This window comes from Streptomyces sp. NBC_00239 (genome assembly GCF_036194065.1).
Lineage (GTDB): Bacteria > Actinomycetota > Actinomycetes > Streptomycetales > Streptomycetaceae > Streptomyces.
The window spans coordinates 7,722,392-7,780,062 of sequence record NZ_CP108095.1 but is presented as its reverse complement, the minus strand read 5'-3'; the positions used below and the strand labels follow the sequence as shown (position 1 = coordinate 7,780,062).

Here is a 57,671-nt window from a genome sequence, read left to right as displayed (position 1 = left end):
TCCCCGCGGTCCCGCATCCACTTGGTCCCCGTACCCCCCGCACCTCCCGCGATCCCGTCCCGCGATCCCTTCGGGCGGGAAGCGGCGGCGGGATCCCACCTCCACACCTCCCGGAGGCACGCATGAGCGGTCGTCGGCGTCTGGACTGGCTCGGGCTCACCCCCGAGCCGGAACGAGAACTCCCCACGGCGGTCGCCGCCCTGCGCGGCGCCGCGTCCCCCGATGCGACCGCAGGGCGGCGACCGGAGGACCCGGCGGTGGCCGAGCGGCGCCGCGTGGAGCGCCTGATCCTGCGCGGCAGCCGACGCAGCTGGCTCCGCTACCTCGCCGAGGTCACCGAGCTGGTGACCCGCGTGGCCGCCGGATCCCGGGCGGGCGACCCCGTCGCCGCCCTGCTCGCCGGCGAGGTCGTCCTCGACCACCACCGCATGCTCATCGGCCTCCCCGGCCCGGGATACGGCCGCACCGCGGCCGACCGCACCGCACTGGAGCACGCCGTCAGCACCCTGCGCACCCGCGCCGCCACCCCCTCCCCGGCCCACACCCCCGCCCCTATCCACACTCCCGTCCGGACAGGAGACACCCGATGACGACGATCCGGCTCCCGACGGCCGCTCCACCGCACGGCACCGTCCTCGGAACGGCGCCCGGCACGGCGGAGAGCGCCGAGGCCTACCGCGCCGCCGGCGGCTACGACACGGCCACCGGCCCGGACGAACTCCTCGGCCACCTCACCGCGTCCGGGCTGCGGGGCCGCGGCGGAGCCGGCTTCCCGGCCGCCGTCAAACTCCGCTCCGTGCGCGACCGCGGCGGCGCTCCGGTCGTCGTGGCCAACGGCGAGGAGGGCGAACCTGGTTCGGTCAAGGACCGCTGGCTGCTGCGGGCCCGGCCCCACCTGGTCCTCGACGGCCTGGCCCGCGCCGCCGCGATGACCGGCGCCGTGCGCGGCTTCGTCTACCTCGCGGACCCGGTCGCCGGCGACAGCGTGCGCAGGGCCCTCGCCGCACACCCGCCGCCGCTGCCCGTCGAGGTCGTCGAGACCGGCCACACGTACGTCGCCGGCGAGGAGACCGCGGTGGTCCGCAGGATCGACGGCGGCCCGGCGCTGCCCACCGCCAAGCCGCCCCGCCCGTACGAGAAGGGCGTCGGCGGTGCGCCGACCCTGGTCTCCAACGTCGAGACGCTCGCCCGGATCGCGCTCACCGCCACCCGGCCCGATCTGCGGCGCAGCATCGCCCGCGGCACCCTGGTGACCCTGTCGGGCGGCCCGGCCGGGCCGGTCCTCACCGAAGTCCCGTACGGCGTACCGCTGCGCGCCCTGGCCGCGCGGTACGGCGCCCCCGCCGCGGCCGGGGCGCTGATGGGCGGGCTGTTCGGCGGACTCGTCGACGCCCGCGCCCTGGACCTCCCCCTCGAACCCGGTGCGCTCGCCGCCGCGGGTACCGCGCTGGGCTGCGGAGCGATCCGCTTCCTCGCCCCCGGCGACTGCCCCGTGACCACGGCCGCCGACGCGGCCGCCCACCTCGCGGCCGAGAGCGCACGCCAGTGCGGGGTCTGCGTCTCCGGGACCCGCGCCGTCGGCGACGCCCTGTACGCGCTCGCCGCCGGGGCCGCCGGACCGGACACCGCGGACCGCCTGCACCGCTGGTCGCAGGGCCTGCCCGGGCGCGGGGCCTGCGGGCTGCTCGACGCCGCCGCCGGCATCGCGGGCAGCCTGCTCCGCTCCTTCCCCGACCTCGTCCGCTCCCATCTCGCCGCGCCGTGCCCGCCCTGCGCGGCCGCCGCACCCGCGGCCGGCCGCAACCGCCTCACCGTGGCCGTACCCCAGGTCCCCGAACCTCCCGCCCGACCTCGGCCCCGGCCACCCACGCCCGCGCCCGCGCCGGCATCGGCACCGGCCACCTCGCCCGCGACCACCGCACCCCCCACGTCGGCACCGGCTGCTTCGCCCGCCACCACCGCAGTCCCCTTGCCGACCCCCGCCGATGCCACCACCGCAGTCCCCGCCCTGACCCCCGCCGCCAAGCCCGGCACCACCGCACTCCCCGCGCCGGCACCCGCCGATTGCCCCACCGCCACCGCGCTCCCCGCACCGGCCGTCTCGCCCGTCTCCGCCACCACGCTCCCCTCCCGCGCTGCCGCTCCCCTGCCGCCGCCCGTGCTGAAAGGAACGCCATGAAACTCCTGCTGGACTCCACCCGGTGCCAGGGCTACGGCCTGTGCCAGGAGCACGCGCCCGACCTCGTCGCACTCGACGAATGGGGCTACGCGAAGGTCATCCCCGTCGTCGTCCCGGCCGGCGCCGAGCGGGCCGCCCGTGACTGCGCCGAGAGCTGCCCCAACTCCGCCCTCCGCGTGGAGGGATGACATGGGACGCGACCTGACCGCTCTGTTCGACCCCCGATCGGTCGCCGTCGTCGGCGCCAGCGACGACCCGGCGAAGTACGGGCACGCGGTGGCCTCGCAGGCGCTGCGCGCCCCCGACCGGCGGCCCGTACACCTGGTGAACCGGCGCGGCGGCACCGTACTCGGCCGGACCGCGGCCACTTCCCTCGCCGCGATCGGCGAACCCGTCGAGCTCGTCGTGATCTCCGTCCCCAGCACGGGATTCGAGGCCGCCGTCGACGACGCCCTGGCCTGCGGTGCGAAGGCGATCGTCGGCATCACCGCGGGCTTCGCCGAGTCCGGCCCGGCCGGCCTGGCCCGCCAGCGCGCGATCGCCGCACGCGTACGGGCCGCCGGTGCGGTCCTCGTCGGACCCAACTGCCTGGGCGTCGCCGACAACACCACCGAGCTGTACCTCGCCTCGGACCGCTTCGCGCCCGGCCGGATCGCCCTGCTCAGCCAGAGCGGCAACCTCGCCCTCGAACTCCAGCTCCGCGGCGCCCCGCACGGCCTCGGCTTCTCCCGCTTCGTCTCCCTCGGCAACCAGGCCGACGTCACCCTCGTCGACCTCATCGAGGACTGCGCCCGCCACGAGGCCACCTCCGCCATCGCCGTGTACGCCGAGGACTTCGGCGACGGCCGGGCCTTCGCGGCGTCGGCCGCCGCGGCGGGCAAGCCGGTGGTGCTGCTCACCGCCGGCCGGGGCACCGCCTCCGCCCGCAGCGCCCACTCGCACACCGGCGCCCTCACCACCTCCGCCGACGTGGTGGCCGCCGCCTGCCGTGACGCGGGCGTCGAACTCGTCCGCACCCCACGGGAGATGACCGTCCTGCTGGCGGCGCTCAGCACGGCGCCGCGGGCGCACGGCCCACGTGCGGACGACCGGCGCACGGGCGACCGGCATGCGGGCGACCGGCATGCGGGCGACCGGCATGCGGATGGCGCGCGTACGGGCGACCGGCATGCTGGCGACCGGCGTGCGGATGGCCCGCGTACGGGCGACCCACGTACGGGTAGCCCGGGTACGGCCGGCCGGCGTACCGCCGTGTTCACCGACGGCGGCGGCCACGGCGCGGTCGCCGCCGACGCGGCCGAGGACGCCGGACTCGACGTACCGGAGCTCGGCGCGACGACGCAGGACCGGCTGCGGGCCGTGCTGTGGGAGCAGTCCTCGGTCGGCAACCCCGTCGACCTGGCGGGGATGGGCGAACAGCGCCCCCTCTCGTACGCCGACGCCGTCGGGGGGCTGCTCGCCGCCGACGAGGTCGACGCCGTCCTGATGACCGGGTACTTCGGCGGCTACGCGGCCTCCGAGGGCGGCCTGGGCGGCGGCCCGGCCGGCGGTTCCGTCCTCGCGGAGGGCGAGACCCGGGCCGCCAAGGAGATCGTCGCGCACCTCGCCACCGCGCCGAAACCGCTGGTCGTGCAGTCGATGTATCCGCAGTCGCCGAGCTGCCGGGTACTGGCCGAGGCCGGGGTGCCGGTGTTCGCCGCCACCGAGGACGCCGCCCGCGCGCTGGCGGCGATGGCCGGCCGGCCGGACCCCGGCAGCGGCGGTGTGCCCCCGCTGCCGCCCGCCGCCGCACCGCTGCGGGACCCCGGCTACCACGGGGTACGGGCACTGCTGGGCGCCGCCGGCGTGCCGTTCCCGGCGGCCCGCGAGGTCGCCGACGAGGGCGGACTCCTGGCCGCGGCCGCGGAGTTCGACGGCCCGTACGTGCTCAAGGCCCTGCACGTCCTGCACAAGTCCGACGCGGGCGGTGTCGCCCTGCGCCTGGCGGACCGGGAGGCGCTCCTCGCCGCGTACCGGGACATGGACGGTCGGCTCGGCGCCCCTTCGTACTCGGTCGAGGCGATGGCCGACCTCGCGGACGGCGTCGAGCTGATCGTGGGGGTGAACCGCGACCCGAGGTTCGGGCCCGTCGCCATGGTCGGGCTCGGCGGGGTCCTCACCGAGACCCTCCGCGACGTCGCGTTCGCGCTGGCGCCCGTACCGGCCCGACGGGCCGAGGCCCTGCTGCGCGGACTGCGCGGCGCCGCGCTCCTGGACGGCGTACGCGGCCGGCCCGCGGTGGACGTGGCCGCCGCGGCCGCCGTCGTCGAGCGCATCACCACGGTCGCCGCCGCGCATCCGGAGATCGCCGAGTTCGAGGTCAATCCGCTGCTGGTGCGCCCGGACGGCGCGCTCGCCCTGGACGCGCGGGCAGTCCTGGGCTGACCGGCCCCGACCCCCACACACCCGGCCCGCACCCGTACGACCCGTACGACCCCGGCCCGCATCCGTACGACCCGTAGTACCAGCACGACGCGCGCCGTCCCCGTACGACCCGTAATACCCGCACTACCCGTGCCCCCACCCGTAGACCCGTACGACCCGCACCACCCCTGGCCATCCCCGTACGACCCGTACGGCCCCCGCCTCACGCACCCGTGCCTGCCATCCCTACCCCCGTACCCCCCGCCCCGGAGGACACCGTGGACTTCCGCTACACGCCCGAGCAGGCCGCTCTCAAGGCCCGCGCCGCCGACTACACCCGGCTCCTGATGCGGTACGAGGACCAGTCCGAGGAGGCCGGCGGCCCGCTGCCCGCCGGTACCGTCCGCGACCTGACCCGTGCCGCCGTCGAAGCGGGCGTCTACGCCATCAACATGCCCGCCGAGTGGGGCGGGGCCGGGCTGTCCCTGCTCGACCAGGTCATCGTGGAGGAGGAGTTCGGGAAGGTCACCAACTGCCTGTGGGACATTCCCTGGCGGCCCGCGAACGTCCTGGCGTACGGCACCGAGGCTCAGCGGGAGAAGTACCTGCTGCCGGTCATCCGGGGCGAGCGGTTCGACGCGTTCGCGGTGACCGAGCCCGGGGCGGGCTCCGATCCCGGCTCGGGCACGAGCACGGCGACCCGTACCACCGGCGGCTGGCTGCTCAACGGCGAGAAGTGGTTCGTGACCTGCGGCGACATCGCCGACTTCCTGTTGGTGCAGGCCGACGCGGGGCCCGAGCGGGCGCCGACGCTGTTCTTCGTGGACAAGCAGGCGGCCGGTGTCGCGATGACGCGCGTCCCGCGGTTCATGCACTCCGCGGTGAACGGGCACCCCGAGTTCACGTTCACGGACGTCTTCGTCCCCGACGAGGACGTGCTCGGCGGGGTCGGCAACGGCTACGAGCTCACCAAGGAGTGGTTCACCGACGAGCGGCTGATGATCGCCGCCCGGACCGTCGGCGCCGCCGAACGCGCCCTGGAACTCGCCCGGGACTGGGCCGTGGAACGCCGCCAGTTCGGCTCGCCCATCGCCGACTTCCAGCTGATCCAGGGCATGCTCGCCGACTGCGCCGTGGACATCGCCGTCAACCGCGCCTACACCCACCAGGTCGCCTGGGAGGCCGGCCGGCCGGAGACCGATGCCAAGACCCTGCACGCGAAGGCGTCGACGGCGAAGCTCGCGGCCAGCGAGGCCGCCGGGCGGGTCATCGACCGGTGCGTGCAGATCTTCGGCGGCCGCGGCTACGACCGTACGTACCCCGTCGAGCGCATGTACCGCGAGCTGCGCGTCGACCGGATCTGGGAGGGCACCTCCGAGATCCAGCGCCTGATCATCGCCAACGAGCTGATCAAGCGCGGCACGCGGGTCCTCGCGCTGCCCGCCTCCTGACGGCCGGTCCCGGACCGCTGCCCGACCGTCGCTCTCCCCCCTCTCCCCTTCCCCCGGCTCCCCCACCACGAACCAGAGGACAGACAGCCATGGACTTCCGTCTCACCGCCCGTCAGGAAGAGCTCCGGAGCGCGGCGCGCGCGCTGACCGACTTCATCATGAAGTACGAGCTCGACTGCGAGGAGAACAACGGTCTGCCCCCGCAGGCCCACACCGAGATCCGCGACGCCGTCCTCGACAGCGGGCTGCAGGCCGTCAACATGCCGACGGAGTGGGGCGGCGCGGGCCTCACCATCCTGGAGCAGGTCACGGTCCAGGCCGAGCTGGGGCGGCTCACCGGCGCGCTGTGGGACATGGTGTGGCGGCCGGCGAACGCCCTGTCGTTCTGCACGCCCGAGCAGCGCGAGCGCTACCTGGTCCCGGTGATCCGGGGACGCCGCCGGGACTGTTACGCGGTGAGCGAGCCGGAGGCCGGTTCCGACCCGCAGAGCATCCGGACCACGGCGACGCGGACGGCCGACGGCTGGGTGCTCAACGGCGAGAAGTGGTTCGTGACCGTCGGGGACCACGCCGACTTCATGATCGTGCTGGCGGCGGCCGGGGAGGAGCGGGCGCCGACCCTGTTTCTCGTCGACAAGGACACCCCGGGCATCGAGATGACCCGGGTGCCCCGCTGGATGCACACCTTCGTCTACGAGCACCCAGAGTTCACCTTCACCGAGGTCCGCGTGCCCGCCGACGCGGTGCTCGGGGAGGTCGGCCAGGGCTACGACATCACCCGTTCCTGGTTCACCGAGGAACGGCTGATGATCGCCGCCCGGACGATCGGCGCGGCGGAGCGGGCGCTGGAACTCGCCCGGGACTGGGCCGTGGAACGCCGCCAGTTCGGCTCGCCCATCGCCGACTTCCAGCTGATCCAGGGCATGCTCGCCGACTGCGCCGTGGACATCGCCGTCAACCGCGCCTACACCCACCAGGTCGCCTGGGAGGTCGACGAGGGCGTGGCCGAACGCAAGACGCTGCACGCCAAGGCGGCCATCGCGAAGCTGGCGGCGAGCGAGGCGTCCGGCCGGGTCGTCGACCGGTGCCTGCAGATCTTCGGAGGGCGCGGCTACGACCGTTCGTACCCGGTCGAGCGCCTCTACCGCGAGCTGCGCGTGGACCGGATCTGGGAGGGCACCTCCGAGATCCAGCGCCTGATCGTCGCGGGCGAACTCGTCAAGCGCGGCACGGGAGTCCTGCAGATGCCGGCCGCGCGGTGACCCGGCCGCGGTGGTCCGGGCGGCGCGCCCGGACCACCGCGGCCGCCCCCGTACATCAGCGGCTCGTACGCACCGGGAGCCCGTACACACCGGGGCCGCTGGCCAGGAGGCCCGTACGCGCACAGGTCCATACACGCACGAGGGAGGACGCAGTAATGACCGAGGTCGAGCGGGTCGGGATCGTGGGTTGCGGGCTGATGGGATCCGGCATCGCCGAGGTCTGCGCCCGCGCCGGACGGGACGTCGTGGTGGTGGAGACGACCGCCGCGGCGGCGGCCGCCGGCCGGGAGCGGATCGCCCGTTCCCTGGACCGCGCGGCGGCGTCCGGAAGGCTGACCGCCGCCGGACGCGATGCCGCCGCCGGCCGGATCGCGGTCACCACCGACATGGCCCGGATGGCGGACCGGGAGCTCGTCGTCGAGGCGGTGGCCGAGGAGGAGCGGGCGAAACTGGAGGTGTTCGCCCTGCTCGACCGGGTGGTGGAGGGGCAGGACGCCGTCCTCGCGACGAACACCTCCGCCCTCCCCGTGATCCGGCTGGCCGCCGCCACCTCGCGGCCGGACCGGGTCGTCGGCCTGCACTTCTTCAACCCCGTGCCGGTGCTGCCCCTGGTCGAGCTGGTGCCGTCGCTGCTCACCGGCGAGGACACCGTCCGCCGGGCACACTCCTTCGCCGCCGGGGTCCTGGGCAAGCACGTCGTGCGCGCGCAGGACCGGGCGGGGTTCGTCGTGAACGCCCTCCTCGTGCCGTACCTGCTGGCCGCGGTGCGCATGGCCGAGTGCGGCGCCGCGTCGCCCGAGGACATCGACCGCGGAATGACGCTGGGCTGTGCGCATCCGCTGGGACCGCTCGCCCTGGCCGATCTCATCGGCCTGGACACGGTACGGGCCATCGCGCTGTCGATGTACGCGGAGTACCGGGAGCCCCTGTACGCCCCGCCGCCACTGCTGTCCCGGATGGTCGACGCGGGTCTGCTGGGCCGCAAGACGGGCCGGGGCTTCCACCGTTACGCCGGTCCAGGGGGCGCGATGCGCGAGGATGGTGGGGTGACGGCCACGGCGAGCGGGCCCACCCGCCCGGTCCACGGCCACCGACGACACGGGCTCCGAGACGGGCACCGGGACGGGGAGCAGACGACGTGACCAAGGCCGATCGCGCACTGGAGACGCGGGAGCGCATCCTCACGGCCGCGTGCGAAGTCATCGCCGACATCGGTTTCGAGAACGTCAGCATGCGCAAGGTCGCCGAGCACGCCGGGGTCTCCAAGGCCCTGCTGCACTACCACTTCGACACGCGCGAGAAGCTCTTCGCCGAGGCGATGACGCACTCCTTCGCCCAGACCGGGAAGGACGGCGAAGGGGACGCGGACGCGGTTCCGGCGGCCGTCGCCCTGGCGCGCATTCTGCGGAGCATGCTGCCGTCGGACGCGGAACTGCGCCAGGACTGGAAGCTGTGGCAGGAGTTGTGGGTTCGCGCCCAACGCGACACGGCGGCCCGGCACTTGGCCGTCGACCTATACGACCAGCTGCACGAGTGGGTCGGCGGGGCCGTGGAACGGGGCATCAGGGCCGGGGAGTTCACCGACTGCGACGTCAGCGCGCTCAGCACGCTGGTGCTTGCGCTCTGCGACGGGCTGGGCATTCGCCTGATGCTCGACGACCCCCGGCTGGACCTCCCGGCGGCCCGGTCGACGATCTGGCGGACCATCGCCCCGACGCTCGGCATCGACCCGACGTTCCCGGAGCTCTGACCGACGCTCTGGCCGACGCTCTGGCTGGAGCACCGACCGGGGCTCCGGCTGGAGCACCGACCGGAGCTCCGGCTGGAGCACCGACCGGAGCTGCGACCGGGGTTGTGACCGGGCCCGGCCGCCGGGGCCTCATGCGCCGAAGCTGATGCGGACCGTGAGGCCGCCGCCTTCCGGGTTGGCGGTGGCCCGCGCCGTCGCGCCGTGGGCGCGGGCGATGGATTCGACGATCGACAGGCCCAGGCCGGTGCCTTCCCCCGGGGCGTGGGTGCGTTCGGTCAGGCGGCGGAAGGGTTCGAAGAGGAGGGGGACCACGTCGGGCGGGACCGCGGGGCCGGTGTTGACGACTTCGATGCCGTCCGGTCCCGTACGGACCCTGACCCGGCCGTCCGGGACGTTGTGGCGTACCGCGTTCGCGACGAGGTTGTGGAGCAGCCGGTCCAGGAGCACGGCGTCCCCCGCGACCGTGAGCGGGCGGGCGTCGAGGGTGATGACGACCCCGCGCTCCTCCGCCTCGGCCGCCAGCGCGTCCGCCGCCTTCGCGGCGATCTCGTGGACGGCCACCGGCCGCCGTTCCAGCAGCCCCTGGTCGCAGGCGGCGAGGAGCAGCAGCCCGTCGATGGTGCGTTCGCTGTCGTCGGCGACCTCGATGAGCTTCGTACGGATACGGGCGACCCGCTGCGGGTCGGGCTCGCCCGCGAGTCCGATCTCGGCGGCGGCGCGCTGCACGGAGAGGGAGGTCCGAAGCTCGTGGGCGGCGTTCGCGGCGAACCGCTGCTGCGCCGACACGAGCCGTTCCATGCGGCCGAGCATGTCGTCGAAGGTGTCCGCGAGGTGCTTGAGCTCCCCCGGTGGGCCTTCCAGGGCGATCCGCTCGTGGAGGTTCTCGCCCGACAGGCGACGGGCCGTGTCGGTGATCACGGCGACGGGCCGCAGCACCCGGCCGGCCATCCACCAGGCGAGGGCCACGGACACGACGGCGTACACGGCGAGGACGATCAGGGAGACCGTCAGCAGCCGCTCCAGGGCGGCGCTCTCGGCGGCGTCGCTCAGTGTCCGGGTGATCGCCATGCCGGGGGTGACGCCCGGTGGCAGGGTCGTGGGTGTGGCCGGCTCCCACAGGCGTGACGCGGTGGGGTCCGGGAGGTCTTCGAGGCGCTGCGCGGGCACGGCCGTGGTCATGGCCACGCTGATGGACGCGTAGAGGCCCTCCTTGACCAGGGCGTACACCACGCCGGTGAGGAGTGCGCCGGCGAGCAGGAGCAGGCCGCCGTACAGGGCCGTCAGGCGGGCCCGCTCACCGCCGGTGCGGCGGCGCACCGCCGCGGCGATCCGGCGTGCCGCGTTGCCCGCGGTCATGACGCGATCCGGTAGCCCGCGCCCGGGACCGTTTCCACGACCGGGGGCTCGCCCAGCTTCGCGCGGAGTTTGCTCAGGGTGACCCGTACGGCGTTCGTGCGGTAGCTGGTGTGCTCCTCCCAGACCTGTTCGATGAGGTCCTCGCCGCTGACCACGGCCCCGTCCGCGCGCAGCAGGGCTTCCAGTACGGCGAATTCCTTACGGGACAGCTGGAGGTGCCGGCCGTCGCGGCTCGCCTGGCGGCGGGCCGTATCGAGGACGATGCCGGCGCGTTCGAGGACGGGCGGCAGCGCGGGCCTGGCCCGGCGGCCGAGGGCGAGGACCCGGGCGAGCAGCTCGTCGTAGGCGAAGGGCTTGGTCAGGTAGTCGTCGGCGCCCAGGCCCAGGCCGTCGACGCGGTCCCGTACGGTGCCGGACGCGGTCAGCATCAGGATCCGGGTCATCAGGCGCCGCTCGACGACGTGCCGGCACACGTCGTCGCCGTGCATGCCCGGAAGGTCGCGGTCGAGGACGAGCACGTCGTATTCGGCGAACTCCATCTTCCGCAGGGCCTCCGGGCCGTCTGCGGCCACATCGACCGCGAGCGCGTCGCGGCGCAGCCCCTCGGCGATCATCTCGGCGAGAAACGCCTCGTCCTCCACCACCAGTACACGCATGCCCCTTGTGTAGCGGAAGTGACCTTTCGTCGCTGTTAACCGATCCGCTGAGAGAAACGAAACACCGGGTTCCCGCACGCTGCGGCCCATGACGACTCGACGTACCCGAGAGACCCTCCAGCTCACCGCCGCCGCCTCGCTGGCCGCCCTCTGCCTCCTCACCACCGCGTGCACCGCCGACAGCGGCAAGAGCGCGGGCGGCAAGGGCTCCGACAGCGTGAGCGAGGAGGGCAAGAAGGCCGACCAGGCCCTGGAGCACCGCAAGTGTCTGCGCGAGCACGGCCTGGACGTGCCCGAGCCCAAGCCCGGCGAGGAGGGTGTCGGGCTGACCATCGGCGGCGACGGCGTGTCCAAGGAGAAGATGGAGGCGGCGTTCAAGGCCTGCCGGGACAAGGGCGGGTCCGGCATGGGCAAGGAGCTGACCCAGGCCGACAAGGACAAAATGGTCAAGTACGCGCAGTGCATGCGCAAGAACGGCTACGACATGCCCGACCCGACGTTCGGCGAGGGCGGCAGCATGTCGGCGGCGCGGCCGATACCGCAGGGCGCGGAGATGCGGAAGTTCGAGAAGGCCAACAAGGCCTGCGAGAGCGTGTCGCGATGAGCCGGCGCAGGCTCGTGGCCGCCCTGGCCGCGGTCGCGGCGGTCGCGGGCGGCGGCGCGGCCGTCACCGCGCTGGGCTCCCCCGGCGAACAGCAGGCCGTCGCCGACCCGGGCCTGCCGCCCGCCACGGTCCCGCTGACCCGCGGCGACCTCAGCGACAGCTCCCGGCAGGACGGCACCCTCGGCCACCTCGGCGAACGGAAGATCAACGCGGGCCCGGCCGGCACCCTCACCTGGCTCCCCCCGGCCGGCTCCACGGTGGCACGGGACGGGCGGCTGTACGAGGTCGACGGCGCGCCGGTCCGTCTGATGTACGGGGCCGAGCCGATGTACCGGACCCTCAAGACCGGCGACAAGGGCAAGGACGTCCGGCAGCTGGAGGAGAACCTCGCCGCCCTCGGATACGTCGGCTTCACCGTCGACGAGGAGTACACGGCGAAGACCGCCGCCGCCGTGAAGCGCTGGCAGAAGTCCCACGACCTGAAGCGGACCGGGACCGTCGGCCCCGATGCGCTCGTCTTCGCCGGCAGCGCGGTACGCGTCAAGGCGGCGGCCGCCGCTCCCGGCGACCGAGTCGCGCCCGGCGGGCCGGTGCTCACCGTGACGGGCTCCGAGCGGGTCGTACGGTTTAAGGTGCCCGTGGCGGACGCCGGCCTCGCGAAGGCCGGCACCGCGGTCGTCGTACAGCTCCCGGACGGGTCGCGGGCGCCGGGGAAGGTGTCGTCGGTCGGCAAGACCGCGTCGGCGGGCGACGATCCGCAGGACCGGACGCCGAAGATCGATGTGACGGTCTCCTTCGATGCTCCGGAGAAGGTCACCGGGATCGACCAGTCCCCGGTGACGGTCGACCTCACCGGCGAGACGCGCAAGGGCGTGCTCTCGGTGCCCGTCAACGCGCTGCTCGCCCTGCCCGGCGGCGGTTTCGGCATCCAGGTCGTCGAGAACGGCACGGCGCGGGACGTCAAGGTGGAACTCGGCATGTTCGGCCAGGGCCGGGTCGAGATCACCGGCAGCGGTCTGCGCGAGGGCATGAAGGTCGGGGTGCCGTCCGCATGAGTACGGTCGTACGGCTCTGCGGGGTCACCAAGGAGTACCCGGGCGGTGTCCGCGCGCTCGACGGGGTCGACCTGACGGTCGGCGAGGGGGAGCTGCTGGGCATCGTCGGCCCGTCGGGATCCGGCAAGTCCACCCTGCTGCACATCGTCGGCACCCTGGACCGGCCCAGTGCCGGCACCGTCGAGATCGCCGGCCACGACGTGGCTTCGCTGACCGACCGGCGGCTGTCCGCGCTGCGGGCCCGCCACATCGGGTTCGTCTTCCAGGCGTTCCATCTGGTGCCGGGGGTCGGCGCGCTGGACAACGTCGCCGAGGGGCTGCTGTACAGCGGTCTCCCGCGGGCCCGGCGGCGGGCGCTGGCCGCCGACGCGCTCGCCCGCGTCGGGCTCGCCGACCGCATGAAGCACCGGCCGCACGAACTGTCGGGCGGGCAGAAGCAGCGCGTCGCCATCGCCCGCGCGGTCGTCGGGGAGCCGGACCTGCTGCTCGCGGACGAGCCGACCGGGGCGCTGGACTCGGCGTCCGGCGAGGCGGTGATGGAGCTCCTGCACGACCTCAACGCGCAGGGCGCCACGATCGCGGTCATCACGCACGACACGGAGATAGCGGGACGGCTGCCCCGCCAGGTCCGCATCCGCGACGGGCGGGTGACGGCGGATACGGGCGGGGCGGCCGCGGCGGCTCCGGGTAGTAGGGGTACTACAGGTGGCCTCAGTCCTGTGGGTACTACGGGTACTACGAGTACTACGGGTAGCCCTGGTACTACGGGTACTACGGGTCCGGTGTTCGGAAAGGCCGTCAGCTGATGGCCCGTACACGCAGGGCACTGAAGGCGGCCCGTCTCACGCCGCGCGATGTCCTCCACGTCGGTTCGGCCGGGCTGCGCAGCCGGCCCGTACGGGTCGTGCTGTCGGCGCTCGGGATCGCCATCGGGATCGCCACGATGATCGCCGTCGTCGGAATCTCCGCGTCCAGCCAGGCGCAGCTGATCCGGCAGCTCGACGCGCTCGGCACGAACATGCTGGTGGCGAAGCCGGGCGAGGGCATGTTCAGCGGGGAGGAGGTCAAACTGCCCAAGGACGCCGTGGGCATGGTGGGCCGGATCCACGGCGTCGAGGACGTCGGCGCCACCGGCGAGCTGAAGCACTCCGTCCGCCGCTCCGAGAAGATCCCCGAGGGCGAGACCGGCGGCATCGCGGTGAAGGCCGCGACAGAGGGACTGCTCGGCGTGCTGCGCGGCGGTGTGGGCACCGGCACGTGGCTGAACGCCGCCAACGGCCGCTACCCGTCCGTCGTCCTCGGCCATGTGGCCGCCGAGCGGCTCGGCATCACCGCGCCCGGCCGGCAGGTCTGGATCGACGACCGGTACTTCACCGTCGTCGGGATCCTCGACCCGCTGCCCCTCGCACCCGAGATCGAACGCTCGGCGCTGGTGGGCTGGGCGGCCGCACAGAAACTGCTGGGCTTCGACGGGCATCCGACGGCGGTGTACGAGCGGTCCACGGACGCGTCCGTGCGCACCGTCCAGAAGCTGCTCGCCCCGACGATCGACCCGCAGAACCCGCAGAACGTCCAGGTCGGCGACCCGTCCTCGGCGCTCCAGGCCAAGGCTGCGACGGAGGGGGCGTTCTCCTCGCTGCTCCTGGGCCTGGGCGGGATCGCCCTGCTGGTGGGCGGGGTCGGCGTCGCCAACACGATGATCATCTCGGTGCTGGAGCGTCGCCACGAGATCGGCCTGCGGCGCTCGCTCGGCGCCACCAGGGGGCAGATCAGGGTCCAGTTCGTCACGGAGTCCCTGATGCTGTCCGGCCTCGGCGGCCTCGCAGGAGTGGCCCTGGGCGGCGCGGCGACGGGCGTGTACGCGTACACGGGCGGTCTGCCGTGGGTCGTACCGCCGTGGGCGGTGGCGGGCGGCTTCGGCGCCACCCTGGTGATCGGCACGATCGCCGGCCTGTACCCGGCGGTCCGCGCCTCCCGCCTGTCCCCGACGCTGGCCCTGGGGGCGGCGTAAGGGTTCGGGGCAGGGTTTCTCCGGGGCGCCCTCACGGGGGCGCTCCGGAGCCGTGCGCCCCGGAGCTGCGCCCCTGAGCCGTACGCGCCGGGGCCTACGTGCCGGGGCTCCCCGGGCGTCGCACCCGGCGGCCGGCCATCAGGCGGGCCGCTCGCCGGCGGACCGGTCCGTAGGTCGCTTGTAGTAGCGCCAGGGGAAGGAGCCCGCGCCCACCTGCGTCCATCCTTCGGCCTTCATGCGGCGGCGCTGCCCGCCGAAGACCCGGCGGTGTTCCCAGATCCGGTCGGAGGCCTCCACCACGAGGAACAGCGGTCCGTAGTCGACGAGGTGCCAGCCGCCGCGCCCGGCGGCGTCGAGTTCGGCCATCTCGTTGAACGCGGTGACGGGTTTGATGACCCGGCGCCCCGGAGCACCGTCCGGAGCTTCGGCCCGGTCCGGGCCGCCCTCGACCGAACCGGCCTTCGCGGCGGGCGTCTTGACGGCGAACCGCTGCTGGGCCGCCTGCCGGCTCACCCCCAACACGCCACCCAGACTGTCCCAGCTGTGGCCCGCAGCCCTGGCCCCCTGGATGGCCTCGCGCAGGAGCCGGCTGGATTCCTCGGCACCGACACGAGCCGCGGCCACCAGCCGCAGGAAGCTCTCCGGGTCGCGCTCCAGGGACTCGGCGAGCCCCTCGGGTGCCCCGAGGACGGCGCCCGCGATCTCTTCCCGGATGGCGGCGATCTCCTGCGGACTGAGCAGCTCGTCCCCGCTCATCGCCCGTCGGTCCCGGCGCCCCGAGCGGGTCCCAACGGCTCCAGCGCGTCGAGCACTTCCTCGTCCCGCGTCTGCCGCTCCCCGCCGTCGACGGCTTGCGGCCGCAGCGTGGCGAACACGGCCCCCATCGCGGCGACCAGTACGAGGTCCGCCGCGATGAGCGCGGCGGTGGCCCCCGCCCCGAGGTCGTCGGCGAGCGTCATGACCATGGCGATCAGGCTGATCGCGAGAGTGAGCAGCCCCAGCACGTAGGAAAAGGCGGAATTGGCGGCTCCGGCGGGAGCGGCCTCGATCGGGGAATTCGAAGAAGCGTTCACAACGTCAAGGTTTCCTTGACGCGCCTCCTTTGTCAAGGAAATGTTGACAGTCGGCCGTGGCGCCGGAAGGGAGTCCCGCGCGGTGGGGCGGGTGGGAGGCGGGACGGGCGGGAAGGGTACCGCTGGTACGCGGGGAGCAGGGGGGACGGGATGGCCGGGATTCGGCGTGTAGGGCGGGTGTTGGGAAGTTCGGCGCTCACGGTCGCGGTGGGGGTGGCCGTCAATCAGATCCTCTCCGAAGGGGAGTTCAGCTGGACGTGGCTGTACGTCTCGCTCGCGGTGGCGGTGCTGGCGTTCCTCTACACGGAGACGCGGGTCCCGTCCACGCCCGGGGGCGATACCGCGCGCGGCGGCCGGCGGGTGTACCTGCGCCAATTGCGGGCGAGCGTGCGGGACATGGAGACGGTGGGCGTCGCGACGCACAGCGAGTTCGTGCTGCGCATGCACCAGGTGTACGTGGACGTCAGCCTCGCCCCGCGGACACTGCAGGCCGCGGCCGGGGAGCCGTACCTGGGTTCGGTGCCCGGCGCGGAGGCCGCGGCTCCTGGTCGGCGGCGCAACCTGGAGTCGGTGCTCCGCGACGCCGAACAGGGCGCGGCAGCAAGGGTGTTGGCGGTGCTCGGCGGGCCGGGGTCGGGCAAGACGATGCTCGCCCGCAACACCGCGCTGGCGATGTGCGAGCGCCGCTGGTGGCCGTGGGAACGGCGGCGGCTGCCGGTCCTGCTGTACCTGCGCGACCACGCCGCCGCGCTGCTGGCCGACGAGGCGCCCCGGCTCGGCACGGTCGCCGTGTCGGCGGGCTGGCTGGAGGGGAAGGTGTCCGCGGGCTGGCTGGAGCGCAGACTCGACGCCGGCGGGTGCGTGGTGCTGCTCGACGGACTGGACGAGGTCGCCGACGCGGCCGAGCGGGGCCGGGTGATCGCCTGGGTCGTGCGGCAGACCCAGCGGCACCCCCGCAACATCTACGTGGTGACCTCGCGTCCGCACGGCTACCAGTCGAACCCGCTGCCGGGCGCCGAGGTGCTCCAGGTAAGGCGGTTCACCGGGGAGCAGATTTCCCGGTTCCTGCACCGGTGGACGTACGCGACCGAGAGCCGGGCCCGCGCCTTCACCCGGCGCGAGGCCCAGGCTGGCGAGGACCGCCTGCCGGCCCGGCTGCGGGCCCGAGCCGACACCCGGCGCGAGGTGCGGTCCGCCGCGGACCGGATCGCCGAGGACCTCCTGGCGCGCCTCCAGGCCCAGCCGGCGCTGTACGACCTGGCTTCGAACCCCCTGCTGCTCACCATGATCGCGAACGTGCACCGCTACCGCGGCCAGCTACCCGGCAGTCGCGCCGAGTTGTACGCGGAGATGTGCGACGTACTGCTGCACCGCCGTTACGAGGCCCGCGGCCTGCGCGACGCCACGGGCCTCGGCGGCCCGCACAAACAGCACGTCGTCCAGCACCTGGCCCTGGCCATGATGCGCGCCCGGGTCCGGGACTGGCCGGTCCGCGACGCCGTCACGGCGATCCGCCATCCGCTGCGCCAGGTCCCCCGCAACGTCGCCCCCGAGCTGTTCCTCGACGAGGCCCGCAAGAGCGGCCTCCTGGTCGAGCGCGACCACGGCCTGTACGGGTTCGCACACCTGACCCTCCAGGAGTACCTCGCGGCCGCCCTCCTCGGCTCGCCGCACGCCGACACCGGCCTGCTGACCGGCAACGTCGGCGACCCGTGGTGGCGCGAGACCGTCCTGCTGTGGTCCGCGAGGAACGACGCCACCGACGTCATCACCGCCTGCCTGGACTCCGGCACCGTCCCGGCGCTGGCCCTGGCCTTCGAGTGCGCCGACCAGGCCAGGACGGTCGCCCCCGACACGCGCGCCCGCCTCCAGGATGTGCTGGACAATTCCCCGTCCGACCGGTCCGCCGACCCTGCCCGCGAGCGACTCCTCACCGGCATCCAGGCCACCCGTGCCCTGCGCGCGACCATCGCGCTCAACGAGACCACCGAGTTGTGCGTACATCCCGTGACCCGCGACCTGTACGACCTGTTCGTCCGGGACGAGCGGGCTGCCGGACTGCACCACCCCGAGAGCTTCGACACCGGCGGCGACAACGACGGTACGGCGGCGGCTGTCGGGATGCACGCCGGCGATGCCGAACGCTTCGTCGCCTGGCTCAACGCCGTCACCGACAGCCACGTCCACCGGCTGCCGAGGCCAGAGGAGGTGCCGGCTCCCGCGGAACTGCCCGCCTCCGCGTCCGCGTTGGCCGACCACCTCACCCGGCACACCGTCTGGGCCGACGACGGCACCCGAACCTTGCTGCACCAGCCGCCGGACGTCCCCTGGCCCTACACGCCCAGCGCCGAACGCGTCCGCTCCACTCCCGCCGCCGACCGCCGGGAGGCCACCCGCCTCCTCCGCCTGCTGATCGCCACGCCTCCGCAGCGCGCCCGGGTGGAGGGCTGGATCAGGGTGCTTGTCACCGCCATCGCGCAAGCTCCCGCGCTCCCCGGCAACCCGGCTCTCGCACCGCTGGAGTCGGCTCTGGCACGATCCGTCGCCTTCTCGGTCGCGCGCGCCCGCACACGGATCACCGCCTTCACCCCCGGCGAGCTCGCCCTCCAGTACATCCAGGACCTCGTCGGAGCGCTCGACCTCCACCGCACCGGAGACCCCGCCCGCGCACTCACCCACGCCCACGACCACGCCCGCGGCCTCCGGGACAGACTCGACCGTGCCATCCACGAGGCGCACGACATCACCCGCGTCAGTACTCTCAGCCGTATCCAACAGCCCGTCCGCGCCCTCACGGCCGACCTCGCCCGGGCCGACGCCTTCGCCCGGGCGCTCGGACCCGGTCTTGCCCGGGCCCTCGCACCGGCTCTCGAGGACACCCCGGCCGGCGAACTCGGCTACGCCCTGGCGTTCGCCCTCGACCACCCCGACGCCGCCGACCTGGTCGGCGATCTCGGCCCGGTCGGCGACCTCGACCTTGCACTGGAGCGGGTTCACGACTTCGCCCTGTCCCGCGAACTCGCTCACGAGTTCGAGCCCGCCCTCGACCTCAGCCTCGATCACGGCGAAATCCTCGACGAGGTCCTCGACCTTGCCCTCGTCTCACACACCCCGGCCGTGAGGATCGCCGTTTCGGCCTTCCTCACCTTCCCCGACGTCTCGGTGCCTCCCGGCCAGGAAAGCCCTTCGGCGCTCGTGAACCTCGACACCTACCTGACGGCCATCGGGCAGATCGCATCCCTGGGGCTCACGACGCGGGGTTCGGAGGATCCGGCGTCTTCCCTGCGCCGTGTTCAGGGCTTCCTCCGGAACCCTCCATCCGATACCAGAGCCCAGCCGTTGTTCCACCGGGCACGCACCCTGGTGAACGAGAGCCTGGAACTCATCACCACGGTCCGTGACCGGCACACGCCCCCCGACACCCGGGCGCTGGCGTGCGCCCGGCTCGGCCTGCTCGCCGCCACGAACGCTCTAGACATCGTAGGCCGACGCGGCGACGAGGCAACCGCGCTCGTGCACGCGGCACGGCATGGCCTGATCGCGCACCAACACCCCGCCGAAGCCGCGTACGCGCCCAACCAGAGCCTCGTCATCGTCCGCGGCGACCCGTTGGCAGAACTGCCTCGCGCTACACCCAGGTCAAGGTGAGCGGGAAGGCGGTGGTCGCCGTGGCGCCCGTCGCGTCCGTGGCGGTGGCGGTGATCTGGACGGTGCCCGTGGCCCACGGTTTGCCGCTGATCCGGCCGGTCGCGGCGTCCACGGTCAGGCCCCAGGGCAGGCCGGTCGCCGCGTAGCGCAGCGGCGGCTTGCCGCCGGTCGCCGTGAGCTGGATCGTGCAGGACTGGTTGAACTTGCACGCCTGCGGGCCGGGGTTGGCGATCTTCAGGTCTCCGGTGGGCGGCGGTGTGGTGCCGTCGCAGCCGGGGGCGGCCTCGGCGGGCAGGGGCACGCGCCAGAGCTGGGTGTCGTTCTCGGAGCCCACGAGCAGCGTGGCGCAGTCGGCGTACGTCACGGTCTCGCCCTGGGGCTGGGTCGGCAGGGCCACGTCGGCCAGCTTGGTTCCGGTGGTGGCGTCGTACACCGTGGCGGTGTTCGCCCCCAGGGGTCCGCCGCTGCGCAGGGTGTACGACTTTCCGTTGGGTGAGAAGGCGCCGTCGGTGGCGAAGACGGGGCCGGGGCGGACCGGCGTGAGGGTGTTCGGCTGTCCGGGCTGAAGGGGCAGCGGGGCCTGGTAGAGCTTGCCGGGGGCGCCGATGAGCTTGCTGGCGACGTACAGCCGGCCGGTCGCGGGGTCGGCGAGGAGCGATTCGGCGTCGTGGCGGCCGTCGGAGTAGGCGAGGCGGTGGGTGACGGGGGTGACGGTGGCGGGTCCGGCGAGGCTGTCGGGTTCGGGGAAGCCGTGCACGGTGAGTTCGGCGCGGCCGCTGAGGTTGTCGCCGATGTCGCCGACGAGGACCGTCGGACGGCCGGCCGGGTCCTTGCCGACTGCGAGCGCTTCCCAGTCCGTGTTGGAGGTGCCGGCGACGGTGAGGGTGGCCTTGAGCTGTCCGGTGGGTCCGGTGCAGTCGATCGCGAACACCTGGTTGGTGTTACCGCTGTCGTTGACGGCGTAGAAGACGCCGGGATGGCGGGTGCTCGCGGCGAGCCCGCTGATCTCCGCCAGTCCGGCGGGCAGGGTGCAGGCGCGCTGCGGGGCCGCGGACACGGATGCGGGGGCGGTCTCCGCGGCGGTGGGGGCGACTGCGGGGATGGCTGTGGAGGCGGCCGCGGTCTGGGGGGCCGGCCACAGCAGGGCGAGGCCTGCGGCGGCCGCCGCGGCCCGGGGGGATACGTGGAGTCGGGGCATGCGCACAATGTGGCCGCGGTGGCCGGAGTTCCCAAGCGGCAGGCACCCGCACGTTGGGCATCGAGCGATGCCCGGCGGGCATGGCGCACGCGTGACGACTCTCCCGGTGGTGGCGTGCCGCTTCAGCGACTGGGCTCGCGTACCGGCGAGTTGTGGCGGGCGTGTGCGAGGAACGCGCGGGCGGCACGGCTCAGGGGGCGTCTGGCGTGCACGATTCCCACCGGCCGCAGCAACGGCGGTGTGAAGGAACGGACTTCGGCGCGGCGGCCGAACGCCCTTAGTACGACGTCCCGGTACCAGATGAGCGAGCCCCGGCCGTCGATGACGCCGGTGACCCAGGCCAGGCGCTCGTTGACTTCCAGCGTGGGGACGGGCCGTACGCCCAGGCAGCTGAACATCGCCTCCAGTTCCGTACGGCGGCCCGTGCCCGGCGCCGGCAGCACCATGTCCAGGCCGTCGAGGGTCCGGAAGGGCAGCGGGTCCGGCAGCCTGGTGCCGAGCGGTGAGATCAGCACGACCTCCCGCTCCTGGATGTGGTGTACCGACAGCTCCTTGTCCACCGGCAGGTCGACGAGCCCCAACTCGGCGGTTCCGTCGACGAGTTCCTGTACGAGCGCTTCCCTGCTGTCGTGCTGGTGCAGCCGTACGTCGATCCCCGGGCTGCGCGCGGTGAAAGCGGGCACGAGGTCGACGGCCAGGTCGAGCGCCAGGGTCGGCGTGGCGACGAGGTGCAGGGTGGCGCGGGCTTTCGGGGCGTGCGAGGCGCCGACGTCGTCGATCGCCTCCACCGCGTCGAGGACCGTACGGGCCAGCCGGACCACCCGGGTGCCTTCGGGCGTGAGGTCCACGCCACGGCCGCGGCGGGCGAGAAGTTCCACTCCGAGGTCCCGCTCCATGGCCTGAACGGCACGGGAGAGGGCGGACTGTGCCACGAACACCGAAGCCGCCGCGCCGGTGATGGAGCGGCAGTCCGCGACGGCGACGAGGTATCGAAGCTGCGCGAGTGTGGGGGTCATGACCGGACGGTAACTCCAGGATCGTCCAGGTGTAAGGGGCAGCAGAGTGAACAACTGCCCGATTGCGGAGGCCTCCATACCGCGTGGGGGCCCGAGCCATACCGACACGGCATGACCGGCATCCGGGCCGGGCCCCACCACCGAGCGGAAAGGGCGGCCCGGACGCGTACAACACCGCAGGCGGCAGCGGTGGCAGCGATCCAAAGCCACGGATTCCGCAGCGTCCGCCGGGCGAGTAGACGCGAATGGACCGTGCCAACGAAGGCGTTGACAGTCAAAGGCGACCACCGCACGATGCAACGCGGCATGACGGCACCACCGGCGGCCACCCGGGACGAGTGCGCCTCCGGATCGGCGTGAGCGGACCCTCGCGACCCCCATTGACCTGCACGGTCCCTCGCCGCACGGCCCCACCCCCGCTCTCCGCACCTCCGCTGTGGGCGCCACCGCTCGGTGCCCGGTTCCGTCCTGCCTGCTCGCGCGCCGCCACACCCCGACCCACTGCCCCGACCTCCCGGTCCCCCCTGCCCGTTCGGCATGTCAGGAGCGCCTGTGACCCCCCAGCCGGTCCGTTCCGCCGTCCGTGACCTCGTGGTCGCGGTCAGCCCCTTCGAGGAGCCCCACCCGAGGATCGTCGTGGCGGCCGAGCGCGCCGGCGCGCTCGGCCTGCTCGATCTCGGCAGAGACGCCGGCCGGGCCCGGCGCGCCCTGGCCGACGTGGCGCGGACCCTGCGGCAGCCCTTCGGGGTACGCGTGCCCGCCGGCTGCCCCGTCTGGCCGGACGAGCTGCCCGCGGAGGTGGACACCGTACTGCTGGCCGATCCCGCCCAGCAGCCGCACCCGGCCGCCTGGGCGGCCGGCGGGGCCCGGCGGGTGTGGGCCGAGGTGACCAGCCCGCGGGAGGCGGCAGCGGCGGTGGCCGCCGGGGCGGACGCGGTCGTCGCGAAGGGGCACGAGGCGGGCGGGCGGGTCGGCGAACTGACCGCGTTCGTCCTGCTGCAACGACTGCTGGCCGACCCGGACATGACGGTCCCCGTCCTCGTCCAGGGCGGGATCGGCCCGCACACCGCGGCGGCCGCCGTGGCGGGCGGCGCCGCCGGGGTGGTGCTCGACTCCCAACTCGCCCTCACCACCGAGGGCGAGGCCGCGCTCCCGGGTGACGTGGCCGCCGCCGTGCGCGCCATGGACGGCAGCGAGACCGTGATCGTCGCGGGCCACCGGATCTACAGCCGCCCCGACCTCACCCCGCCGGACCCCGCCGAGATGGCGGCCCGGCTCGGCGCCCGGGGGCTGCACACCCACGCCGTGCCGCTCGGCCAGGACGCGGCCTTCGCCGCACGGCTCGCCGCCCGTCACCGCACCACGGGCGGCGTGGTGCAGGCCGTACGCGCCGCTCTCGCCACCCATCTGGACGCGGCGGTGGCGACCGCCCCGCTCCGGCCGCGGCCCTCGGCCGCGCATCTGCCCGTGGCCCAGGGCCCGATGACCCGCGTCAGCGACCGGGCGGCGTTCGCCGAGGCCGTCGCGGACGCGGGTGGCGTGCCGTACCTGGCGCTCGCCGTCATGCCCGGGGACGAGGTCCGCGCCCTGCTCTCGGAGACCGCCGGGCGGCTGGGAGGCCGGCCGTGGGGCGTGGGCCTGCTCGGCTTCGCGCCGCCGGAGCTGCGGGCCGAACAACTGGCCGCGGTGGCCGCGATCCGCCCCCCGTACGCGGTCATCGCGGGCGGGCAGCCGGCCCAGGCGGCCCCGCTGGAGGCCGCGGGCACGCGGACGTATCTGCACGTCCCCTCCCCGGGTCTGCTGGAGCGGTATCTCGCCGAGGGCGCACGGCGGTTCGTCTTCGAGGGCCTGGAGTGCGGCGGTCACATCGGCCCGCGGAGCTCCTTCGCGCTGTGGGAGGAGCAGATCGAACGGCTGCTGGCGTACGAGGACGTCCCGGCGCTGGACGTGCTGTTCGCGGGTGGCATCCACGACGAGCGGTCCGCCGCCATGGCCGCCGTCGCCGCCGCGCCGCTCGTCGAGCGCGGCGCCCGGATCGGCGTGCTGATGGGCACCGCCTACCTGTTCACCGCCGAGGCGGTCACCGCGGGCGCCGTACTGCCCGGCTTCCAGGCCGCCGCCCTCGACTGCGAGGAGACGGTCCTGCTGCGGACCGCGCCCGGGCACGCCACACGGTGCGCGGCGACGGAGTACGCCGGGACGTTCGAGACGGCCCGGCTGCGGCTGACGGAGGACGGCGCGAGCCCGCGCGAGGTGTGGGAGGAGCTGGAACGGCTCAATCTCGGACGGCTGCGCATCGCCAGCAAGGGTCTGCGACACGGGAGTTCGGGTCTTCTGCCGGTGAGCGGGGAGGAGCAGCGGCGGGACGGCCTGTTCATGCTCGGCCAGGCCGCGACCGCGCGCTCGGCCGCCACCACGGTGGCCGCCCTGCACGCGCAGGTGACGGAGGGGGCGAGTGCGTTCCTCGAGCGGCGGGCGCGGGAGCTCGCCCCGGCCGCGCCGCCCGCGCCGAAGCCCGCCGAACCGCTCGACATCGCGATCGTCGGGATGGCCTGCGCCTATCCGGGCGCGGCGGACCTGGCCGGCTTCTGGGCGAACATCGTCGCGGGCCGGGACGCCGTCACGGAGGTGCCGGCCGACCGGTGGGATCCGGCGCTCCACTTCGACCCCGATCCGGCACGGGCGGGCGAGCGCACCCCGTCGCGGTGGGGCGGCTTCCTGCCGCCGGTGCCGTTCGACGCGCTCGCGCACGGCATCCCGCCGGCCTCGCTGTCCGGGATCGAGCCGGTGCAGCTGCTCGCGCTGGAGATCGCCGCCCGCGCCCTCGCGGACGCCGGCTACGGCGGCGGACGCACCTACGACCGCTCGCGTACGTCGGTGGTGTTCGGCGCGGAGGCGGGTACGGATCTGGCGGGCGCCTACGGGTTCCGCGCGCTCTACTCCGGCTATCTCGGCGAACTGCCGCCGGAGTTGGACGGCCAGCTGCCGAAGCTCACCGAGGACTCCTTCCCGGGCGTACTGGCCAATGTGATCGCGGGCCGGATCGCCAACCGGCTCGACCTCGGCGGCGCTAACTGCACCGTCGACGCGGCCTGTGCGTCGTCGCTGGCCGCTCTGGACCTGGCGTGCCGTCAACTCCGTGCCGGTGACAGCGACATGGTGCTGTGCGGTGGCGCCGACGTGCACAACGGCATCAACGACTACTTGATGTTCGCGTCCGTGCGGGCCCTGTCCCCCACCGGCCGGTGCCGCCCGTTCGACGCCGCCGCCGACGGAATCGCGCTGGGCGAGGGCGTCGCGGCGGTCGTCCTCAAACGGCTGGAGGACGCGCAGCGGGACGGCGACCGGGTGTACGCGGTCGTCAAGGCCGTCGGCGCCGCCAGCGACGGGCGTTCCCTCGGGCTCACCGCGCCCCGGCCGGACGGCCAGCGGCGCGCCCTGGAACGCGCGTACGAGCGGGCGGGCGTCGGTCCGGCCGAGGTGGGACTGGTCGAGGCGCACGGTACCGGCACCGTGGTCGGCGACGGCACCGAACTCGCCGTACTGACCGCCCTGTTCGGTGAGTCCGCGCACAAGGGAGGAGCCGAGGCCGGGGCCGGGTGTGCGCTCGGGTCGGTCAAGTCCCAGATCGGCCACACCAAGTGCGCCGCCGGACTGGCCGGGCTGATCAAGGCCGCCCGTGCGGTCCACGCCGGCGTGCGCCCGCCGACACTGCACCTGGAGTCCCCGCACCCCGACTGGCGGGCGGGGACGGGCCCGTTCTTCTTCGACACCGAGGCCCGGCCGTGGGCGGTACCCGTGGAGCAGCGGATCGCGGGCGTGAGCGCCTTCGGCTTCGGCGGCACGAACTACCACGCCGTGCTGGCGGGTTGTGAGGAGGAGCCCGCGCACGGACTGGACGCCTGGCCGGCCGAGCTGTTCTGCTTCCGGGGCGCCGACCACGACGCGGCGGCGCGGGCGATGGACCGTCTGGCGGCCCGGCTGGCCGAGAACGACGGCGCGGGCCGGCCGTGGCCGCTGCGCGACCTGGCCGCCGAGACCGCCGCCACGGCAGCGGGCCCGGTCCAGGTCTCGGTGATCGCCGCGAGCCTGGACGACCTCGCCGCCAAGCTGGAGCTGGCCCGCGCCTTCACGGCGGGCGACGGGGTGCACGTACGGGCCGCGGGGGCGGACCCCGGAAAGGTGGCGTTCCTGTTCCCCGGGCAGGGCAGCCAGCGCCCCGGGATGCTGGGGGACCTGTACGTCGCCTTCCCGCGGCTGCGGGCCCTGCTGGCCCAGGCTCCGGCGCCGGTGGTGGCGGCGATGTTCCCGCCGGCCGCGTTCACGCCGCAGGAGCGGTCGGCGCAGCGGGACGCGGTCACGGACACCCGCGTCGCCCAGCCCGCGCTGGGCCTGGCGGGCACGGCCGTCCACCTGCTGCTCGGCTCGCTCGGCGTCCGGCCGGACTGCACCGCCGGTCACTCGTACGGAGAACTGACTGCGCTCTGGGCGGCCGGTTCCTTCGACACGGCGGCGCTGCTGCGCCTGAGCGGCCGCCGGGCGACGGCCATCCTCGAATCCGCCGGGGCGGACCCCGGCGCGATGGCCGCGGTGACGGCCGCCCCCGAGCAGGTACGGGAGATCGCCGAGCGGGCGGGGTGCGTGATCGCCAACCACAACGCACCGTCCCAGTGCGTGCTCTCCGGTCCCACGCCGGCCGTCGAGGCCGCGCTGGAGAGCCTGCGCGCCGCCGGGCTGCGGGGCGAACGCATCCCCGTGGCCTGCGCCTTCCACAGCGAGGTCGTGGCCGGCGCGGCGGACGCGCTCGCGACCGAACTGGCCGGAACACGCGTGGCGGGACCGTCCGTACCGGTGTGGTCGACGGCCACGGCCCGGCCGTATACCGCGGAACCCGCGGAGGTGCGGGAACTGCTTGCCCGTCAAGTGGCAGAACCCGTCCGCTTCGTGGACCAGATCGAGGCCATGTACGCCTCCGGAGTACGGACGTTCGTCGAGGCGGGGCCCGGCCGGGTGCTGACGGGCCTGGTCGGCAGGATCCTGGACGGCCGCCCGCACACGGTCGTCGCCTGCGACGTCCCCGGCGAGCCCGGGCTGCGACAACTGCTCTCCGCACTGGCCGAGTTGGCGGCGGCCGGAGTGCCGATCGACCCGGAGGCGCTGTTCAAGGGGCGTACGGCCCTGCTGCCCGACCGGGCGCCCCGGCGGCCCGGCTGGCTGGTCGACGGGCACTTGGTGCGCACGGCGGACGGCTCGCCGGTGGCGGGCGGCCTGCAACCGGCCCGGCGGGTCCGGCTGCCCGAAGGTGTGGGGGCGGCGGATCGTGACCCCGTACGCGCGCAGGGCAGTGAGGCCACGGACCGGCGGGAGGCGGCGGTACTGGAGTACCTGCGCTGCGCGCGGGAGCTGGTGGCGGCCCAACGCGACGTACTGCTGGGCTACTTGGGCATCGAACCGACTGCGGCACCGGTCCGTCCGGAGGCGCGGTACGCGGCCGGGGAGGCTGCCGAGGCGTGGCGCGGGGCGTGGGACGAGTCGGCGGTTGGAGCGGCGGGCGCCCGGGACACGGGCGCGGCGGGCGAGTCCGCCGCCGACCCGGCCGGTTCCGACACCTATGCGGCCGGTTCCGACACCGACGCGGCTCGTTCCGCCGCTGTCGCTCGGGGACCGCTCACCCCGGACGAGGTCATGGACGCGGTCCTGGAGATCGTCCACACCCGTACGGGCTACCCGCGGGACATGCTGGACCCCGATCTCGACCTGGAGGCGGACCTCTCGGTCGACTCCATCAAGCGCGTGGAGATCATCGGCGCGCTCGCCGACCGCATCGGCCTGCCCGACCGGATCGACGGCGGCGCCGCAGAGTCCGCAGTGGAGGAACTGTCCCGGATCAAGACGCTCCGCGGGATCGTGGACTGGATCACGGCTCACGAACCGGCGCCGGCCGCTCCGACGGTCACTCCCCAGCCCACTTCCCAGCCCGCTCAGTCGGCCGCTCCGTCGACCGCTTCCCCGGCCGCTTCCCCGACCGGCACCGAACGCCACGGCACCGAACGCCACGGCACCGGGCGGGCGGTCGCCGCTCCCGAGGGGAACGGGCGCGGCCCGGCCCTCGTACGCCGCCCCGTGCGGCTGCGCGTCGAGGCGGTTCCCGTCGGGCCCGCCGCCGCCGGTGATCCGGCGGACGTGCTGGCCGGGCGGACGTTCGCCGTGGTCGAGGACGGGCTGGGGGTGGCGCCCGCGCTCGCCGCGCTGCTGGAGTCGCACGGCGCCCGGGTGCGCACCGTGCCGGCGGAGGAGGCGGCCGGCGCCGAAGGGGTGGACGGCCTCGTCGATCTGAGCGCCCTGCGCGCCGCGCCGGATCCCGTACTGCCCGGGGCGTTCGAGCGGTTCCGGAACGCCCTGGTCGGCGGGGTGCGGTGGCTGGTGGTCGGCACGGCGGCGGGCGGGGCGTTCGGGCACGGTCCGGGCGCGCCGGATCCGGTTCCGGGGCTCGGGCTGCGCGGGTTCGCCCGTAGTGCCGCGCTCGAATGCCCGGGGGCCCTCGTACGGGCCGTGGACGTCGATCCCAAGGACCGCCCGGAGCGCATCGCCGCCCACCTGCTCGCCGAACTGTGCGCCCCGGACGAGCCGGTGGCGGTCGGCTACACCGACGGCACCCGGACCGTCCTGCGCACCGTGCCCGCTCCCCTCACGGACGCCGGGCCCCCGCGGCTCCGCCTGGACCGCGACGGCGTGGTGGTGATCACCGGCGGGGCCCGCGGCATCACCGCCCGCGCCGCCCTCGCCTTGGCCCGCGCCACGGGCTGCCACGTCGAGCTGATCGGCCGTACGCCCCCGCCCGAGGCTGCCGAGGACCCCGCCCTCGCCTCGGCACACGACCGGGTCGCCCTGCGCGCCGCGCTGATCTCCGGAGGGCTGCGCACGCCCGCGGAGATCGAGGCGGCCGCCTCCCGGGTCCTGGCCGCCCGGGAGGTACGGGACACCCTGGGCGCGCTCGCCGGCACGGCGGCGTCGGTGCGCTACCACTGCGCCGACGTCACCGACGAGGCCGCCGTGCGCGCCGTCGTGGCCGACGTCCGGGCCCGGCACGGCCGGCTGGACGGCATCGTGCACGGCGCGGGCCTGATCCGGGACGCCCTCCTGCGCGACAAGGACCCGGAGTCCTTCGCCGAGGTCTTCGCCACGAAGGTGGCCGGCGCCCGCAACCTCGCGGCCTCGGTCGCGGCCGCCGACGAGAGCGGGGGCGCGGGTACGGGTACGGGCACGGCGGGCGGGGGCGGCCCGGCCGGCCCCGCCTTCCTGGTCCTCTTCGGCAGCGTCGCCGGCGTGTACGGCAACCGCGGCCAGAGCGACTACGCGGCCGCCAACGACGCTCTGGACACCCTCGCCCACACCTGGTCCGCGGCCTCCCCGGGCCGTGTCCTCGCCGTCGACTGGGGTCCGTGGGCCTCGGACGCCGGCGGCATGGTCACCCCGGAGCTGGAGCGCGCGTACGCGCGGCGCGGCATCGCGCTCATCGAGCCGGACGCGGGCACGGAGGCCTTCCTGACGGAACTCCTCCACGGGACGGATCCGCAGGTCGTCCTCATGGCGGACGGCGCGGACGGGGCCGGCGGGCAGGGGGTCCACCATGGCTGAGCCCCGTCCTCGTCCCACCGATGCCGCGATCGTCGGCATGGGCGCCGTGTTCCCGGGCGCCGGTGACCTCGCCGCGTACCGGCACAACCTGTTCGCCGGTGTCGACGCCATCACCGAGGTGCCGCCCGGGCGTTGGGATCCGAAGGTGTACTACGCCCCCGACGGTCCGCCCGGCAGCGACCGCTTCTACTGCCGGCGCGGCGGCTTCGTCGACGACCTCGCCGCCTTCGACCCGACCCGCTTCGGCATCATGCCCGCCGCCGTGTCCGGCGCCGAGCCGGACCAGTTGCTGGCCCTGCACGCGACCGCCGAGGCCATCGCCGACGCGGGCGGCGAGGACCGGCTGCCCGCCGACCGGTCCCGGATCGGCGTGGTGCTGGGCCGGGGCGGATTCATGGGAGTGGCGACCGCGCGCCTCGACCAACGGGTGCGCACGGCACATCAGTTGAGTGCGACCTTGCGCGAGCTGGCACCCGATCTGGGTGATGCCCGGATCGCCGCGATCAGGGAGGCCTTCCAGGGCGCCCTGGGCCCGGAGCAGCCGGAGGCGTCCATCGGTCTGGTGCCGAGCTTCACCGCGGCCCGGACCGCCAACCGGCTCGATTTCCGCGGCCCCGCCTACACCCTGGACGCGGCGTGCGCGTCGTCGCTGCTGGCCGTGGACCAGGCGGTCGGCCTGCTGGCCGCCGACCGCTGCGACCTGGTCGTGGCGGGGGCCGTCCACCACTGCCACATCGCCACGCTGTGGAGCGTGTTCACCCAGTTGGGCGCGCTGAGCCCCAGCGAGCACATCCGCCCCTTCGACCGGCGGGCCGACGGCACGCTCCTGTCCGAGGGGACGGGTGTGGTGCTGCTCAAGCGGCTCGCGGACGCGCAGCGGGACGGCGACCGGGTGTACGCGGTGATACGCGGGGTCGGTGTCGCGGGCGACGGCCGCGCGGCGAGCCTGATGAGCCCGTTGGTGGACGGTCAGGTGCAGGCGCTGGAACGGGCCTGGGCGGCGGCGGGCCTCGACCCGCAGGCCGCCGGGTCGATCGGCCTCCTGGAGGCACACGGAACCGGGACGCCGGTCGGTGACGAGGCCGAACTCGCCACCCTGGAGCGGGTGTTCGGGCAACGGGGTGCCGCTGCCGGGGCCGTCGCGCTGGGCTCGGTCAAGTCGATGCTCGGGCACACCATGCAGGCCTCCGGCATGGCCGGACTGATCAAGGCAGCGCTCGCCGTCCACGAGGGGGTGCTGCCGCCGACCCTCCACCTCGACGATCCGCACGAGGGCCTGGCCCGGACCCGGATGCGCCCGGTCCACGCGGCCGAGCCCTGGGAGCCGGGCCGGGCACCGCGCCGGGCCGCGGTGAACGCCTTCGGGTTCGGGGGCATCAACGCCCACGTCATCCTGGAGGAGGCTCCCGGCGCCCGTGCGGCGACGCCGCTTCCGGCCCGCCGGTTCCTGCCCCTGCCGGTCTCGGGCTCCGCTCCGCGCGGCACCGCGCGCACCACGGTCCGCCCGCGCCGGCCCGCCGACGCCGCCCCGGCCTCCGCATCCGTACTCCTCCTCACGGCCGAGACCCCCGAGGCGCTGGCCCGGCTCCTGGCCGCAACGGACCCCGAGCCCGTGTTCGGGAACACGTCCGGCCACGGGTCCACCCCCGGTCACGGTCCCACCCCTGATCACGGACCCGCGCCCACGCCACACCACGGGTCCGCGCAGGACACCGTCGCCGCCTCCACCGCCACGTCCGCCGCCTCTATCGCCACGTCCGCCTCCGCGTCCACCGCGGCCGAGCACGGTGGTCCGTGCCGGCTGGCGATCGCCGATCCGACCGCGGAGCGACGGGCGCTCGCCGCGAAGGTCCTCGCCCGCGCCCGCCCCTGGCGGGGCCGGGGCGGGGTGTGGTTCACGCCCCGGCCGCTCCTCGGGCCGTACGCTGCCGAACCCGGCGGGAAGCTCGCGCTCCTCTTCCCGGGCCTGGAACCGGAGTTCGCGCCCGCCCTGACCGAGGTGGCCGCCCGCCTCGGCCTTGCCGCCCCCGCGCTCACCGGCGGCGGCGAGCTCGTCGAGCGGGCCCTCGACGCCCTCGCCACCGGCCGCTTCTTCGCCCGGGTCCTGACCGAACTCGGCGTCGAACCGGACCTGTTCGCGGGACACAGTCTCGGCGAGTGGGCCGCCATGGTGGCCGCCGGAATGTACCCGCAGGACGCCGTCGACACCTTCCTCGACTCGCTGCGGCGCCCCGGTTCGCTGGAGGTGCCGGACCTCGTGTACGCGGCACTCGGCTGCGGCGCGGAGCAGGCGGGCGCAGCCCTGCACGGACTGGAGGGCGTGGCCGTCAGTCATGACAACTGCCCGCACCAGTCGGTCGTTTGCGGCCCGCAGCGGCAGATCTCCTCGGTGCTGGGCCGGTTGGCCGCGGAGGGCGTTCCCGGCCAGGAGCTGCCCTTCCGGTCCGGCTTCCACACACCGATGTGGGCGCCGTACCTGGGTCAGGTGCGGGCCGCCTTCCGGCGCCTGCCGCTGCGGCCGGCCGCGCTCCCCGTCTGGTCGGCCACCACGGCCGCCCCGTATCCGTCCGAACCGGACGCGATACGGGAGCTGGTGGTCCGGCACCTGCTGGAGCCGGTCGACTTCCACGCCCTGACGCTGCGGCTGCACGCGGAAGGCGTACGGGCCTTCGTCTCTGCGGGGCCGGGCAGCCTGACCGGCTTCGTGGACGACACGCTGCGCGGTGCGGAACACCTTTCCGCCGCGGCCTCGTCCCCCCGCCTGTCGGGCATGGACGCCCTGCGCCACCTGGCGGCCGCCCTGTGGACGGAGGGCCTGCAGCCGCGCTGGGACCGGCTCACCGCCCGGCCCGCCCCGAAGCGCACCGGACACCCGGTCCGCCTCGACCTCGGCTCCCCCCTCGTCCACCTGAACGGCGCCGCGCAGGCCCTCCGGGACCAGTGGCCCCTGCCGAACGGCAGCTCCCACGCCGACCTTTCCCCCTTCACGCGCCTCGACCCCTTACCCGCCCGCGACACGCTCCCGGAGCACGGTCCGCTCGCCGCCCCGGCCGGCACGGCCGCCTCCGGCATCCCGGCCGCCTCCGGTCGCCCCGTCCTCCTGTCCGAGCTGGACGCCGTCCTCGACGAGACCCACGAAGCCGCCCGCGCCGTCGCGGCGGCCCTGACAGCCGCCCCTCGGCCCACCCCACCCATGGCCCGGACCGGCGCAGCCACCGCCGCGGGCCCGACCCCCGCCCTCGGGCACTGGGCAGGCGCATCGGGCCCGCCGCCCGCCCGCCCCCGCTCGTACACCCGCCGGCTCTCCCTCGACGTCCTTCCCTCCGTCCGTGACCACTGCGTCTACCTCCAGCCCGACGACTGGCCGGAGGACTCCGACCGCTTTCCCGTCGTCCCCATGACCACCATGCTGGAGCTGGCTGCCGAAGCCGCCCTCGCGACCCGGCCGCCGGGGCACCTCGTCACCGGTTTCGACGGCATGCGCGCCCTGCGCTGGCTTCCCGTCGCGCCCGCCGTCGACGTGGAGTTCACCACCCGCCCGGCCGCCGACGGCCGCGTACGGGTCGACATCGGCGATTGCGCGCAGGTGACGGTGCGCCTCGGCGCCGGCCACGACGCGCCTCCCGCCCCCGACACGGCCCCGCTCACCGCCGAACGCCCCGCACCGGTCTCCGCGGAGGCCCTGTACCGGGACCGCTGGATGTTCCACGGCCCCCGCTTCGCCGGTGTCCACGAGGTGACCGCCGTCGCCGAGGACGGGATACACGGCGTGCTCCGGGCCCTGCCCGCCCCGGGCGCCCTCCTCGACGCCGCCGGGCAGCTCCTCGGCCACTGGATGCAACTGCGCCTGGATTCCGACCGGTTGGTGTTCCCGGCCGTCCTCGAACGGATCCGCCTGTACGGTCCCCCGCCCGCGCCGGGCACCCTCCTGTCCGCGACGGCCCGTATCCGCGAGGTGCGCGCCACCTCGGTACGCGGCGACGTGGAGCTGTGCACGCCGGACGGCGCGGTGTGGGCCCGCCTGGAGGACTGGACGTACCGCCGGTTCGCCGCCGACGAGCGGGTGTGGCCGATGAAGTTCACCCCGGAGGTCTCCGGGATCGGCGAGCCTCAGCCCGGCGGCTGGTGCGCGGCCACCCGCCGCTGGGCCGACCCCGCCTCGCAGGAACTGGTCATGCGCCGCTACCTCGGCGCCGCCGAACGCGACGCGTACGAGCGGCTCGCGCCGCGCGCCCGCGCGCCCTGGCTGCTGGGCCGGATCGCCGCCAAGGACGCCGTGCGGCAGCTGCTGTGGGAGCGGGGCGCCGGCCCGGTCTTCCCGGCCGAGGTCACCGTCGGGCACGACGGGGCGGGCCGCCCCGTGCCCGGCGGCCGTGCCGCGGGACTGCACCTGTCCCTGGCGCACAAGGAGCGGATCGCGGTCGCCTTCGCGCACGGCGACGGGCCCGTGGGCATCGACGTCGAGCCGGTGGCCGAGGACCCCGGAGCCCTGATCCGCATCGCCCTCACCCCGGACGAGCACCGCCTCGCCGAACGGCTCGCGGCCCGCGACGGAACCGGCCTGGCCGCGGCCGTCACCACCCTGTGGTGCGCCAAGGAGGCCGCCGCGAAGGCCGAGGGCACGGGACTGGGCGGCCGGCTCGTGCGCTGGCAGGTGTCCGAGGACCCGGCCGGCGGCCTGCGGGTCCACTCCCCCGTCGGCCGCACGCACCACGTCCGCACGACGACGTACGAGGACCACCTGATCGCCTGGACCACACCTCTCACATCAGTCACACCGCTCATATCAGTCACACCGCTCACGGTCACCGACCCGCCCCGGGCCGCGGTCGCCGACCCGCCCGCACCCCCGCAGGCCGTCCCCGCAGGCCTCCCGACCCCGACGGAGAACAGCCATGGCATCTGACATCCTCGCCGAGATCACCGGCATGCTCGTCCGGATCGTCGGCGACGACTTCCTCCTCGCCGACGAGGTCACCATGAAGACCACGTTCAACGAGGACCTGGCGCTGGAGAGCATCGAATTCGTGGCACTCGCCGAGCAGTTGCACGAGCGCTACGGATCGCGGGTCGATCTCATGGGCTTCCTCGCGGAGAAGGACATGGAGGCGATCCTGGCCATGTCGGTCGGCGAACTGGTCGACCACATCGCGCGGATCACCCGGGCCTCCCTCACCGCCCGGCCCGTGCGCCGGGCGCCGGCGGCCTGAGCCCGCCATGGCCGAGATCCTCGCCAACGCGCTCAGGTTCCACGTACAGCGACTGCCCGCGGCCGATGCGCCCGCCACGGGCGTCGCCCTGCCCGACGGCCCGCCGGAGGGCCGCGACACCCCCGTCGTCTTCCTGCACGGCCTCGTCGTCGACAACCTCTCCAGTTTCTACTGCCCGTTGGGCGTGCCGCTGGCCCGGGCGGGACACGAGGTGGTCCTGTACGACCTGCGCGGTCACGGTCTCAGCGAGCGTCCGCCGGCCGGGTACGACAGCGGGAGCGCCGTCCGGGACCTGGTCGCCGTGCTGCGCGCCCTCGGGCTGGACGGCCGGCCCGTGCATCTGGTCGGCAACAGCTACGGCGGCACCCTCGCCCTGCACGCCGCGCTCGCCCGCCCCGATCTCGTGGCGGGCCTGACCCTGCTCGAACCGCCGCTCAGCGGCCCCTGGGTGGCGAACATGGTCGACACCCTCTCGGTCGCCGCGCTCAGCCTGGAGGACAGCCTGGTGCCCGCCGAACTGTCCTCCCTGCGCCTTCGCAAGGCGGCGAAGCTGACGGTCATCGCCGACGCGCTCCTCAACCACACCACCCTCATCGACGACATCGCGGCCGGCCGCACGTTCACGCCCGCCGACTACGCCGGGCTCGACTGCCCGGTCCTCGTCGTCTGCGGGGAGCACTCCGAACTGGTCCCGGGGGCCTTGGAGTTGGCCGGGCACGCGCCGCGCTGCACGCTGCGGATCCTGCCCGGCCTCGGCCACGACGTCCTCAAGGAGACGGACGGGGTGCTGCGCGAGGCCGTACTGGCGCACGCCGCGGCCGTCCGCCGGGCCGCGCGGACCCGGACGGGAGCGCTGACAGCATGAGGGTGCTCTTCGTCGTCCCCCCGCTGGCCGGGCACGTCAATCCGACGGTCGCCGTCGCCGCCGAGCTGGCCGCCCGCGGACACGACACGGCGTGGACCGGTCCCGCCGGCGTCCTGTCCGGGCTGCTGCCCGCGCACGCCCGGCTGTACTCCGCCGGCGACGACGCGGGCCCGGACGCCGGCGGGTACGCCGCGCTGCACGGGCGGTGGCGGGACCTGCGCGGTGTCGCCGCCCTCCGGTTCCTGTGGGCGGAGGCGCTCGTGCCGCTGGCCCGGGCGATGGTGCCCGGCGTGGAGCGGGCCGTCGCGGCCTTCGCCCCGGACGTGGTGGTCGCGGACCAGCAGGCCCTGGCCGGCGCCGTCGTCGCCCGCCGGTTCGGCATCCCCTGGGTGACGTCGGCGAGCACCTCGGCCGAGTTCACCCGCCCGTTCGCCGGGTTTCCCAAGGTCGGCGCGTGGGTGGCGGAGCAGCTGGCCGGGCTGCTCGCCGAATGCGGGGCGCCGCCCGGCTGGGACCCCCGGTTCTCCGACCGGCTGGTACTGGTCTTCTCCACGCCGGAACTCATCGGCGGCGGGCCGTTCCCCGCTCACCACGCCTTTGTGGGGCCCGCGTTCGGATCCCGTCCGCCGGGTGCGGACTTCCCGTGGCGGCAGCTCGATCCCGGGCGCCGCCGGGTGCTGGTCTCGCTCGGCACGCTCAACCAGGAGGCGGGCTCCCGGTTCTACGCCGCGGTCCTGGCCGCCGGCGAACAGCTCGCGGACCGGGTCCAGTTGATCGTGGCCGCGCCCCGGCACCTGGTGGGCCCGGTGCCGCCGTACGCCCTGGTCCGGGAGACGGTGCCGCAGCTGCGGCTGCTGCCGCACCTCGACGCGGTCGTCAGCCACGGCGGCCACAACACGGTGTGCGAGGCGCTCGCCCACGGCCTGCCGCTGGTCGTGGCACCGATCCGCGACGACCAGCCGATCGTCGCGCAGCAGGTCGCCGAGGCCGGCGCCGGGGTCCGTGTGCGGTTCGGCCGGGCCCGCCCCGGCGACCTGCACGACGCGCTCACGGCCGTGCTGGACGACTCCGGCCCGCACCGCCGTGCGGCCCGCCGCATCCAGGCGTCCTTCGCCGCCGCGGGCGGCGCCGCCACCGCAGCCGACAGGTTGGAGAAGCTCTCATGAGCGCATGGGTTTCCGCAGTGATCGCCGTGGCGCTCGGCGCGGGCACGGTACGCGCGCGCCGCCGGCTGCACGCGCTGGCGGTGCTGTCCCCCGCCGCGGAGCCGTCCGCGAGCGGGGGGCCCGGGCCGCGCCGACGGCTGCTCACCGCCCGGGGCGTCGTGGCGGACGGGTCGGTCCTCGCCGCCGCCCGCGCCCACGCCGACCGCGAGGGCCTGGACGTCCTGGAACTGCTGCCGGCGGACCTGGCGGCGGAGGAGGCCCTCGGGCTGCTGCGGCTGGTGGACCCGGCCGGGTACCGGCAGGACCGGCTGGCCGCCGGGCGCGGTGCGGGTTACGCGGTGCTCGTCGGCGAGGACGTCCTGGAGCGGGCCGGAGTGGATCCGGACCGCGCCCGGGACCGGGTGGACCTGCTGGCGCTCACCCGCCGCCTGAAGGAGTACGCGAGCGCCGCCACGGATCTGGCGGTCGCCCCCGGGCTCAGCGCCCGCGCCGTCTCCCCCGGTCCCGGCGGCCGGGCAGCCGAGTTGCGCGCGCAGGGCCTGCCGCCGGGCCTGCTGTCGGCCGCCGGGCTCGCCGGGCTCGCGCTGCTGGCGACGGCTGTCGTACAGGGCGGCCTGTGGGGTGTCGGAGCGGCCGGGCTGTACTGGCTCCAGCCCGCCCTCGTGCTGGGCGCGGGCGGCCCGCTGCGGCCGGCGGACCTGGCCGGCGCGTGCGCGGCCCGGCCGCTGCGGTCCGTGCGGACGGCGCTGCGGACGGCCGTGGAAGCCAGGTCGGCACGGGCGGCCGGGTCCGTGCAGGAGGCCGCGGAGGCGGGCCGCAGGGCCGCGTACGCAGCCGAACTCGCGGGCGGCGCCGACCGGTTCCTCGAACCGCGGCGCGCCACCTGCCCGTGGTGCGATGCGCCCCGGCTGGCGGTGCGGGTGCGGATGCCGGACCTGCTCCAGGGCAAGCCGGGCCGCTTCACCCTGGAGGAGTGCCAGGCGTGCGGGCACGTCTTCCAGAATCCCCGCCTGACCGTGGAGGGGCTGGACTTCTACTACCGCGACTTCTACGACGGCCGGGGCGGGGAGGGCGCCGGCACGGTATTCGCCCGGCTCGGCGCGTCCTACCGGGCGCGGGCCGCGATGATCGCCCCGTACGCCCGGCCCGCCTCCTGGCTCGACGTCGGCACCGGCCACGGGCACTTCTGCGACGTCGCGCGCGAGGTGTGGCCGGACACCCGGTTCGACGGGCTCGACATGGGCGACGGGATCCACGAGGCCGAACGGCGGGGCTGGGTCTCCACCGGCTACCAGGGCCAGTTCCCGGAGCTGGCCGAGAAGCTCGCCGGCCGGTACGACACGGTCAGCATGTACCACTACCTGGAGCACACCCGCGACCCGTTCGCGGAGCTCGACGCGGCCGCGCAGGTCCTGCTGGCCGGCGGGCACCTGCTCATCGAACTGCCCGATCCGCAGTCGCGCATGGCGCGGCTGCTGGGTCCGCACTGGCTGCCGTGGTTCCAGCCGCAGCACCAGCACCTGATCCCGGCGGCCAACCTCCGCGCGGCGCTCGTCGAGCGCGGTTTCACCGTCCTGGCCGAGGAGCACGGACCCGCCCACCAGCACAACGACTTCGTGGGCGCCGTCGCCCTCACCCTCAACCGGCTGGCCCCCGACCCGCACAGCCCGTGGGCCGACCCGGCCGCGGCCCGCCCGGTCCGCCGTGCGGTCCGTCAGGCGGTCCGGGTGGCGGCCGTGCCCTGCTTCCTGGCGGCCGGCGCCCTGGACACCGTACGCAGCGCCGTGGCCCGCCGTACGGACGGCGGAAACGCGTACCGCCTGCTGGCCCGCAAGGAATCGCAATGAGCGTCACCCGGCCCGCGGCGGCCACCGGCGGCCCGCAGCCCGGGCCGCCGGCCGCCCGTGCCCCGCAGCCCCGGCCCCGGGACCCCCGGACCGCCCGCCCCGCGCCGGCCCCGGCGGCCGGTGACCCGCAGCCGGCGGACCTCCCCGCCGGTCCCGGTTCGCTGGCCCGACGGGCCACCGCGGACCCGTTGTTCCGGCTGGTGGCACATGCGCTGGAGGTGGCGCACGGGCGGCCGCCGGCCGCGGTGTGGAGTGCCCCGCACGCCTTCCGCCTCGGTTCGCCGGGGCTGGTGGCCGCCGCCGGGTGGCCGGTCGCGGCGGCCGCGGCCCCGCGCGCGGACGGCCTGGCGCGGCTGAGTTCCCTCGGTCATCCCGCGCAGAGCTGTGACCTGCCGCTGACCGGCCCGTACCCGGACACTCCCGCCTGGGCGGCCCGCCCGTACGCCCTGCTGCGGGCCCTCGCCCGGGCCGGGTACGGCCGTTCCGGGACGGACCTGCACGTCCAGGGCACCCTCACCGAGACCGCCGGGCTGGACCTCGCGGAGCCGCTCGACTGCGCGGTCGCGCTCGCCGTGGCCGACGTACACACCGGAGCCGACGAGCCACTGCCCGCACGGGAGTTGCTCGCCGGGCTGATCCGGGAGGCGGCTCCCGGTGACGACGACGCGCTGCGCAGCGCCGTGTTGTTCGCCCGGCCGGGCACGGCTCTGCGCCTCGCCCCGGGCCGGGCTCCGCGGCACGTGCCCTTCGACCCGCCCGCCGACGGCACGCACCTGGTGCTCATGGTCGTTCGGGGGCCCGAGGAGGAGCGGGCGGCCGCTCTGGCGCGGGCCGTGGAGTGCGCCCGGCGGGCGGGAGCGCTCCGGGCGTGGCCGCCGGGCCGCCGGGCGGGCCGCAGCGTACTGGTGCTGCTGCCCGGTGACCGGCCGGCGGCGGTACGGGCGGCCGTCGCGGACGAGTTCCGCGGCCTGGGCCGGCCCGTGCCGCGCTTCGTGAACATCGCCGTGGCCGGAGCGGCCCGGCGGGAGGACTGACCGAGAACACAGGAGGCGACAGCCCATGCGAAAGCCCACCAGAACCAGGCACCCGGCCCCGGCCGCACCACCGGACGCCCGCGACACACCACCCGCCCCGGACAGCACGGCCACCCCTGGCACCCCTGACACGCCCGACACCCCGCGGCACGGCGGCAGGCGGCGGTCCGCCGTCACCGGCATCGCCTGCGCGCTCGGCCTGGTCGCGGCCGTCGCGGCCGTGCCGGCCGGCAGTTCCGCGGCCGCCGACGCCGTCCCGGCGCACCGGTCCGCCGCCGCGGCCGCGGCCCTTCCCGCCTACGACCACGTCGTGGTGGTCGTCTTCGAGAACAAGCAGTACGGCGAGATCATCGGCAGCGCCAACGCCCCGTACGTCAACCAGCTGGCCAACGCCGGCGCCAGCCTCACCGGCATGAAGGCGCTGACCCACCCCAGCCAGCCCAACTACTTCAACCTCTTCTCGGGCGGCACCCAGGGCATCACGGGCGACGGCTGCTACACCCCGCAGTCGATGACGGCCCCCAACCTCGGGCAGGAACTCATCGCGGCGGGGCGGACGTTCGCCACGTACAACGAGGACCTGCCGAGCCAGGGATCCACGGCCTGCACCAACGGCCAGTACGCGCAGAAGCACAATCCCTGGTTCGCCTTCAAGAACGTGCCGCTCGACACCGGCAAGACGTGGACGCAGTTCCCGCGCACCGACTTCACCGCGCTGCCGCACCTGTCGTTCATCGTCCCGAACCAGTGCAACGACATGCACTCGTGCCCGGTGAGCACCGGCGACACGTGGGTCAAGAACAACCTCGACGCGTACGCGCAGTGGGCCAAGGCCAACAACAGTCTCCTGGTGCTCACTTGGGACGAGGACAACTATCTGGGGTCGAACCAGATCGCCACCGTCTTCTCCGGCGCGCACGTCAAGCAGGGCCGCTACAGCGGCGCGTACAACCACTTCAACCTGCTGCGGACCTTCGAGGACCTGTTCGGGACGGGGCACGCGGGCAACGCGGCGAGCGCCCAGCCGATCACCGAGGTGTTCGGCACCGGCGGGGAGGAACCGCCGCCGGGCGGCGGGCCGGTCGTGGCCGACCCGGGCGCGCAGACCTGCAAGTTCAACCAGTCCTGCACGATCCAGCTGACCGCCACCGGCGGTACGGCTCCGCTGCGGTGGACCGCGACCGGGCTGCCGTGGGGTCTGGCCATGGACGCCGCGACCGGCCGGATCAGCGGGAAGCCGTGGGGTTCCGGGACGGTCCAGATCACGGCCACGGCCACCGACGCCGCGGGCAAGTCGGCCGCCGTCACCTTCCCGCTCACTCTCAACTGGTTCTGACGCCACCGGAATCCGACGGCGGGAAGGAGCGACGACACCGCTACACCTCAGCGGGCGGGCGCGGTCCCGCGGCCGGCCGGGCCGCGGGACCGCGCCCGCCCTATGTGACCTGCCGGTACGTCCTACACTCTGCCGCGTGAACAGCCAGGCAGAGGGTGATGAAAGCGGCGCGGGGCGCTACCGGCGGGAGGACGTGGCCCGGGCCGCCGGCGTCCGGGAACGGAACCTGCGGTACTACCAAGAGCGCGGGCTGCTGCCCCCGCCGCGCCGGGAGGGCCGGATCGCCTGGTACTCCGACGACCACCTGACCCGGCTGCGCCTGATCAACGACCTGCTGGGGCGCGGCTACACGGTCAACGGCATCGCGGAACTCCTGGCCGCCTGGGAGCAGGGCGGCGGGATCTCTCAACTTCTCGGCCTCGAACGGGAGATGACCCGCGAGTGGGGGGAGCGGGAAGAGCCGGTCACGATGACGCGGGCCGAGCTGCGCGAGCTGTTCGGCCCGACGGCCACCGCCGAGGACACCCGGCGGGCGGCGGAGCTGGGCTACGTACAGGTCGACGGAGACCTCGTCACCCATCGCAGCCGACGCCTGCTCGACGCCACGCTCACGCTGGTGCGGCAAGGGGTCCCGCTCGCGGAGATCCTGGACGCGGGCGCGTTCGCCCAGCAGCAGGCGGCCGCCCTCGCCGACCGGTTCGTCGGACTCTTCCGGCGGCACGTGATCGGCCCGGAGGGCCTGGAGCGGCTTTCGGCCACGCAGCTGCGGCACATCACCGAGGCGGTCACGGCCCTGCGCCCGGTGGCCGGCGAGGTCGTGACCGCCGAGTTCGCGCGGGCGATGGCCCGGCGGGTGGAGGCGGAAGTCGCCGAACTGCTGCGTACGGAGCAGTAGGAGTCGGCCTAAAAGGTGCGGCCGAGCAACCTTGCCAACCCTCATTGGCACTCTTACATTCAACTCGTCGGTAACAACGGTGCACGGCCGAAAACAGGGACGATCTCATGGCAGATTCCCCGCACTTATCCGACCCGCCCGGCGACGAGGGCAAGCAGAGCGGCGGCGACGCGACGGAAGTCGCGGCCGGCGGCGAGGGCCGCGTCCGATGGAGGCGCTTCGCCGTCCTGACCCTGCCCGCCGTGGCCGTGACCGCCGGCCTCGGGATCGCGCTCGCGCAGGGCGCGCTCGCCGCCTCCTTCGCGGTGTCGGGCCAGCAGTTCAAGGTGTCGGCGCGGAGCCTGGAGGGCGAGGGCTTCGCCCAGTACGGGAGCGTGGACGTCAACGCCCGCGAGGAACTCATCCCGGTCGCGGTCACGGCCATCAAGGAGGCGCGACTGCGCTCCCTTTGCCAGTCCGTGGTCACCAACCTCCCGATGATCGGGGCCATTTCCCTCAATCTGTCGGCGGGCGGCAAGAGTCCCGTCGAGGCGAGCAATCTGTTCGTCGACGCGACGCAGCTCTCCGGCGACGCGGAGTTCAGCAACATCGAGATCGGGCGCGACGCGTCGACCCTCGACAAGGGGCCGACCGAAGCGGTCGGCATGCAGGACTTGTTCGCGCAGCAGGCGGACCGGGTCACCATCACCAATCTCCGGCAGACCGCGTGGGCGACCAACGCCGGCACCTTCAAGCTCTCCGGTCTGAGCATGAAGATCAGCAAGGGCACCAAGGAATGCTTCTGAGCCGCCGCCGCACCGGGCCCGCGACGCGGTGGCGACCGTGGGCGCGGTGGCGTCGGTGGCGGCGCAGCAGACCCTTCTGGGGCGGCCTCCTCGCCATCCTCGCCGGGGCCTGGATCTGCGTCCTCCCGCTGGCACCCCTGACGATCATGCTCCGGCAGGGCGTGGCCGGCATCCCGTCCGTCCTCATGGGCATCGTCATGGTCGTCCTCGGTCTCACCGCGTGGTTCTCACCCCCACAGCGCGGCCTGGCCGGCGTCCTGACCACCCTCATCGCGACCGCCGCGCTGGTCCTGTCGAACCTGGGCGGCTTCCTGATCGGCACGGTGCTCGGCATCCTCGGCGGCGGCCTCATGTTCGCCTGGCAGCCGAACACCACTCCGCGCACGACCGTACCCACGCACCCGCGCACGACGGCGGGCACGCCCCCGAGCAACAGCGACAGCGACAGCGACACCGTCAGCACGGACCCGGGCACCACCCGGCCCGGACCCGCTCCTCCCCCCACCCCGCTCTCCGATCCCCAAGGAGCACAGCCATGAGCCGTACGCGCACCGCGCTCGTCCTCGCGACGGCAGTAGCCGGAGCCCTCTCCCTGACCTCGGTCACGGCCCTCACGACCGCCGCCGCGCCGTTACCGGCCGCCGGATCGACGACCGTCACCCCCGCCGGGCACGCCTTCAAGGCCACCCTCACCGGAAAGGCCACGCTCAAGGCCGGTTCGGTGACGGTGAGCTGCTCGGTCTCGGTGGCCACCGGTGCGGTACCCGCCGCCCCCGGCAACCACAACGCGGCGGGGCCGGTGTCCTCGCCGATCTCGGCACCCACGTACAGCTCCTGTACGTCCAGCATGCCGGGGGTGACCCCCACGGTCACCACGAGCGGCGCCTGGGCCGTGTCGATGCAGGACGGCGCCCCGGCCACCGCGACCATGACCGTCCCGCTCGGCGGTCTGGTGGTCAAGACGACCGGGCTGGCCACCTGTACGGTCACGGCCGCGCCCACCGCCCCGTCGAGCGCCGCCGGCTCCTGGGCCAACGGCGCACCGCCTCGCCTGACGTTCACGAACGCCACCGTGCCGGTCAAGGTCACCGGCGGCTTCGGCTGCCCGACGAGCGCGACGACGTCCACCTTCAACGCCGTCTACCTGGTGACCGACACGACCGACCCGGCCCAGCAGATCACCGTCGGCCCCTGACCCGCCCGACCCCCGGCCGGCCGTACCGGCCGGGGCCCGCCGACGCCGTCACGGCAACCAGGCCGTCCTAGGCGATGGTGTTGAACTTGCCGCCCTCGCCCGCGTACAGGCCGGTCGTCTGCTTGCTGAACGGGGCCGTCGTCGAGCCGGTCGAGCGGTACACGGACGTGCCGTTCGGACCGTAGGCGATCAGGTCGGGGCGGCCGTCCGCGGTGACGTCGCCGGCACCGACGAGGTGGGCGAAGCCGTTCCAGCCCGCGCCGATCCTGACGCGGGTCGCGAACCCGCCCGTCCCGTTGCCCTGGTAGAGCCACAGCACGCCGGCGGTGTCACGGGCGACGAGGTCTCCGGCGGCGCTGCCCGCTATGTTGCCGACGGCGGTGATCTGGTTGTAGATCTGCCAGCCGGCGCCGACCTTGGCACGGGTGGCGAAGGGGGCGGCCTTGGCGCCGGTGCCCTTGTAGAGCCACAGGACGCCTGCCGTGTCGGTGGCGAGCAGGTCGGGGCGGCCGTCGCCGTTGAGGTCGCTGCCGCCGGTGATCTTGTTGTAGATCTGCCAGCCGGCGCCGACCTTGACGCGGGACGCGAAGGTGCCGTCGCCCTTGCCCAGGTACATCCACAGGACGCCCGAGGTGTCGCGGGCGACGAGGTCGCCGACCGGGAGGCCTCCGAGGTTGCCCGCGGCCTCGACCTGGTCGTAGATCTGCCAGCCGGACGCGACCTTCGTCCGCTTGGCGGAGGTGGCCTGGCCGCCCGACGGCCAGTCGAACAGGTCGTCCCGCCACAGCCCGCCCGACGCGTCGCGGGCGAGGACATCCGTCGAGCCGTTGTCGTTGAAGTCGTGCGGGTTGGCGCTGCGCGAGACCGTGAGGCTCCCCGAGGCGGTCGCCGGGGCGCCGACGCCGTCGTCCGGGGTGGCGGTGAACTGCCAGGTGTAGGCGCCGTTCGGGGCGCTGATGCCGTCCAGGACGCCGTCCCAGGCGAAGGCGAAACGGCTGCCGGAGGCCGGTGCGGACAGTCGCTTGGCGAGCTTCTTGCCGGTGGCGGTGTGCGTGAGCGTGAGGTCCGCGGTGACGTTCGCGCGGGAGAGCGCCCACTCCATCGGGACGGTGGTGCCCGGCTTCTCCAGGCTCACCGTGGCCGGGACCTCGGACTCGGTCAGCTTCACGGCCAGGACCCGGCCGGTCTCCGCGACGGGCGTGACGCGGGGAATGCCGTCAGTCTCGTCGAAGATCCGGAACAGCCCGTCGGTGTCGGCCGTGGCGCCGCGTACCAGCAGGCCGCCGTCCGGCGCGTGGGCCACGCTGGAGAAGTGCTCCAAGAGCTTGTACGGCGCCGCGTCGGGGGTGGTGACGCTCCGCGCGTACAGCGGGCTCGGCTTCTCGTCGGCGGCCTTCCCCGGGACGCCGTAGAGCAGGGTGTTCCCCGCGATGCCGGCGATGACGGCGCCGCTCATGGAGCTGTCCATGTCGTAACGCCGCATCATGCTCTGCCCGCTCACGACGAGCCTGGTGACCCCGCCCGCGTACTCGCTCCACGCCCTGTAGTCGGCGGTGTAGGCGCCCGTGGAGGCCGGCCCCCACGCACCGGTGACCTCCCTGCTGCCGTTGGGCCCGGACAGGCCGAGGAGCTCGCTCCAGAACTCGGTCCGGAAGGTCGAAGAAGAAGGGAAGACCCGGTTGCTGGTCAGGATGAGCGCGTGGCTGGCCGTGGAGGCGACGACCTTGAAGTTCTGGCTGTACGGGCCGCTCGCGCGCCGGGTCTTCGCGGTTGCCCCGTCGACCCGGGTGAGCTGCCACAGCTCGTGGTAGTCCGCGGTGGTCGGCACGGTCACGAAGAGGTTCCGGCCGACCACGCCGACGAGCTTGGCCCCAGCCCCCAACTCGGACACGAGGTCGAAGGACGCGGACCAGTCCGCTCCGGGCGTCATGTCCCGCAGGGAGACCGCGCCGGCACCGTCGCTGGTCACGACGACGTCGGAGTTGCTGTCGTGGCCGACGGCTCCGGTACCGACCGGCACCACCGAGCCGTCGGCGTACGTGTGCCACTCCAGGACCGCCGTGCCGGCGTCGTCCTTCCTGGACGTGAGGTAGCCGGTGTCGCCGGTGCTGACGATCTCGGCATCGAGTGGCAGGTGCGCTTCGGCGGTGGCGGCGGACATTGCCCCGGCCACGGAGGCGGGAGCGGAAACGGCCACGGCCCCGGGTGAGGCCAGGACGCCGGTACCGACTGTCACGGCGAGAACGGTGGCGACACACCCGCCGAGACGGTGTCGGGTGGTACGTGCGGAAGCCAAGGGAGTCCCTCCTGATGCGCTGAGCGGTGCGCACACCAGTGCGCACCGCTCGATCAGACTCACGACGGAAGGAAGTGGTTGTACGGATTTCGCTTGCTCTTCGGGAGAAAGGTGAGCGTCCCGAGCAGTGGCCTACTTCCGGAGGGCGCGGACCGCCCGCTGCTCCAGGTCCAGGGACCGGTCCACGTGTTCCGCGCACGCGTCGAACAGCGCGCGGCGCCCGGCGGCGTCCGTGTCCGGGTCGGCGTCCCGGCCCAGCGCGGCCAGCGCGGACCAGTGCGCGGCCGATTCCCGGAACAGTCCGGCGGCCTCGGTGCGGCCGACGAGGTCGAGGAAGTCCGCGTACAGCGGCCGGGTCGCGCCCGGCGCCGTCCACTCCTCTTCCAGGCAGGTGTGCAGCCGCCCGGTGCCGGCGCGGAACGCCTCCGGCGAGCTGCCGAACCGGCGCTCCCAGCCCGTCTCGCTGGTGCTGTCGCGCAGTTGCGCGGCGAACTTCTCCATGCCGGTGAAACCGAAGTTCACGTCGAACTGGTTGCCGAGGACCGCCCCGGTGAGGTGCGTGACGGTGGAGGCGACGGCCCCGTCCACGTCGGGCTCCCCCTCGGCCGGCCCGACCGGCACGACCAGCTGGTGGCGGCCCTTGCGGTGCGCGGTCCAGGCGGCCCCGAACTCCTCGCGGTCGATCCGGTACGGGGTCGGGGCGCCGTCCTCGATCAGCAGGTCGTCGCCGTCGTACCCGGCGATGACGACGGTGTACGGGTCGGCGCCGGTCATCTCGGCGTCCGGGTCGGCCTCGTGCCAGGGCAGGGAGGAGCGGTCGACGACGCAGAAGGCGGGCTGACCGGCGTCGAGCGCGGCCCGGACCCTGCCCCAGCGGGGGTTCATCGCGCGCGTGGCCTCGTACGGGACGCCCAGGCGGCCGAGGGCGACCTGCACCCAGGGCTCGGGGTGCGCCTGGGCGACGATCGTGGCGATGGGCAGCCGGCCCGTGTACTCGAACACGAAGTACATGAAGCCGACGCCTCCGGCCAGGCCCGCGACCAGCGCCTCGTCGTGGGCGCTGCCCAGGGCGTGGCGGATCAGGGAGGCCTCGCGGTGGCGTCCGGTGCCGAAGTCTTCGTACGCGAGCACAGTCATGCGGTCAGCCTAACCGCGGAATCCGCCCCGACCGGCCAGCCACCGGGCCGGCCTCCCCGCCGGCTTCCCTGTCGACCTCGCCCCCACCTTCGCTCCGGCCTCGCCCTCGCCTTGGCTCCGGCCCCGGCTCCGGCCCCGGCTCGGCGTGCCTGCCGGAGCTGCCGGAGCTGCCGGAGCTGCCGGACGCCGCGGCGGCCCGCGCGTCCCGCTCAGGCGATGCCGTAGCGGGCCCCGATGCCCGCGATCAGGAGCTGCAGGCCTTCCTCGAAGCCGGTGTCGTAGTCCTGGAAGAGGTCGGCGCCCGAGGCAGCGGCGAGCGGGAAGTCGGCCATCCGCGCGGCGCGTTCGGCCACGTCGTACCCCTCGCGGCGTTCGCCGGGGGCCGGTTCGACGCCCTGCTCCTCCGTGACGAACCCGAGCGTGAAGAAGTAGGCCGTGGAAGTGGCCCGGACGGCCTGGCGGAGCTCGAAACCGGCCTCCACCAGGGCGCGGAGGGTGTCCTCCAGCTGCGCCGCGTGCTCGGTGCCGGTGAACCGGGAACCGCTGAAGACCTTCGCGCCGTCGCGGTAGCCCAGCAGGGCCGCACGCAGGCCGCGGTTGCCGGCCAGCAGCAGCTCCTGCCAGCCGGCGTCCGCGGCGGGCGGCCCTGCGGCGACCATCCGGCGGAACATCTCCGTGGCCATCTCGTCGAGCAGTTCCTGCTTGTTCTTGAAGTGCCAGTACAGGGCGGGGGCCTGGACGTCCAGCTCCCTGGCGATCGCGCGCAGGGTGAGCCCTTCGAGGCCGACGTCGTTCAGCAGCCTGAGCGCGGTGTCGACGGCCTGCGCCCGGTCCAGTTTCGGGGTTCTACGGTTAGCCACACTTGACAGCTTAACAGCGTTAAGTGCACGCTCTCGGGCATCGGAACTTAACAGCGTTAAGGAGATCGCCATGGACACTGACGTCCTCATCGTGGGAGCCGGCCCGACCGGGCTCGCGCTCGCCGTCGACCTCGCCCGGCGCGGGATCCGCGCCCTCGTCGTGGAGCGGGCCGAGGGCCTGTTCCCGGGCTCGCGCGGCAAGGGCCTCCAGCCCCGCACCCTGGAGGTGCTGGAGGACCTCGGCCTGCACCGGGCGATCCTGGCGGCGGGCGGCCCGTACCCGGTCGGAATGATCTGGAAGGACGGCGTCCGGCAGGGCGAGCACCGGATGTTCGACGAGACCGAGCCGAGCGAGGGCGCCCCGTACCACCAGCCGTGGATGGTGCCGCAGTGGCGTACCCAGGAACTCCTCCACGCCAGGCTCACCGAACTCGGCGGCACGGTCGCCTTCGGCCGCGAACTGGTCGGCATCACGCAGGACGGGGCCGACGGCGACGCCACGGCCGGGACGGGTGACGCGGCCGGGGCTGCCACGGCGGCCGGGACGGGTGACGCGGCCGGCGCCGGAACCGCGGCCGGGGTCACGGCGGTGTTCGCGTCCGGCGAGACGGTCCGCGCGCGGTACGCGGTGGCCGCCGACGGCGGCCGGTCCACGGTGCGGCGCACCCTCGGCATCGGCATGACCGGTGAGACCGTGGACCCGAACCCGATCCTGGTGGCCGACGTCCGCATCACCGGCCTCGACCGGGACCACTGGCACGTCTTCCCGCCGGCGGGCGGCGAGGGCTTCCTCGCCATCTGCCCGCTGGCGGGGACGGACCGCTTCCAGGTCACCGCCCAGTTCCTGAACGCGGCCGAAGGCGTCGGGGCGACCGCCCCGGACATCTCCCTCGACGGCATCCGAAAGGCCGTCGCCGCCCGCTCGCACCTGGCGCCCGACGCCGTCACCGAGGTGCACTGGGCGTCGGACTTCCGGCCCCGGGCCGCGATGGCGGACCGTTTCCGCGACGGCCGGATCCTCCTCGCCGGCGACGCGGCGCACGTCCACTCCCCCGCGGGCGGCCAGGGCCTCAACACCGGTGTGCAGGACGCGTACAACCTCGGCTGGAAGCTGGCCGCGGTGCTGGCGGGCCACGCCCCCGCGTCCCTCCTCGACTCGTACGAGGAGGAGCGGATGCCGGTCGCAGCGGACATCCTCGGCCTGTCCACGGCCGTGCACCGCGGCGAGATCCGGCGCGGCGAGGCCACCCAGCAGCTCGGCCTCGGCTACCGCGACGCGTCCCTGTCGGTGGAAACCCGTACGGGCCTCCCCGAGGACGCCCTGCGCGCGGGCGACCGCGCCCCGGACGGCATCCGCGCCGGCGTCCGGCTCTTCGACGCGTTCCAGGGCCCGCACTGGACCCTGCTGACCGTCGGCTCCGCGGAGTCGGACCCGGCCGCCGGCACCACGGCGCGCGGCGAGGGCGGCCTGCCGTCGGTGCGCACCGTACGCATCCCGTCGTACGGGGCCTACGGGGACGGCGTCTTCCTGATCCGCCCGGACGGCCACATCGGGTGGGCGGGCGACACCGCGGACGGAGCCGCCCGGTACGCGGCCCGGTTCGGCTTGGGCATCGGCAACGGCAACGGCAACGGCAACGGCTCGGGCATCGGCATCGGCATCGGGGACACCGCGCCCCTCGCCTGAGGCCGGGGCCGGGGCTACGGCTACGGCTGGCTACCGAGCGGGCGGGCGGGGACGGGCCGGGGGACGGGCGTCGTAGGGTGCGGGGGTGATCGACTTCCACGCAGACGCACCCGTCCCCGGCAGTCTCGACGTCGTCTGGCACGCCGGCTGGCCCTCACCGATGCACGACCCGGCTCCGGAGATCCAGGTACACGCCTACTCCGAACACACGCTGGTGCTGCGCCAGAACAAGTCGGCGCACTACGAAGCCCCCTTCCTCTTCCTGCTCTTCGGGAACGAGCGGGCGATCCTCATCGACACCGGCGCGAGCCCGGACCCGGCGCACCTCCCGCTGCGGGCCACCGTCGACGCCCTGATCGACGCCTGGCTGGCCCGCAACCCGCGCCCCCGCTACGGCCTCGTGGTCGCCCACACCCACGGGCACGGCGACCACATCGCCGGCGACGCCCAGTTCGCGGACCGCCCGGACACCCAGGTGGTGGGCGCCTCCCTGCCCGAGGTGATCGACTGGTTCGGCTTCGAGTCCTGGCCGCACCGCCCGGCCGAGCTCGACCTCGGCGGGCGCGTCCTCGACCTGATCCCCGGGCCCGGCCACCGGGAGGACGCCGTCGTCTTCCACGACCGGCACACGGGCCTGCTGCTCACCGGGGACTCCCTCTACCCCGGCCGTCTCTACGTCAGCGACGTCGACGCGTACTCCGCGACCGTCGACCGGCTGATCGCCTTCTGCGCCACCACGCCGATCACGCACGTCCTCGGCTGCCACATCGAGATGACCCGCACCCCGGACGAGGACTACCCGCGGGGTACGACGTACCAGCCCGACGAACCGCCGCTCCAGCTGACGACCGCGCACCTGCACCGACTGCGCAAGGCCCTGGACGAGCACGTCGGCCCGTGCGGTGACTTCATCGTGGTGTACCCCGGGTAGCTCCCACGCCCGAGCCGTCCGCAGGCGGCTGGCCGTACCCGAGGTACCCAGGTGACCGGGGTGACCGCGGTACCCGACAGGACCGGCGTACCCGAGGGGCGGGTTTTCGCCGATTCTCCCATTCTCGCCACGGCGCGACGCCGGATCACTAGCTTGAGCCGGGCAGGAGTCCGGCAGGGGCGGGAGCCCGCTGTGCCGGGCGTGACGCAGCACGGCAAGGGAGTGGACAAGTATGGCGAACGTGGAAGTCTCCATGAAAGAGGCGATGACCTCGATCGACGGCGCCCTCGGTGTAGCCCTCGTGGACTACACCAGCGGTATGGCGCTGGGGACCCTCGGCGGCGGGAAGGACCTCGATCTGACGGTGGCCGCGGCCGGCAACACCGACGTGATCAGGGCGAAGGTCCGCACGATGGAGATGCTGGGCCTGCAGGACGACATCGAGGACCTGCTCATCACGCTGGGGGGCCAGTACCACCTCCTCCGACTGCTCCAGGGCCGCAACGGCAGCGGCCTCTTCCTGTACCTGGTGCTCGACAAGAACCGCGCCAATCTGGCGATGGCCCGCCACCAGCTCAAGCGGATCGAGGCCACGCTGGAGTTCTGACCCGCGTTTCCGGCGGCCCACGCATGCCCACGAATTGAAGACTTCTTCAATTCGACAGATCCAAATCCGGTCAAATGCGGGTCTGGGCGGGTCGCCGGGACGCGACCATGACACGAGGACCGCCGAGCCGGCGCACCGGACGTGCACACGGCGGCCGCGGTCCGCGCGACATCACGCGACAGCTGGAGCACCCGTGGGAATGCAGGTACCGCTGTACCAGGCGAAGGCGGAGTTCTTCCGCATGCTCGGGCACCCGGTCCGGATCCGGGTGCTGGAGCTGCTGCAGGACGGGCCGATGCCCGTCCGCGATCTGCTCACGGAGATCGAGATCGAGGCGTCCAGCCTCTCCCAGCAGCTCGCCGTCCTGCGCCGCTCCGGCATCGTCATCTCCATCCGCGAGGGCTCGACGGTCAGTTACGCCCTTGCGGGCGGCGACGTGGCCGACCTGCTCCGTGCGGCCCGCCGCATCCTCACCGAGATGCTCGCCGGCCGCACCGAACTCCTCGCGGAACTCAGAGAGGCCGCCCCGGCGGCTTCCGGGGGCCGGACCGAGCGGTAGCGGACGGACACGGACGCAGCCCGGACCCGTTTCCTTCCTGCGCCGACGCAGCGGGGGGGGCAGGCATGCGGACGGGCCCGTCCTGTGATCAGGACGGGCCCGTCGGCACGGTGACGCGCCCGGTTCGGGGCGACTTCGGTTCGGTCAGCCCTTCGCGGGTGCCGCGGCGTCCCCCGCGACCTCGGACTCACCCGCGGACTCGGACCCGGCCTCGCCCTCGGATCCGGCCTCGGCCTCACCCTCGGACCCGGCCGCACCGGCCTCCGCGGCCTCCGTGGTCTCTGTCGGTGCCGGAATGGCGCCGGCGCCGGCGGCCTCGGCCGGACGGGGGATGCGGTGCAGGCCCCGGCGGTCGTAGAAGCGGGTGACGGCGAAGCCGAAGAGCAGCGCGGCGACCAAGGCGATGGCCATGGCGGTCCAGCCGCGGGTGAGGCCCGCGCCGGCCTGGGCGTCGAAGTAGAGGATCGAGCGCAGACCGTCGGTGATCTGCCGCAGCGGCTCGAACTCGGCGAGCGTACGGAAGAACCCGGGCAGCGCCTGGACCGGCACGGTGGCGCCGGACGAGGGAACGGCCGCCGCGATGAAGACGATGGTGGCGAGGAGCATGCCGGGGGTGCCGAAGGCGGCGAACAGCGCGAGACCGCCCACGCCGACGACGAAGACCGTGGCGACCGAGTAGAGCCACAGCAGCCCCAGGTGCGAGGCGTCCATGTCCAGGATGCCGACCGTGGCGACCTCGACCAGCGTGCCCATGAGCACGGACAGGCCGAGCATGAGGACCGAGCCGATCGCCAGCGTGCGGACCCGGTTCGTGTGCCGGAGCGGCATCCGCTGGCGGAACGGGCCGAAGTCGGCGTGCAGGTAGCCGAGGGCGGAGTCGACCTGCGAGTTCACGAGGTTGGCGCCGAGCATGCCGCAGACGACCAGCACCAGCGCGTAGTAGAAGGCGCTCAGCCCCATGGCACTGCGGGCGCCCAGCGGGTGGCCGTCGGCGACCGTCACGGTGACCGGGTCGGTGAGCATCAGCCGGGCGGCGGGCGGGAGCTGCGCCTTGCTGCCGCCGGCCTGCTGGAGGAGTTCCTTGCCGAGCTGGGCGGAGGCGGCGTGGGCCGCCTTCTGCGTGGCCTGGGAAGCCATGGAGGAGCCGATGCTGCCGGCCGCCTGGTTGGTGAGAACGGTCAGCGTCGGCGGCGCGAGCTGCCCGGCCTGCGGCGCCCCGGCCTGCTGCCCGGCCCCGGCCCCGGCTCCCGCCCCGGCCTTGGCCCCGGCCGGCGGCTGCGGCGGAGCGAGCAGGCCGGTCACGGTCGCCGTGAAGTCCTTGGGGATGACGAGGGCGCCGTAGAGCTTGCCCTGGCCCAGCCGCTCGTCGGCCTCGGCGCGGGTGAGCACCTGCCAGTCGATGCTGTCCTTGCCCCGGGCCGCCTTCTCGATGCCGGCGACCACCTGGTCGCCCGCGTTCATCTGGCGGCCGTTGACCTTGGCGCCGGTGTCCCCGTTGACCACGGCGACCGGGAGGTCGTGCAGGTTGCCTCTCGGGTTCACGTTGCCGCCCACGTACAGCAGGGCGAAAAGGATCGACACCACTGCGGCGATGAGGCCGGTTCCGATCCACAGCCGTGGGCTGCGGAGCACGGAAGGGGGTGTGGGCTGAGGCATCGTTTCTCCGGTGCGGTTACATCGGCGGTCACGTCAGGTAGTTGGATACTTGGAATATCCAGTAGTTGGATAGTGGCAGTATCTTGTTGGAGAGTCCAATTCACGGACGGATGCGGGAGCCGGGTGCCGGGCCGCGCACACCGCAGGGAGGCCGCATGAAGATCTCGGAACTGAGCCGGCGCACGGGCGTGCCGGTCGCGAGCATCAAGTACTTCCGCCGGGAGGGCCTGCTGCCCGCAGGCCGGGCGACGGCCGCGACGCTGGCGGAGTACGGGGAGGAGCACGCCGAGCGGCTGCGCCTGATCAAGGCGCTGACCACGCTCGGCGGGCTGACCATCGCGGCCACGCGCGACGTGCTGGGCGCGATCGACCAGGCCGACAGCACGGACGGCGCCCTCGGGGCGATCAGCTACGCCCTGCCGGTGCCCGTGGTGTCCCAGCCGTCGGCCGACACCGACGAGGAGGAGCGGGCCGATGCCGCCGCGCGGGCCGAGGTCGCGGACCTGATCGCCGCCATGGACTGGCAGACGCCCGACACCTCCCCGCACGTCCAGGGACTCGCGGCCGCGCTCAAGGAACTGCACCGGCTGGAGGCCGGCTACGCCCCCGGGGAGCTCGCCGCGTACGCGGACCTGGCCCGGTCCGTCGCCCGCCTGGACCTGGAGCGCGCCGCCACCCTCGACGATCCGGTGGCGCTCGCCGAGCGGGCGGTGATCGTCTTCGCGATCTGCGCGCCGGTCTTCGAGCTGCTGCGCCGCCTCGCCCAGGAGGACCAGGTCCGCCGCCGCAGCGCCCGCGACGCCACCGCCTGACCCGCGGGCCCCCGGTGCGCGGCCACGGGCCCAACCCCCGCCTCCGGCCGACCGGTTCGAGCAGCGGTCCAGGCCGGCGGGTACCGTACACCCGTTCGCCGATCCGCTCGAAAGGCCGCCTCATGACATGGACGGGACGCACGGTGGTGCGCGACGGAGTACGGCTCGCCTGCCGTGACTGGGGTGGCGAGGGCACGCCGGTGGTCCTGCTGCACGGGCTCGCCGGCCACGCCGGCGAATGGGACGCGACCGCCCGGGACCTGCGCGACCGCCACCGGGTGGTGGCCGTCGACCAGCGCGGCCACGGCGCCAGCGACCGCACCCCGCGGGACGTCTCGCGCGCCGCCTACGTCGCCGACGTCGTCGCCGTACTGGACGGGCTCGGGCTCGGTCCGGCCGTCCTGGTCGGCCAGTCGCTGGGCGGGCACACGGCCATGCTCGCCGCGGCGGCGCACCCCGAACTCGTCCGCGCGCTCGTCCTCGTGGAGGCCGGTCCCGGCGATCCGAACCCGGAGACCCCCGAGGAGATAGGCGGCTGGCTCGACTCCTGGCCGGTGCCCTTCCCCTCCCGGGAAGCCGCGGTCCGCTTCCTCGGCGGCGGCCCGGCCGGTGAGGGCTGGGCCGACGGGCTGGAGGAACGCGACGGGCGGTGGTGGCCCCGCTTCGAGCGGGACGTCATGGTCGCCTCGCTGGAGGAGCTCACCCGGCACTCCTTCCGGGCCGAGTGGGAGCGGATCACCTGCCCGACCCTGGTCGTCCTGGCCGAGTCCAGCTTCCTCCGGGCGCACGACGTGGACGGCATGCTCGCGCGCCGCCCCGGCGCCACGTCCGCGAGCGTCCCGGGCACCGGACACGACGTCCACCTGGAACGCCCCGACGCCCTCCACCTGCTCCGCGACTTCCTCGCCACGACCACGGCCGTGGCCACGCCGGACTGACGACGAGTTCTGCCGTTCTGCCGGACCACCGGACGGCGGGACCACCGGACGGCCGGACCACCGGACGGTCTGCCGGTTCCGGGCGGAGGCCGGACCGGCGACCGCGGCGGGGCAGCGGGAGCGGGAGCGGCGGGGGCCGCGCCTCACTCCTCCCCTTCGGGCACGATGCGGCCGTCTTCGTCGAGCGTGAGGTGCATGCGCGTCGGTTCCTGGCTGTTGAGGTCGGACGGGCGGGGCCCCTCGGGCCCGTCCGGGCCCCAGCGCAGCAGTCGGCGGGTCCGCGCGATCCGGTACACGGTGCCCTGGAACTCCAGCCGGTTGACGCGCGGCCCGGCGCGCAGCGTCCGCGACGCCTCGGCGAACCCGGCCAGATCCGCGGCCCGCGAGCCCCCGGCGGGGACCGCGGCGTCGGCCGTCCAGTTGTGGGCGTCGGTGTGCATGTCCGCGCCTTCGGGGATGTGGCCGTGCATCCGCGGCCACATCCACGTCAGCGCGAAGTCCAGGGACAGGCGGGCGGCGTGCGCGCTCGCGTGCGGGCCGCTGACCGGGGTCCACGACCGCGCGGCCTGCTCGACCACGGCGAACGTCGCCGGCAGCACCAGCACGTCCGGGTACGTGTCCAGCGCCCGCCGCGAATCGGCGCGCACGTGCTCGGGGAACCGCTCACCGGTGTAGCAGAGTTCGCGCAGTGCGAGCTGTTCGAGGGCCTGGGTCGGGGTGAGCGGCGCGTCCGGGTCCAGGACGAGGTCGTCATCGGTCTCGGGCGCCTTGGCGCTCCGGTCCCAGTCGGGCACGGGCGGCTCGGGATCGGTGGGCCGCGGCGCTTCGATGCCGTCCGCTCCGGAGCCGGCGTACTCCTCGGCGCGTACGACCCGGTAGCGGGTGCCCGCCACGTCGAGGTCGTCGACCCGTTCGGTCTCCAGCCGGGACACCGCCGCGAGCAGTGCGCGCCGCTCCGCCTTGTCGTGCGCGTGGTCCTTGGCCTGGAACCACAGCTTGGAGTTCAGTCCGTCGCGCGCCTGCTGCGGGCAGCCGGAGGTCACCGCGACCACCACCCGCCACCGCTGCCCGTCATCGGGGCCCTGCGCCGCCACCCCGAACAGCGGTCCGCGGACGATCACGTCGCCCGCACGCCGCACCGCGTCGACCGCATCGGCTTCCACTGCGGATTCCACCGGTTCCACCGGCAGCCGCACCACCATCGGCCGTGACCGGCCCGGCTCTACATCCCGACGATCCATCCCCCCATCCTGCCCACGCCCACCCCCGACCGCCCCGGATTCCCACATTCCCACCCCTCTGCGGTGACCCTCCCCCCACCACGGCTCGACGGGGGAACGCGGCCTGCACCAGCGGGTGTCAGAGACGGTGGGCCGGGCGGCGGTCGCCGCCCCCGCCAGGGCGTTCGGCCGCGCCCGCCGGGGCTGTGGCAGGAATGGTTCGGCGCGGTCCGACACGGCGGCTAGGGTCTCGCCGGCCGCTGTCCCGGCAGGCGGAAGCCGTTGAAGAGGTCGTCCATGCCGCGCAGGGACAGGCGGTCGGGGGTGGCTCGGACGGCGAGGTCGCGGGCCGCCGCCGCGAGCGGGTTGCGGAGCGCGCCGAGCCGGCCGACCCGGCGGGCGCGGAGGCGTACGGCGTCGGTACGGTCCCGGCGTGCGGCGGTGTACGCGGCGAGGGCGGCGGGAACGGCGTGCGGGCCGTCGTCCCCGTCTCCGGCGGGCAGCAGGTGGGCGAGGATCACCGCGTCCTCGATGGCCTGGCAGCCGCCCTGGCCGAGGTTGGGGGCCATGGCGTGGGCGGCGTCCCCGAGCCAGGCGGTCCGGCCGTGGTGCAGGCGCGGGAGCGGGGCGGCCAGGTCGTACAGGTCGTTCTGGAGCACGTCGTCGGCGTCCAGCCGGCCGACTCGGTCCAGCAGGGCCGGAATCGGGTCGTGCCACGCGCCGAAGCGCCGTCGGAGTTCGGCGCGGGGATCGGCGGACCGGGTGCCGGCCGGCACGACGGCGGTGGCGTACAGGTACAGCCGGCCGTCCGACAGCGGCGTGACACCGAACCGCTCGCCCCTCCCCCACGTCTCGCTCATGGCGGAGATCCGCAGCTCCGGGGCGTGGACCAGGGCCCGCCACGCGGTCTCGCCGGTGTAGTGGAGGCCGGGGTGCGCGGGGAAGTGTGCCCTGCGCAGCGGGCTGTGGATGCCGTCGGCGGCGACGACCAGGTCGGCGGCGAGGTCCGGACCGGCCGCCGTCCGCACGGTCACGCCGTCCGCGTCCTCGGCCTCGTCGACGCCGGTCACGGCCGTGCCGTGGCGCAGGGCTTCCGGTGGCAGCCCGGCGGCCAGCGCGGCGGTGAGTGCAGGGCGGGGAACCGCGATCGGGGCCATCCCGTACCGGGCCGCCATCGCGTCGGTGCCGACCCGCGTGAGCCACCGGCCGTCGGGCCGCCGTACGCCCATCGTGGCGGCCACCGCGCTCCCGGCGGCGTGCGCCGCGTCGACGCCGATGGCTTCGAGTGCCCGCAGGGCGTTGGGCGCGAGCCCTATTCCGGCGCCGGTGACGGGT

General features: G+C 74.4%; 43 protein-coding genes (1 of these 43 cut by a window edge). 31 read left to right on the top strand and 12 right to left on the bottom strand.

Features of this window, described 5'->3' with window-relative positions; all coding sequences use genetic code 11:
- Window positions 1–122: 122 nt before the first annotated feature.
- The 8 genes from OG764_RS34420 (at window position 123) to OG764_RS34385 (ending at window position 9,045) form a co-directional block, all read left to right on the top strand.
- A complete protein-coding gene (locus OG764_RS34420) occupies window positions 123–590 on the top strand; it encodes a hypothetical protein (protein WP_328972254.1) in 468 nt (155 codons plus the stop codon).
- The gene (locus tag OG764_RS34415; RefSeq protein WP_328972253.1) at window positions 587–2,179 is read left to right on the top strand and encodes an NADH-ubiquinone oxidoreductase-F iron-sulfur binding region domain-containing protein; all 1,593 of its coding nucleotides are present in this window, start codon (window positions 587–589) and stop codon (window positions 2,177–2,179) included. Before OG764_RS34420 ends, OG764_RS34415 begins: the two co-directional genes overlap by 4 nt.
- A complete protein-coding gene (locus tag OG764_RS34410; RefSeq protein ID WP_328972252.1) occupies window positions 2,176–2,367 on the top strand; it encodes a ferredoxin in 192 nt (63 codons plus the stop codon). Before OG764_RS34415 ends, OG764_RS34410 begins: the two co-directional genes overlap by 4 nt.
- Before the next feature lies 1 nt (window position 2,368).
- Entirely contained in the window at window positions 2,369–4,603 is a 2,235-nt protein-coding gene (locus OG764_RS34405; protein ID WP_328972251.1) for an acetate--CoA ligase family protein, read from the top strand.
- A 212-nt stretch (window positions 4,604–4,815) separates the two neighbouring features.
- Window positions 4,816–6,033, top strand: a complete 1,218-nt coding sequence (locus OG764_RS34400; RefSeq protein WP_328972250.1) for an acyl-CoA dehydrogenase family protein — start codon at window positions 4,816–4,818, stop codon at window positions 6,031–6,033.
- 89 nt (window positions 6,034–6,122) lie between these two features.
- On the top strand, window positions 6,123–7,295 hold the full coding sequence (locus OG764_RS34395; RefSeq protein ID WP_328972249.1) for an acyl-CoA dehydrogenase family protein: 1,173 nt from the start codon (window positions 6,123–6,125) through the stop codon (window positions 7,293–7,295).
- Window positions 7,296–7,450: 155 nt separating this feature from the next.
- Entirely contained in the window at window positions 7,451–8,437 is a 987-nt protein-coding gene (locus OG764_RS34390; RefSeq protein WP_328972248.1) for a 3-hydroxybutyryl-CoA dehydrogenase, read from the top strand.
- Complete coding sequence (locus tag OG764_RS34385; protein WP_328972247.1) at window positions 8,434–9,045, top strand: TetR/AcrR family transcriptional regulator; 612 nt, start codon at window positions 8,434–8,436, stop codon at window positions 9,043–9,045. The genes OG764_RS34390 and OG764_RS34385 overlap by 4 nt, the downstream gene beginning before the upstream one ends.
- Window positions 9,046–9,174: 129 nt before the next feature.
- On the opposite strand, the gene OG764_RS34380 is transcribed toward OG764_RS34385, so the two are convergent.
- Window positions 9,175–10,401 (bottom strand): sensor histidine kinase, encoded by a 1,227-nt coding sequence (locus tag OG764_RS34380; RefSeq protein ID WP_328972246.1) that lies wholly within the window; start codon window positions 10,399–10,401, stop codon window positions 9,175–9,177.
- Window positions 10,398–11,057 carry a response regulator transcription factor gene (locus tag OG764_RS34375; protein WP_328972245.1) on the bottom strand — a complete coding sequence of 220 codons (660 nt, stop codon included), beginning with the start codon at window positions 11,055–11,057 and terminating at the stop codon, window positions 10,398–10,400. The genes OG764_RS34380 and OG764_RS34375 overlap by 4 nt, the downstream gene beginning before the upstream one ends.
- A gap of 88 nt (window positions 11,058–11,145) precedes the next feature.
- On the opposite strand from OG764_RS34375, the gene OG764_RS34370 reads away from it, so the two are divergent.
- The 4 genes from OG764_RS34370 to OG764_RS34355 are packed head-to-tail and all read left to right on the top strand — an operon-like array spanning window position 11,146 to window position 14,727.
- Window positions 11,146–11,661: a hypothetical protein gene (locus OG764_RS34370; protein WP_328972244.1), complete on the top strand. Its 516-nt coding sequence runs from the start codon at window positions 11,146–11,148 to the stop codon at window positions 11,659–11,661.
- Complete coding sequence (locus tag OG764_RS34365; RefSeq protein ID WP_328972243.1) at window positions 11,658–12,716, top strand: peptidoglycan-binding protein; 1,059 nt, start codon at window positions 11,658–11,660, stop codon at window positions 12,714–12,716. The genes OG764_RS34370 and OG764_RS34365 overlap by 4 nt, the downstream gene beginning before the upstream one ends.
- Entirely contained in the window at window positions 12,713–13,522 is an 810-nt protein-coding gene (locus OG764_RS34360; protein WP_328972242.1) for an ABC transporter ATP-binding protein, read from the top strand. The genes OG764_RS34365 and OG764_RS34360 overlap by 4 nt, the downstream gene beginning before the upstream one ends.
- Complete coding sequence (locus tag OG764_RS34355) at window positions 13,522–14,727, top strand: ABC transporter permease (protein ID WP_328972241.1); 1,206 nt, start codon at window positions 13,522–13,524, stop codon at window positions 14,725–14,727. Before OG764_RS34360 ends, OG764_RS34355 begins: the two co-directional genes overlap by 1 nt.
- A 138-nt stretch (window positions 14,728–14,865) precedes the next feature.
- Here OG764_RS34355 and OG764_RS34350 read toward each other — a convergent pair whose 3' ends face one another.
- Entirely contained in the window at window positions 14,866–15,483 is a 618-nt protein-coding gene (locus OG764_RS34350; RefSeq protein WP_328972240.1) for a hypothetical protein, read from the bottom strand.
- Entirely contained in the window at window positions 15,480–15,800 is a 321-nt protein-coding gene (locus OG764_RS34345) for a hypothetical protein (protein ID WP_328972239.1), read from the bottom strand. Before OG764_RS34345 ends, OG764_RS34350 begins: the two co-directional genes overlap by 4 nt.
- A gap of 213 nt (window positions 15,801–16,013) precedes the next feature.
- On the opposite strand from OG764_RS34345, the gene OG764_RS34340 reads away from it, so the two are divergent.
- Window positions 16,014–19,448 (top strand): NACHT domain-containing protein, encoded by a 3,435-nt coding sequence (locus OG764_RS34340; protein ID WP_328972238.1) that lies wholly within the window; start codon window positions 16,014–16,016, stop codon window positions 19,446–19,448.
- Here OG764_RS34340 and OG764_RS34335 read toward each other — a convergent pair.
- Both OG764_RS34335 and OG764_RS34330 read right to left on the bottom strand, forming a co-directional pair.
- Window positions 19,429–20,646 carry a putative Ig domain-containing protein gene (locus OG764_RS34335; RefSeq protein WP_328972237.1) on the bottom strand — a complete coding sequence of 406 codons (1,218 nt, stop codon included), beginning with the start codon at window positions 20,644–20,646 and terminating at the stop codon, window positions 19,429–19,431. The genes OG764_RS34340 and OG764_RS34335 overlap by 20 nt on opposite strands.
- Before the next feature lie 122 nt (window positions 20,647–20,768).
- Window positions 20,769–21,662, bottom strand: coding sequence for a LysR family transcriptional regulator (locus tag OG764_RS34330; RefSeq protein ID WP_328972236.1), 894 nt, complete (start codon window positions 21,660–21,662; stop codon window positions 20,769–20,771).
- Between the two features lie 552 nt (window positions 21,663–22,214).
- On the opposite strand from OG764_RS34330, the gene OG764_RS34325 reads away from it, so the two are divergent.
- From OG764_RS34325 to OG764_RS34270, 12 genes are all read left to right on the top strand, one after another.
- Window positions 22,215–29,300, top strand: coding sequence for an SDR family NAD(P)-dependent oxidoreductase (locus OG764_RS34325; protein ID WP_443056138.1), 7,086 nt, complete (start codon window positions 22,215–22,217; stop codon window positions 29,298–29,300).
- Window positions 29,293–34,206: a polyketide synthase gene (locus OG764_RS34320; RefSeq protein ID WP_328972234.1), complete on the top strand. Its 4,914-nt coding sequence runs from the start codon at window positions 29,293–29,295 to the stop codon at window positions 34,204–34,206. Before OG764_RS34325 ends, OG764_RS34320 begins: the two co-directional genes overlap by 8 nt.
- Window positions 34,196–34,510, top strand: a complete 315-nt coding sequence (locus OG764_RS34315) for an acyl carrier protein (RefSeq protein WP_328972233.1) — start codon at window positions 34,196–34,198, stop codon at window positions 34,508–34,510. Before OG764_RS34320 ends, OG764_RS34315 begins: the two co-directional genes overlap by 11 nt.
- A 7-nt stretch (window positions 34,511–34,517) precedes the next feature.
- Window positions 34,518–35,375: an alpha/beta fold hydrolase gene (locus OG764_RS34310; protein WP_328972232.1), complete on the top strand. Its 858-nt coding sequence runs from the start codon at window positions 34,518–34,520 to the stop codon at window positions 35,373–35,375.
- Window positions 35,372–36,541: a glycosyltransferase gene (locus OG764_RS34305; protein WP_328972231.1), complete on the top strand. Its 1,170-nt coding sequence runs from the start codon at window positions 35,372–35,374 to the stop codon at window positions 36,539–36,541. The genes OG764_RS34310 and OG764_RS34305 overlap by 4 nt, the downstream gene beginning before the upstream one ends.
- Window positions 36,538–38,388, top strand: a complete 1,851-nt coding sequence (locus OG764_RS34300; protein ID WP_328972230.1) for a class I SAM-dependent methyltransferase — start codon at window positions 36,538–36,540, stop codon at window positions 38,386–38,388. The genes OG764_RS34305 and OG764_RS34300 overlap by 4 nt, the downstream gene beginning before the upstream one ends.
- Window positions 38,385–39,422, top strand: a complete 1,038-nt coding sequence (locus tag OG764_RS34295; protein WP_328972229.1) for a galactokinase — start codon at window positions 38,385–38,387, stop codon at window positions 39,420–39,422. The genes OG764_RS34300 and OG764_RS34295 overlap by 4 nt, the downstream gene beginning before the upstream one ends.
- A gap of 25 nt (window positions 39,423–39,447) precedes the next feature.
- Entirely contained in the window at window positions 39,448–40,758 is a 1,311-nt protein-coding gene (locus tag OG764_RS34290) for an alkaline phosphatase family protein (protein WP_328972228.1), read from the top strand.
- A gap of 136 nt (window positions 40,759–40,894) precedes the next feature.
- On the top strand, window positions 40,895–41,653 hold the full coding sequence (locus OG764_RS34285) for a MerR family transcriptional regulator (protein ID WP_328972227.1): 759 nt from the start codon (window positions 40,895–40,897) through the stop codon (window positions 41,651–41,653).
- A gap of 107 nt (window positions 41,654–41,760) precedes the next feature.
- Window positions 41,761–42,438 (top strand): DUF6230 family protein, encoded by a 678-nt coding sequence (locus OG764_RS34280; protein WP_443056136.1) that lies wholly within the window; start codon window positions 41,761–41,763, stop codon window positions 42,436–42,438.
- On the top strand, window positions 42,429–42,977 hold the full coding sequence (locus OG764_RS34275; protein ID WP_328972226.1) for a DUF6114 domain-containing protein: 549 nt from the start codon (window positions 42,429–42,431) through the stop codon (window positions 42,975–42,977). The genes OG764_RS34280 and OG764_RS34275 overlap by 10 nt, the downstream gene beginning before the upstream one ends.
- Window positions 42,974–43,633, top strand: coding sequence for a hypothetical protein (locus tag OG764_RS34270; RefSeq protein ID WP_328972225.1), 660 nt, complete (start codon window positions 42,974–42,976; stop codon window positions 43,631–43,633). The genes OG764_RS34275 and OG764_RS34270 overlap by 4 nt, the downstream gene beginning before the upstream one ends.
- A gap of 67 nt (window positions 43,634–43,700) precedes the next feature.
- Here OG764_RS34270 and OG764_RS34265 read toward each other — a convergent pair whose 3' ends face one another.
- The 3 genes from OG764_RS34265 to OG764_RS34255 all read right to left on the bottom strand — a co-directional run bounded on the left by OG764_RS34265 (window position 43,701) and on the right by OG764_RS34255 (window position 47,926).
- On the bottom strand, window positions 43,701–45,869 hold the full coding sequence (locus OG764_RS34265) for an FG-GAP repeat domain-containing protein (protein WP_328972224.1): 2,169 nt from the start codon (window positions 45,867–45,869) through the stop codon (window positions 43,701–43,703).
- Between the two features lie 192 nt (window positions 45,870–46,061).
- The gene (locus OG764_RS34260) at window positions 46,062–47,066 is read right to left on the bottom strand and encodes a BtrH N-terminal domain-containing protein (protein ID WP_328972223.1); all 1,005 of its coding nucleotides are present in this window, start codon (window positions 47,064–47,066) and stop codon (window positions 46,062–46,064) included.
- A 209-nt stretch (window positions 47,067–47,275) separates the two neighbouring features.
- Complete coding sequence (locus tag OG764_RS34255; RefSeq protein ID WP_328972222.1) at window positions 47,276–47,926, bottom strand: TetR/AcrR family transcriptional regulator C-terminal domain-containing protein; 651 nt, start codon at window positions 47,924–47,926, stop codon at window positions 47,276–47,278.
- Window positions 47,927–47,996: 70 nt separating this feature from the next.
- Between OG764_RS34255 and OG764_RS34250 the strand changes: the two genes are divergently transcribed.
- The 4 genes from OG764_RS34250 (at window position 47,997) to OG764_RS34235 (ending at window position 51,710) form a co-directional block, all read left to right on the top strand.
- The gene (locus OG764_RS34250; protein ID WP_328972221.1) at window positions 47,997–49,613 is read left to right on the top strand and encodes an FAD-dependent monooxygenase; all 1,617 of its coding nucleotides are present in this window, start codon (window positions 47,997–47,999) and stop codon (window positions 49,611–49,613) included.
- 85 nt (window positions 49,614–49,698) lie between these two features.
- Window positions 49,699–50,544 carry an MBL fold metallo-hydrolase gene (locus OG764_RS34245; protein ID WP_328972220.1) on the top strand — a complete coding sequence of 282 codons (846 nt, stop codon included), beginning with the start codon at window positions 49,699–49,701 and terminating at the stop codon, window positions 50,542–50,544.
- A gap of 232 nt (window positions 50,545–50,776) precedes the next feature.
- On the top strand, window positions 50,777–51,151 hold the full coding sequence (locus OG764_RS34240) for a hypothetical protein (RefSeq protein ID WP_328972219.1): 375 nt from the start codon (window positions 50,777–50,779) through the stop codon (window positions 51,149–51,151).
- A gap of 199 nt (window positions 51,152–51,350) precedes the next feature.
- Window positions 51,351–51,710, top strand: coding sequence for an ArsR/SmtB family transcription factor (locus OG764_RS34235; RefSeq protein ID WP_328973266.1), 360 nt, complete (start codon window positions 51,351–51,353; stop codon window positions 51,708–51,710).
- A 144-nt stretch (window positions 51,711–51,854) separates the two neighbouring features.
- Here the strand turns inward: OG764_RS34235 and OG764_RS34230 are convergent, their stop codons facing one another.
- Window positions 51,855–53,366, bottom strand: coding sequence for a DUF3533 domain-containing protein (locus OG764_RS34230; RefSeq protein ID WP_328972218.1), 1,512 nt, complete (start codon window positions 53,364–53,366; stop codon window positions 51,855–51,857).
- Between the two features lie 155 nt (window positions 53,367–53,521).
- Between OG764_RS34230 and OG764_RS34225 the strand changes: the two genes are divergently transcribed.
- Together OG764_RS34225 and OG764_RS34220 are read left to right on the top strand one after the other, a co-directional pair.
- Window positions 53,522–54,178: a MerR family transcriptional regulator gene (locus OG764_RS34225; RefSeq protein WP_328972217.1), complete on the top strand. Its 657-nt coding sequence runs from the start codon at window positions 53,522–53,524 to the stop codon at window positions 54,176–54,178.
- Window positions 54,179–54,300: 122 nt separating this feature from the next.
- Window positions 54,301–55,116 carry an alpha/beta fold hydrolase gene (locus tag OG764_RS34220; protein WP_328972216.1) on the top strand — a complete coding sequence of 272 codons (816 nt, stop codon included), beginning with the start codon at window positions 54,301–54,303 and terminating at the stop codon, window positions 55,114–55,116.
- 143 nt (window positions 55,117–55,259) lie between these two features.
- Here the strand turns inward: OG764_RS34220 and OG764_RS34215 are convergent, their stop codons facing one another.
- Entirely contained in the window at window positions 55,260–56,357 is a 1,098-nt protein-coding gene (locus tag OG764_RS34215; protein ID WP_443056134.1) for a DUF5954 family protein, read from the bottom strand.
- A 221-nt stretch (window positions 56,358–56,578) separates the two neighbouring features.
- A protein-coding gene (locus OG764_RS34210) for an FAD-dependent oxidoreductase (protein ID WP_328972214.1) crosses the window boundary here: on the bottom strand, window positions 56,579–57,671 show its 3' portion. Its footprint extends 113 nt past the window's final position; only the last 1,093 of its 1,206 coding nucleotides appear in the window; its start codon lies off the right edge, out of view; its stop codon occupies window positions 56,579–56,581.

Bases quoted from the DNA above. Each gene is read 5' to 3' on its own strand.
- OG764_RS34420 (WP_328972254.1), top strand. From the start codon at position 123: ATGAGCGGTCGTCGGCGTCTGGACTGGCTCGGGCTCACCCCCGAGCCG.
- OG764_RS34415 (WP_328972253.1), top strand. From the start codon at position 587: ATGACGACGATCCGGCTCCCGACGGCCGCTCCACCGCACGGCACCGTC.
- OG764_RS34410 (WP_328972252.1), top strand. From the start codon at position 2,176: ATGAAACTCCTGCTGGACTCCACCCGGTGCCAGGGCTACGGCCTGTGC.
- OG764_RS34405 (WP_328972251.1), top strand. From the start codon at position 2,369: ATGGGACGCGACCTGACCGCTCTGTTCGACCCCCGATCGGTCGCCGTC.
- OG764_RS34395 (WP_328972249.1), top strand. From the start codon at position 6,123: ATGGACTTCCGTCTCACCGCCCGTCAGGAAGAGCTCCGGAGCGCGGCG.
- OG764_RS34390 (WP_328972248.1), top strand. From the start codon at position 7,451: ATGACCGAGGTCGAGCGGGTCGGGATCGTGGGTTGCGGGCTGATGGGA.
- OG764_RS34380 (WP_328972246.1), bottom strand. From the start codon at position 10,401: ATGACCGCGGGCAACGCGGCACGCCGGATCGCCGCGGCGGTGCGCCGC.
- OG764_RS34375 (WP_328972245.1), bottom strand. From the start codon at position 11,057: ATGCGTGTACTGGTGGTGGAGGACGAGGCGTTTCTCGCCGAGATGATC.
- OG764_RS34370 (WP_328972244.1), top strand. From the start codon at position 11,146: ATGACGACTCGACGTACCCGAGAGACCCTCCAGCTCACCGCCGCCGCC.
- OG764_RS34365 (WP_328972243.1), top strand. From the start codon at position 11,658: ATGAGCCGGCGCAGGCTCGTGGCCGCCCTGGCCGCGGTCGCGGCGGTC.
- OG764_RS34360 (WP_328972242.1), top strand. From the start codon at position 12,713: ATGAGTACGGTCGTACGGCTCTGCGGGGTCACCAAGGAGTACCCGGGC.
- OG764_RS34355 (WP_328972241.1), top strand. From the start codon at position 13,522: ATGGCCCGTACACGCAGGGCACTGAAGGCGGCCCGTCTCACGCCGCGC.
- OG764_RS34350 (WP_328972240.1), bottom strand. From the start codon at position 15,483: ATGAGCGGGGACGAGCTGCTCAGTCCGCAGGAGATCGCCGCCATCCGG.
- OG764_RS34335 (WP_328972237.1), bottom strand. From the start codon at position 20,646: ATGCCCCGACTCCACGTATCCCCCCGGGCCGCGGCGGCCGCCGCAGGC.
- OG764_RS34330 (WP_328972236.1), bottom strand. From the start codon at position 21,662: ATGACCCCCACACTCGCGCAGCTTCGATACCTCGTCGCCGTCGCGGAC.
- OG764_RS34320 (WP_328972234.1), top strand. From the start codon at position 29,293: ATGGCTGAGCCCCGTCCTCGTCCCACCGATGCCGCGATCGTCGGCATG.
- OG764_RS34315 (WP_328972233.1), top strand. From the start codon at position 34,196: ATGGCATCTGACATCCTCGCCGAGATCACCGGCATGCTCGTCCGGATC.
- OG764_RS34310 (WP_328972232.1), top strand. From the start codon at position 34,518: ATGGCCGAGATCCTCGCCAACGCGCTCAGGTTCCACGTACAGCGACTG.
- OG764_RS34305 (WP_328972231.1), top strand. From the start codon at position 35,372: ATGAGGGTGCTCTTCGTCGTCCCCCCGCTGGCCGGGCACGTCAATCCG.
- OG764_RS34300 (WP_328972230.1), top strand. From the start codon at position 36,538: ATGAGCGCATGGGTTTCCGCAGTGATCGCCGTGGCGCTCGGCGCGGGC.
- OG764_RS34295 (WP_328972229.1), top strand. From the start codon at position 38,385: ATGAGCGTCACCCGGCCCGCGGCGGCCACCGGCGGCCCGCAGCCCGGG.
- OG764_RS34290 (WP_328972228.1), top strand. From the start codon at position 39,448: ATGCGAAAGCCCACCAGAACCAGGCACCCGGCCCCGGCCGCACCACCG.
- OG764_RS34280 (WP_443056136.1), top strand. From the start codon at position 41,761: ATGGCAGATTCCCCGCACTTATCCGACCCGCCCGGCGACGAGGGCAAG.
- OG764_RS34275 (WP_328972226.1), top strand. From the start codon at position 42,429: ATGCTTCTGAGCCGCCGCCGCACCGGGCCCGCGACGCGGTGGCGACCG.
- OG764_RS34270 (WP_328972225.1), top strand. From the start codon at position 42,974: ATGAGCCGTACGCGCACCGCGCTCGTCCTCGCGACGGCAGTAGCCGGA.
- OG764_RS34260 (WP_328972223.1), bottom strand. From the start codon at position 47,066: ATGACTGTGCTCGCGTACGAAGACTTCGGCACCGGACGCCACCGCGAG.
- OG764_RS34250 (WP_328972221.1), top strand. From the start codon at position 47,997: ATGGACACTGACGTCCTCATCGTGGGAGCCGGCCCGACCGGGCTCGCG.
- OG764_RS34240 (WP_328972219.1), top strand. From the start codon at position 50,777: ATGGCGAACGTGGAAGTCTCCATGAAAGAGGCGATGACCTCGATCGAC.
- OG764_RS34235 (WP_328973266.1), top strand. From the start codon at position 51,351: ATGCAGGTACCGCTGTACCAGGCGAAGGCGGAGTTCTTCCGCATGCTC.
- OG764_RS34230 (WP_328972218.1), bottom strand. From the start codon at position 53,366: ATGCCTCAGCCCACACCCCCTTCCGTGCTCCGCAGCCCACGGCTGTGG.
- OG764_RS34225 (WP_328972217.1), top strand. From the start codon at position 53,522: ATGAAGATCTCGGAACTGAGCCGGCGCACGGGCGTGCCGGTCGCGAGC.
- OG764_RS34220 (WP_328972216.1), top strand. From the start codon at position 54,301: ATGACATGGACGGGACGCACGGTGGTGCGCGACGGAGTACGGCTCGCC.
- OG764_RS34215 (WP_443056134.1), bottom strand. From the start codon at position 56,357: ATGGATCGTCGGGATGTAGAGCCGGGCCGGTCACGGCCGATGGTGGTG.